This window comes from Frankia sp. CpI1-P (genome assembly GCF_001421075.1).
Lineage (GTDB): Bacteria > Actinomycetota > Actinomycetes > Frankiales > Frankiaceae > Frankia > Frankia torreyi.
In genome coordinates, this window is sequence record NZ_LJJX01000036.1 from 1 (window position 1) to 57,671 (window position 57,671).

Consider the following 57,671-nt stretch of genomic DNA (forward strand, 5'->3'; position numbering starts at 1 on the left):
GGGGGAAGATCCCCGCGCGTGCGGGGACGACCGCCCCTCCCTCATGCAGTTCGCATTTATTCACGGAAGATCCCCGCGCGTGCGGGGACGACTAACAGTGAATGAAAGTCGGATCCGGTCAAGCGGGAAGATCCCCGCGCGTGCGGGGACGACTAAACCTGAATCAGATCAGCCGACGCCCCCCGGGGAAGATCCCCGCGCGTGCGGGGACGACAGCAGCGCCGTACCGGCCTCCGCGCTCACCCGGGGAAGATCCCCGCGCGTGCGGGGACGACACTTGCTGAGCTGGGACTTTAGCAACAGAGCGGCGCAATTTGCATCGGTAGGGACGCGGGACGTTCGCCAGCCTTGCCGCGTCCCGTACGAGTAGCGCGGATTTGGAGGGGGCGAGTAGGCCGACCGAGGGGATGCGTCTGGCTGCCGTGCCGGCGCCGGAGCGACGCTGGCTGGTGGATCAGGGCGTGGGGTCGTGCTCGGNGGCGAGAGCGTGGGCGACGCCGTCGAGCACCATGTCGAGGCCGGCGGCGAAGTCGGCGGCGGCGCGCTCGCGGGCCGGCTCGGACGCGGGCGTCAGCAGCGCGCCGGAGGTGTAGAAGAACAGCACGCGCAGCACCCGGTCGGCNCCGTCGGGGGTGAAGCCGGTCTGGGTGAGCGCCGCGTGCAACGGGTGGTAGAGGCGGGCGGTGATGGGGTCGTCGGCGTGCGCCGCGAGGTGGGCCGCGAGGCCCCGGCAGCTTCCAACCACCTCGTGCATCCGGAGCAGGAACGAGCGCAGCCGGGGGCGCCAGTCCGCGTCGGGCGTGTCGGCGTCGAGGACCCGCGTGTACAGCTCGGCGGTGACCAGGCGGAGCAGGTCGTCCTTGGTCGCGACGTGCTTGTAGGTCGCGCCGAGCGACACCCCGAGGGACTGGGAGAGGCGCCGCATCGTCAGCCCCTCGACGCCGTCCCGCTCGATGATCGACAGCGCGGTCGCGACGATCTCGGCCTCGCGCAGGACACTCTGGCGGGGGGCTCGGGGGTCGACGGTACGCGCGCCCCGCGCGCCGGGCGGGTCACGGTCCATCCGCTCAGCGTACGAGCCGCTTGCCAGGCCCGACCGGATCCACCCGGCCACCGTCGTCCCGCCACCGTCGTCCCGCCACCGGGTCCCGACGCGGATGCGGTCCGTACTGGACGTACGACGAAGCGCGTGGTCTTCTTCTACAAGACGTAGAAGCTGTGGCTCCGGACACAGNCTCCGGGCGCAGGATCCGGACACGCGGAAGGCGGCCGGCATGGCAGAGATCGAGCTGTCCACCGGAACGATCGACTACGAGGACACCGGCGGCCCCGGCCCCGTCCTGGTGCTGCTGCACGGACTGCTGATGGACGCCTCGCTGTGGACCGGCCCGGTCGCGGAGCTCGCCGCCGACCACCGGTGCGTGGTCCCGACCCTGCCCCTGGGGGCGCACAGCCATCCCATGCACCCCGACGCCGACCTCTCGCTACCCGGACTCGCCCGCCTCGTCGCGGAGCTGCTCGCCCGACTGGACCTGCACGACGTCACCCTGGTCGGCAACGACACCGGTGGCGCGTTGGTGCAGCTCGTCGTGCGGGACGGCGCCGCGCGGGTAGGCCGGATCGCGCTCGTCTCCTGCGAGGCGTTCGACAACATCCCGCCAGGTCTGACCGGGCGGACGCTGGCCCTGGCCGGTGCGCTGCCACCGGCGCTGTTCGGCCTGGTCATGCAGCAGATGCGGCTGCGGCCGATGCGCCGCGCGCCGATCGCCTTCGGCTGGCTGACGGCCCGTGGGGACGCCGCGACCGCCCGGTGGATGCAACCGCTGCTGCGCCGCGGCGAGAGTTGTGGGGGCATCCGCCGCGACACCGTGCGGGTGCTGCGCTCGCTGCGCCCGGCGCGGGAGCTCCTGCTCGACGCTCCCGCCTACCTGTCGAGCTTCACCGGCCCCGCCCTGGTGGTCTGGGCCGCCGAGGACCGGGTGATGCCGCCCGAGCACGGCCGCCGTCTCGCCGAACTCCTCCCCCGGGGACGGCTGGTCGAGGTGGCCGACACCCGCACCCTCATCCCTCTGGACCAGCCAGCCGAACTCGCCAAGATCCTTCGCAACTTTGCCACCGACCCCCGAGGATGATCCCCGCCCGTACGGGGACGACGAGTTCATCGCCGACGCGGCACGGACGGGTCCGGAAGACCCCCGCGCGTGCGGGGACGACCGCCGCTCGCCGGTCAGACGGCGGCGGCCTCGGCCTCGGGGGTGGTCAGGATCTGGCGGGTGGTGGCGAGCAGGACGGCCTGCGTCGCAGTTCAGGGAACCTGACGGCGATGCCACTGGGGTGTCGAGGGTCACAACCAGGGGGCCCACCGGTGTTCGGATCGCCCCCCGGCGACGCGGTCGATAGCATCGGGCGTCCCGAACCCCGTCCGACGAACCCCGTCCGACGAACGCCGACGCCCCCCAGCAGGAGGCAGGGCTGCCATGTCTCGTGCGCAGGACCTGACAGCGTCCGACGAGGGGTCGCAGTCCGACGCCCCCCGGCGCCGCATCGGCCGGCCGCTCGCCTACGCGCCCGAGGAAGAGCGCTCGATGATGATCCGGGCGGCCTACCGGGTGCTGGCGCGCGCGGATTCGGGCTCCGTCACCGTCAGCGAGATTCTCACCGAGGCGCAGCTTTCGACCCGGTCGTTCTACCGGCACTTCAAGTCGAAGGACCAGCTACTGCTGTCGATGTTCGAAGAGGAAAGCGAACGGGCGACGGCCCANCTCACGGAGCGGTTGGCCAGCGCGCCCGATCCGTATACGGCAATCGGCGAATGGATTCGCTTCTACATCCAGCTCGCCTTCGAACCGCGGCGGCATCGCCGGACCCTCGTCATGCAGACGCTCGAGCTCCACCGCGTCGCCGGGTACGCCGAGACGCTCGCGCGGCATCAGGAGCTGAACAGGGCTCCACTCATCCAGGCCCTCGAGGCCGGCGCGGCGCAGGGGACCTTCCGACACACCCGGCCGGCGAGCGATGCAGTCATGATCCAGGACATTGCCAACAATGTCCTTCTGCGACGTCGCGACGGGATCGAACAGAACGACAGTGAAACCGTCATGGCCACGATCTGCGAATTCCTGAGCCGGGCCATCGGCGTGCAGCACTAACCCGGCTTCCGGAACGGTCACACCTGGTACGCGTCAANGCGCGGCGGCCGGACGAGAACGCCACGGGCAGCCGTGATCCTCCCCGTCCGGCGGCCCCACCTGGGCTGACGCTCGACTGCCGGGGCATCCGGACGCGGACCGGCATAAGCTGATCTGGTCCGCCGCGCAGCCACCCGACAATGGGGCCGCGCATTACCCGGACACCTGCCGAACGATGCAGGAAACAGCGTGACCAGGACGATCGAAAGGCAGACCCATGAAATTCGGCGTGCAACACGNCATCGGTGATCCGCAGTGGCGGCCCGAGGTGCTGGACCAGCGGAACATCACCCCGTGGGTGCGTGCGGCCGAGGAGAGCGGGTGGTCCGGCATTGCCTTCACGGATCACCCGGCGCCATCCACAAAATGGGCGAACGCCGGCGGCGAGGGCAGTTCCGAGCCTTTCTCGTCCCTGGCCTTCTGTGCCGCGCTGACCGAGGACATCACGTTAATCACCCTGGTGACCGTGCTGCCCTACCGTAATCCGTTATTCACCGCGCACCAGATCCGCACGCTGGACCGGCTGAGCGGGGGACGACTCGTCGTCGGCGTCGGCACCGGCTATCTGCGGGGCGAGTTCCGCGCCTCCGGTGCCGATTTCGACCGACGGCGCGAGCTGTTCGACGAGGCGCTGGAGATCCTCACCGCGGACACCGCCGTCGAGGAGATCGCCCACCGGGGAATCGGCTTCGAGACGTCCGGCACCGCGCTGCGACCGCCGTCGATCCAACGACCGCACCCGCCGCTGTGGGTACACGCGAACAGCAGATGGGGCCTGGATCGGGCGGCCCGCTTCGGCGGCGGCGCCCTGCTCACCCTCACCACCGAGACGCTGGCCGGCACCATCCGAACCGCCCACGTGCCCGATTCGGCCGCCGTCGGCGAGCGCATCGACCGGCTGCGCGACGCCACGAACGCCGCCGGGCGTGACCCGGCCGAGGTCACCGTCGCCCTCGGCGGGGTCCTGTCCCTGCTCGACGTCCGTCAGGGCTGGAACGTCGACCAGGTCCGCGCCGACATCGCCGAATACGAGAGCCTCGGCGTGGACTGGCTCATCTTCAACGTGATCGGCGACGATCCCGCCGCGTCCGAGGAGACGGTGCGCCGCTTCGGCGAGGAGATCATCCTCGCCAAGGACTAACCGCGCCCGGCCGGTTTTCCGTCCGCGTGGAAAACCGGCCCGCGCCGGCGCCGGCACCGCGGTGACGTCGTTTATCCGGTGACCCAGTAGTCGGCGTCGTCGGCGGAGCCGGCGACCACGTCCGACGACGGGCGGGGTCGGGGGGCCGCGCCGACCAGCCACATCCGGGCCGGCCGATGGCTGCGCCAGCCGCTTCCGGCCCCGGCCCCGGCGCCGGAACCGGGTCCCCAGGCCGGCACGGCCCGCAGGACACGCGGGGGGGCCGCGGCGACCACGGCGTCGGCGAACGCCGCGAGCTGCTCCGGGCGGCGCCGGGTCCCCGCCGTCGGCTGGGCGGCAGCGGCGGCCGGGTGGGCGGCAGCGGCGGCCGGGTGGGCGCCGGCGCGTCGGGGGCCGTCGAAGGTCACCATGCCCCGGGCTCCGATCAGCGTCGCGAGCTCGGCGACCTGCGCGGCCGGCTGCGACCCCACCGGCTCTCCTGCGCCGCTCCGCTCTCCCCCGCCGCGCGGGTCGCTGGTGACCAGCCACACCGGTAGCCGGGACAGCCCGGCGCGGCGCCGGCGCACGAGCCGACGGGCGTCGCAGGACCACCGTCCGGCAAACAGCGCACCGGTGACGATCACCGCGTCGTAGGATGCCACCTCCCGCACCTGCCGCGCCGGTAGCACGTCTGCCTCGAGACCGCGGGCGGTCAACGCCGCGCCGATCATCGCGGCCAGGTCGCCGGCCCCGCCACACCCGGTTCCGAACGCCACCAGAGCTCGCGTCATCGCACCCCTCCCAACCTTGCGTCCAGGGCCGTCGAGGTGGACCGCACGCGATCGACTCGAGCCCGTAACCCAGTGGACATCCGTGGCGGGGCACACACCACCTGTCGAACGTCACGTCCGGCGAGCCATCCGGACCTGATCCGACGGGCACGGTCGGACCCCGGCGGACCGCCGCGGACCGACCCGAGGGTCCGGATCGGCAGGCGGCAGACCGTGCGCACCGCCCCGCGATGTGCTCCCCGCGTGCCGATCAGCGGCGCAGCCAGCGACGCAGGCGGGGGCGCGCGGCCCGCGCCCAGGTGGCCTCGAAGGCGGCCCGGGTCGCGGCCGCGCGGGCCCGCTCGTCCCCGGCGAGCAGTCCGTAGGTGAAGGAGGATTCGCCCGCGAGGTTCGCGGCGACGGCGAACTCGCGCAGCCGGGCCTGCGCGACGACGCAGTCCTGGTGCTCGCCGAGCTCGTTCTGGATCCGCTTCGCCGCCTTCGCGAGCGTCGCCGCGTCGCCGCCGTGGACGGGCACCATCAGCTCGCTTGCATAACGCAGCCGCTTCGCGGCCTTGCGGGCACCGTGGTAGGCGACGTCGCGGTCGGCTCCGGCGGGGGCCCGCCGGGCGCGTTCGACCCGCCGGACGAGCGTGCGATCCACCTTGGCAACGAGCTTCGGCAGCACGGTGCCGGCCGGGCGCCGGGCCCGCTCGGTCTGCCCGACGTCGGCGACGAAGCCGAGCAGCGTCTCGATGAACCCGAAGTACCGCTCGCCGCGCAGGTAGGCCAGCGCCTCCTCGCGGCTGCGCAGCCGCTCACCGAGCAGCGCCTCCTGGACGCGGGCGGCCACCGGGCCGAGCACCAGTTCGCCGGGCTGCCCGGCGAGCTCGCCGGCGAAGCGGGCAAGCTGGACCTCGGCGTCGCGGGGCCGTCCGAGCACCTCGCCGATCTCGCGCAGGCCGGCTTCGATCTCGGCGGCCCGCTCGGCGTCGAACAGCGGCCGGAAGGTCTGGATGGTGCTGCGCAGCCGCCGGGCCGCGACCCGCATGTCGTGGACGGCCTCAGGCGCGTCGACACGCACCGCGGGGTCGCGGTCGAGCAGCGCCGCGGTGTGCTCGGCCAGGTAGGCGTGGACGACCCGGGCCGCGCTGTCGGAGGCGGCGAGCCGGGCCGGGCCGGGCTGCACGTCGGGACCGCCGAGCTCGACGGCGAGGGCGCGCTGCAGCTTCGACGGTGACGGCGCGGGCCTCGCGCCGGCCCGGTGCAGGGCCTTGCTGGCGGCGGGCAGCACGTTCACCCCGGACGGGTCGAGCGCCTCGAGCTCGACCTCCCGCCACCGCGACACGATGGTGCGCTCACCCATCGTCCGCGCGTTGACCCGGTCGTCGGCGACCTCGATGAGGTCGTGGCCGGCGGCGTCGCGCAGCCGCCGGGTGCGCCGGACGGTCGTGATCGACGCCACCGGTCGAAGCGAGGCACCCCGCAGCCGCACGGCGACGAGGTCCAGCAGCTCCGGCGGGATCTGCGACGGTTCGCCGAGCGGGCGGCCGATCTCGTCACGGGCCCCGTCGGCGGTGGGGATCTTCAGATGCCAGCCCTCGTCGGCGCCACCCTCCCGGCGGCGCAGCGTCAGGTGGTTGCGGGCCAGGCGCAGGTCGTCGGTGTCGTAGTAGACGGCGTCGAGGTGCCGCTCGTCCGGGTCGGCGACGGAGGCGACCCCCCGCACCCCGTCGAAGGCGGGGAGCGCGAACATCTCGTCCACCGCGAACTTCCGCTCGACCTCATGCGTCACTGCCACGACTGGCCTCCATCCGGTGCTATCAGCGCACCAATGCCCTGCCCACGGTCGAAAAACCCTGCCGGGACGAGATGGGATCGCGTGGCGACCCGCGGCGACCCGCGGCGACCCGCGGTGGTCAGGCCAGCGCGACCCGGTGGGCGCCGGTGTAGAGGTTCATCGAGTCCCCGCGGACGAAGCCGGCGAGCGTCATCCCCGCCTCCTCGGCGAGATCCACCGCCAGCGTCGAGGGCGCGGACACCGCGACGAGCATCGGCACACCGGCCATCAGCGCCTTCTGCACCAGTTCGAACGACGCCCGGCCGCTGACGACCAGCGCGTGGCCGGCCAGCGGCACCAGGCCGTCGCGCACCGCCGCGCCGATCACCTTGTCGACCGCGTTGTGCCGCCCGACGTCCTCCCGCACGGCCCGCAGCACGCCGTCGGCGTCGGCGAGCGCCGCCGCGTGCAGCCCGCCGGTGGTGGCGAACAGCCGCTGCCCCACCCGCAGGGCGTCGGGCAGGCCGGTCACGGTCGCCGCGTCGAGGCGCAGCGGGTCGTCGGCGACGGTGAACCGGCTGCGCAGCCGGACCGCGTCGATGCTGGCCTTCCCGCACAGGCCGCACGAGCTGGTGGTGTAGAAGTTGCGGGTCACGTCGACCTCGGGCGGGGCGACCCCGGGGGCCAGCGCCACGTCGAGCACGTTGTAGGTCGGGCGGCCATCGGCGTCGACCGCGCCGTCCCTCCCCGACGCACCGTCCCTCCCAGACGCACCGTCCCTCCCGACGCAGTAGCGCATCGATGCCACGTCGGCGGCACCGGCGATCATGCCCTCGCCGAGCAGGAACCCCAGCGCCAGATCCATGTCGTCGCCGGGGGTGCGCATCGTCACCGCCAGCGCCCGCCCGCCGACCCGGATCTCCAGCGGTTCCTCGCCGACCACCGTGTCCGGGCGGACCGTCGTGGCGACCCCGGCCCGGACCCGGGTCACCCTGCGTCGCGCCGTCGCCCGCCCCATCAGCGCGTCCCGCCCACCGGCTCGCGCGCCGGCTCCAGCCGGATGATCAGCGATTTGGAGGTCGGGGTGTTGCTGCGGGCGGCGGTGGAGTCCAGCGGGACCAGGACGTTGGTCTCGGGGAAGTAGGCGGCGGCGCAGCCCCGCGCGGTCGGGTACGCCACCGCCCGGAAGTTCTCCGCCCGCCGTTCCCCGTCCGTCCACACGCCGACGAGGTCGACGTGCACGCCGTCGACGAGGCCGAGCGCGGCGAGGTCGTCCGGGTGGACGAACACCACGCGGCGGCCCCGGCGGACCCCGCGGTAACGGTCGTCCATCCCGTAGATCGTCGTGTTGTACTGGTCATGCGAACGCACCGTCTGCAGCAGCAGATGCCCGGGCGGGACGCGCAGCACGTCGCAGACGTTCTCGGTGAACGCCGCCCGCCCGTCCGGCGTCGGGAAGGTGCGGCTGTCGCGCGGCGGATGCGGAAGCTGGAAGCCACCCGGCGCGGCGAGCCGGGCATCGAAATCCTCGAACCCCGGCACCACCCGGGCGATGTGACCGCGGATCCGTCGGTAATCGCCGGCCAATCCCGCCCAGTCCACCGAGTCGTCCGAGTCGTCCGCCCGGCCGGCGAGGGTGGCTTCGGCGAGGCCGCAGACGATCGCGACCTCCGAGCGCAGCTCCGCCCCGGCCGGGGGCAGCGTGCCACGGGAGGCGTGCACCATGCCCATCGAGTCCTCGACGCTGACCTGCTGCGGCCCGCCGGCCTGCACGTCGACCTCGGTACGCCCCAGCGTCGGCAGGATCAGCGCCGCACGGCCCGTCACCGCGTGCGAGCGGTTCAACGTCGTCGACACCTGCACCGTCAGCCGACACGCCCGCATCGCCGCCTCGGTCACCGCCGAATCCGNACCGGCCGCGACGAAATTCCCACCCAGGCCGAGGAACACCCGCACCCGACCGTCACGCATCGCCCGGATCGTCTCCACCACGTCATGCCCATGCGCACGCGGCGGAGCGAAGGAGAACTCGGCACCCAACGCGTCGAGAAACGCGTCGGGCATCTTCTCCCAGATTCCCATCGTGCGGTCACCCTGGACGTTGGAATNCCCACGCACCGGGCACACCCCCGCCCCCGGCCGGCCGATGTTCCCCCGCAGCAGCAGGAAGTTCACGACCTCCTGGATCGTCGCCACCGAGTTGGCGTGCTGGGTCAGTCCCATCGCCCAGCAGACCACGACCCGGTCGGCGGCCAGCACTCGACGGGCCAGCTCGTCGATCTCGGCGGCGGCGAGCCCCGTCGCCGCGGCGACGTCGGCGTCGGACAGGTGCCCACGAACATGGTGGGCGAACTCGGTGAATCCGCTGGTGTGCTCGGCGAGGAAGGCGTGGTCGAGCACCGTGCCGGGGGCCGCGTCCTCCGCGGCCAGCAGCCGGCGTGACAGTGCCTGGAACAGCGCCATGTCCCCGTTCAGCCGGATCTGCAGGAACTGGTCGGCCAGCGCCGTGCCGCGCCCGAGCACCCCCCGCGCCTGCTGCGGATTGCGAAAGCGCAGCAGCCCCGCCTCCGGCAGCGGGTTCACCGCGACGATGCTGCCGCCGGCGCGCTTCACCCGTTCCAACGAACTGAGCATCCGCGGATGATTCGTCCCCGGATTCTGACCCACCACCAGCACCAGATCCGCGGACTCCAGATCGGCCAACGTCACCGACCCCTTACCCACCCCGATCGTCGAGGTCAACGCCGCCCCGGACGACTCGTGGCACATGTTCGAACAGTCCGGCAGGTTGTTCGTCCCGAACATCCGCGCGAACAACTGCCACACGAACGCCGCCTCGTTGCTGGTGCGACCGGAGGTGTAGAACGCGGCCTCGTCCGGGCTGTCGAGTGCCGCCAGTTCGGCGGCGACGATCCCGAACGCCTCGTCCCAGCCCACCGGGGCGTAGTGATCCGCGCCCGGCGCCTTGTACACCGGCTCCACGATCCGACCCCGGCTGCCCAACCAGTGACCGGAGCGGCCGGCGAGGTCGGACGCCGGCTGCGCGGCGAAGAACTCCCGCGTCACCCGGCTGCGCGTCGCCTCCTCCGCCACCGCCTTCGCGCCGTTCTCGCAGAACTCGACGACGGACCGCTCCCCCGGCGCCGGCTCCGGCCACGCACAGCCCGGACAGTCGAACCCGTGGTCCTGGTTGACCAGCCGCAGCGTCCGCACCGACCGGCCCGGCCCCATCCGCTCCCACGCCTGCGCCAGGGCGTGCCCCACCCCCGGCAGCCCCGCCGCCGACGACGCGGGCGCCCCCACCCGCAGCCGGGCATCGTCATCCCCGAGGTCCCCACCGCCGCTGCCCATGGTTTCCACCATCCTCGCGATCGACGCCGGACACCACCATCAGCGGCCAGGCCCGGCGGGCACCCCGAAGCCGCCAGCTTCCGCCGCCATGGCTGGCCGGGGGACGTACACTCGCGTCTACGTACAAGTTTCTGTACAACGGGAGGCACAGTGAAGACGATGAGCTACTCAGAGTCACGTGCACGCTATGCCGAAGTTCTGACCGCGGTGGCAGATGACCGGGAGGAGGTCGTCATCACCCGGGCCGGACATGAGCCGGTCGTCATCGTCTCCCTGGATGACTACCAGTCCCTCAAGGAGACGGCCTACCTTCTGCGCAGTCCCGAGAACGCCCGCCGGCTCCTGGCCGCCATCGACCGCCTCGAAAGCGGTGCCGGCACCGTACGCGATCTCGTCGAGTGAAGCTCGTCTGGGATGAGAACGCGTGGCAGGACTATCTCTGGTGGCGGACGGAGAACCGCAAGATCCTCAAGCGCATCAACGTCCTGATCCAGGACATAGCCCGGAATGGCAACGACGGCATCGGCAAACCCGAACCCCTCAAGCATGGCTTCCAGGGCTACTGGTCCCGCCGCATCAACGACGAACACCGACTGATCTACAAGATCAGCGACGATCAGATCCNCATCGCCCAGTGCCGGTACCACTACTGAGACGTCCGTAGGCATCGCTTCCCGTGGGGAGCGGCTTAGGTGGCTTATCGACCGGTCCAGGCGGGTGGGCGCTTCTCCAGGAAGGCGCGGACGCCCTCGGCGGCGTCGGCGGAGTCGCGGATCGCGTCGAGGGCGGTGGCAGTGGCCTGCCAGCCGGCGGCGTCGGCGGCCGGGGCGACGGCGTCGTCGACGGCCGCGAGGCAGGCCCGCACGGCGCTCGGCGCGTTGCGGCAGATCCGCTCGGCCAGCGCGAGGGCGGCGTCCAGCGCCCCGCCGGACTCGGCGAGCACGTTGACCAGGCCCGCCTCGTAGGCGCGCCGGGCGTCGAAGGGATCGCCGACGAGGATGAGCTCGCGGGCCAGGTTCAGCGGCAGCGCCCGCGGGCCGCGAAACAGCGCGCCACAGGTCGGGACCACCCCGATCGTCACCTCCGGCAGGCCGAACCGGGCGCCGGCACCCGCCACGACGAGGTCGCAGGCCAGCACGATCTCCAGGCCGCCGCCGAGCGCGGGGCCCTCGACCGCGGCGATGAGCGGCGTGCGGCGACGCCGGCGGACCACGCCGTACTCCCCGCCCCGCTCGGTGACGTAGTCGCCGCCGGCGGTCAGGTCGCTGCCGGCGCAGAACACCGTCGGGGTGCCGGTGAGCACGCCGACCCAGAGGTCGTCGTCGTCGTCGAGCAGGTTCAGCGCGGCGTCGAGGGCGTCGGCCATCGCGCGGTCGACCGCGTTGCGCCGGTTCTCGCGGCGCATCGACACGACCAGCACGTGGCCCTCGCGGCGGACGTCCACCCGTTGCGCGTCCCGGTCCGTCATCGCCCGCTCCACGCCCCGTCCCACCGTGCTTCCCGGCCCCGCCAAGCTTCCCGACCCGCCAAGCTTCCCGACCCGTCAGGCTCTCCGGCCCGTCAGGCTCTCCGGCCCGTCGNCGCCCGGATGACCAGCGCCGGCTGGAGACACAGAATAGCCTTCTGGGCTGGCAGGAACGATGTTTCCGATCCGGCCGCGGCCAGCGCGGTCCGCCCGAGGGGATGTGCGCATGCAGGAACAGCGACGCGGCCGGAAGATCGCCATGGAACGGGCGGAGATCGACGTCTTCCTCACCGAGGAGCGGGTCTGCCGGGTGGCGACGGCCGGCCCCGACGGCCCGCACCTGACGCCGCTGTGGTTCGTGTGGGACGACCAGGCGCTGTGGCTGTGGTCGATCGTGCGCAGCCAGCGGTGGACCGACCTCACCCGCGACCCGCGCGCCGCCGTGCTCGTCGATGCCGGGATCGGCTACGGCGAGCTGCGCGGGGTGGAGCTGCGCGGCCGCTTCGCCCCGGTCGGCGAGGCGCCACGCGCCGACGTGCCGCACCCCGAACTGGAGGTCCCGGAGCGCCTGTTCGCCGCCAAGTACGCCGGCGGCGGCACGACCGAGCCCGACGGCCGCCACGGCTGGCTTCGCCTCGCCCCCGAGAAGATCACCAGCTGGGACTTCCGGAAGCTTTAGCCGGAAGCTTTAGCGGCCGACTCGGGTCAGCAGGCGCGGCGCCAGGCGTCAAGGTCGCGGTTCTTGCGGATGGAGGAGAAACCGGGGACCGCGCAGCGGGCGTCCGTCGGCCCGGCGTCGGTGTACTCGACGTGCAGGACGGCCTTGCCGGCGTCGAGGAACGGACCGTAGGCGTCGCACTCCTCGTAGGTCAGACAGGACTCGACGACCGCGAAGTCGACGTCGCCGACCAGCGCCTCGACCTGGTCCGGGTCGTTCTTCAGCGCGACCCCCATGCCGCGGGCATGCACCTGCTCGGCGGTCCAGNGGTTGAACCGAAGCTGGTCGTCCTCGGTGAGCGGGAAGCCGCTGTCCGTGGAGTAGGCATCCACGTTGTCGGGTTCGACGGCGTCGAAGCCCTTGTCCCGGCAGGTGTCCAACCGGCGCCCGAGCGGCTCGGCCAGCCGCGCCGGCCGGCGAACGTCAAGCCAGGACTCCCCGGGCCAGCCGTCCACCGGCTTGCCGATCAACGTCGGGGGGAAGTCGCTCGCGTCCGGGCGGAAATCCTCCCAGGAACCGACGGAGACATAGCAGATGACGCGCCGGCCAGCCTGATGGAGCCGCGCGATCGCCGAGGCAGGGGTCGTCTCCCAGTCCAGGTCGTAGACGGGCACGTCGACGGACAGGTCCAGGCTGCCAGTCAGCTGCCACTGCCACGCCTGGCCCGGGCTTGGCCGCCAGGCCCCGTCAGCACCGCCACTCGCCGCGGACCCGGTTACGGGGCCGGGGCCGGGGCCGGCGGGGCCGGCGGAATCCCCTCCCGATGCGGCACAGCCCGTCGCGACGAACAGCACCAAGCCGACGAGCGCACGACCAAGGCGGGAGAACATCGCCGCAACCTGCACCGACCGGGGCAACGCATGACATCAACGTAGGGTTTCTGGCGATGGGACGCCCGGCGAAGGGTGGCCGAGGCGGGTGGCGAGCTCGATGACGGAACGGTGGGCGGCGTCGAGTTCCGCCTTCGCCGTGGTGCGCAGCTCGGCCATCGCCGGCACGCGGAAGGCCAGCGTCGCATCGGTCGACACGACCGTCACCGCCATCCCGAGGGAGCGGCCGAGGACCAGCTCGACGGGCGGGACCGCGTGGTCCCAGCCCGCCGTCGGGCTGCCGGGGCCGTACTGCGCGCCGCGGGCGGAGACGACGACGGCCGGGCGGCCGGCCAGCGGCTGCTCCCGGGTGTCGAACGGCGCGGTGACGCCGAGGACGTGCACCTGGTCGATCCACGCCTTGAGCGTGGACGGGATCGACCAGTTGTACATCGGCGCGCCGATGACCAGCACGTCGGCGGCGAGCAGCTCGGCGAGCAGGAGCTCCTGCGTCGCCGCGGCGGCCGGATCGGGTGTCTCCCCCGGACGGCGCAGCCGCGGCGCCCAGTGCAGTGCGGCGTCGCTGAGATGCGGCGGCGGATCGGCGTGCAGGTCGCGGTAGGTCACCGTGTGCTGCGGGCCGAGCCCTTGCCAGGTGTCGGCGAAGGTCCGGGTCAGCGCCCGCGTCGTCGAACCGGTGGGATCGGCGGAGGAGTCCAGGTGCAGCAGTCCGGGCATGCGCACTCCTTGCTGCTCGCGGGCGACGCAGCGCCGACTTTACGCCAGCGACCCGGCCCGAGGCAGGCGGTCTACGCGGCGCCGAGCAGCTTCACCAGCCGCTCGTTGACCGACGCCGCCGTCGCGGCCGGGTCGGCGCCGCCCAGCATCACGGCGCTCACGAGGTCGTCCTGGAGGATCTGCCGAGCCTGGTCGGCGTTCGGGCCGCGCAGCGGCTGGTACGGGGCGACGCTGGTGAACTGGCGGAAGGCGGGCAGGATCTCCGGGGAGGTCATCAGGTACTCGCCGAGGAACTGCCGGCCGTCGACCGTGGACTGCCGCAGCGGCAGGTAACCGATCTTCGCGGTGATGACGGTGAAGCCGGCATCACTGGTCAGGTACTTCAGGAACTGCCAGGCGGCCTGCTGCTTGCGGCGGTCCCTGGTCAGCACGTACAGCCCGGAGCCCGAGTAGGTCGGCCGGGCAGGCTGGTCGCCGAAGGCCGGCAGTCCGGCGGTGCGCAGCGTGAACGATCCCTTCGCCGACCGGTGCAGGCTGGCGAGCACCGCCGTACTCGTCACGAGCATGCCGAGCTTGCCGGCCTTGAACAGGCTCAGGGCGTCGGTCTCGACGATCCTCGGCTGCGCGCCCGAGTTCGTCAGGTCGCCGAGCATCGCCAGCGCGCCAACGGCCGGCGGGCTGGCGAGCTGCGGCCCGCCCGTCGCGGACAGCAGCGACCCGCCGTTGCTGTTGATGAGCGACTGGGTGAGGAAGTCCGACTTCGCGGGGTTGGNGGCGTCGACATACACGCCCTGAACCCCGTCGCCGAGCGTCGCCAGGGCCAGCGCAGCCCTGCGCACCTGCGCCCACGTGGCCGGCGGCCGCGCCGGATCCAGGTGCGCCCGCTCGAACAGCGTCGCGTTGTAGAACATCGTCGGCGTCGACAGCGTGTAGGGCATCACGGTGAGCCTGCCGTCGATGCTGCCGGCGGCCAGCGCCGGCGGCAGGATCCCGGCGGTGGCCGCCGCCACCTCGGCGGGCGGGGCCAGGTCGGCGACCGGCACGACCGGCAGGCTGGCCAGCGCCGCCGGCTGTTTGCTCCAGCCGATCTGCGCGATGTCCGGCGGGTCCCCCGCCGCGGTCCGCGCCTGCACCCTGGTCAGGACATCTCCGGAGGTGGCCCCCGAGGCGACGAGGCGAATGTCCGGGTGATCCGCCTCGAAGCCGTCGATGAGCTGCTGAGTGCCCTGCCCGCCCAGGTCCGGCGTGCCGTAGTTGTAGGACACGAAGCTCAGGCTGACGGGTGCGGGCGCCCCCTCGTCGCCATCGCCGCCGCAGCCGGCGATCAGCGCCCCGATCATCGCCCCGATCAGCGCCAGCGCGACGGCGGCCGCCGGGGCCCGCCGCCCATGCGGTCTCCCCCGGAACATCGTCCTCCCCCGGAACATCGTCGCAATCATGGCCGGGGAAACGCAGGGGCCGACCACGGGACGGTGACCGCCTCATGACCGAAAGGTGTCCGATTGCCCATGAATGCCTGACGGGAAGCAACGCCGCGGCCGGCGCACCGAGGGAATCCGCGGNGGCTTCGAGCCGCCGTCGACCCGATGCACCGTTCGGCCGGGTTCACCTGATGGTCCCGTTGTCGCCATGTGCCCGACCGCTCACCGTCCGCCGGACGCGACAGCATCACGGCCCATGGACGCGAACCCCACGACCGGGTCGGCCGGTCCGTCCCGCCGCACCCTGCTGCGCACGGCCGCGATCGGCGGCGGGCTGACCGTCGCCGCCGGTCCCACCCTGTGGCGGCAGCCGGCCTTCGCGGGCACCGGCCCGGACACCGCCCCCGAGCAGGTGCACCTGGGGTGGGGCGACGACCCGGCGACGGCCGTGACGGTGTCCTGGGTGTCACCGACCGCCGTGCGCCGGCCACGGGTGCGGCTCGGCACCGCAGCCGGCGGGTTCGGCCGGTTCGTCGACGCCGAGGAGCGGACCTACGTCGACGGCCTGGGCGGCCAGCGCGTCGTGACGTACCACGCGAAGCTGCGCGGCCTCGATCCGGGCACCGCCTACGTCTACCGGGTCGACACCGCCGACGGTCCGGTCGCGGCCGGGTCCTCCACGGGCGGCCCCGGCGGCCCCGGCGGGACGTTCACCACCGCCCGCCGTGGCCGGTTCCCGTTCCGCTTCACCAGCTACGGCGACCTGGCCACCGACAAGGCGTGGACCATCTCCTCCCCCAACGCGTTTCACGCCGTGGACGCGGTCGAACGCTTCGCGCCGCTGTTCCACCTGCTCAACGGCGACCTGTGCTACGCCAACCTCACGTTCGCCCAGCAGCCGGCGGTATGGCGCGACTTCGGCGTCAACGTGGCCCGCTCCGCGGCGAACCGGCCGTGGATGCCGGCGCTGGGCAACCACGAGATCGAGTTCGGCAACGGCCCGCACGGCTACGAGTCGTATCTGACCCGGTTCAGCCTGCCGTCGAACGGGATCCGCGGCCTGGCCGGCAACTTCTACAGCTACCGGGTCGGTTCGGCGCTGTTCATCTCCCTCGACGCCGACGACGTCATCTACCAGGACGGCGGCGCCTTCGCGGCGACCGACGTCGTCCCGCCGAACGGCGCGGCGACGATCCCCGCCGGTCACAGCCAGTACAACCGGCTCTACACCGGCCCGCTCGCCGCCGGCCCGAACGGCACGCTCACCCCTGGCGGGAACCTGCAGACCCGCTGGCTGGAACACACCCTCGCCGCCGCGCGGGCCGACCGCACCATCGACTGGATCATCGTCCAGACGCACCAGTGCCCGCTGTCGAGCTCCGCCACCGGCAACGGTTCGGACCTCGGCCTGCGCCAGGCGTGGCTGCCGCTGTTCGACCGCTATCGGGTCGACCTCGTCGTCTCCGGGCACGACCACGACTACGAGCGCACGTTCCCGGTCCGCGGCTTCGACCGCGACCGCGGGACCGAGGTCGCCGGCGGCGCGACCGTCGACACGCTGCGACCCCGGCCCGTCGTCACCGACCCGACCGCCGACACCTTCGACACCGACGCCGGCACCGTCTACCTGNTCCTCGGCGGCGGCGGGACCAGCGGCCCCACCGACAGCTACGGCGCCACCCCGACCGGCGCCCGGCAGGGCAAGGTCATCACGAGGCGGACGGAGATCACTCGGAACGCCTCCACCGGCGCCTACACCAAGTCGCCCGCCGACGCGGTCGAGGAAGCCGTGTGGTCGGCCCGACCGGACGCCAGCGGGCACCCGTACGGCATCGCCGTGTTCGACCTCGATCCCGGCAGCCGCCCCGGCGGCCCCACCACCATCACCGTGAGCTACCACCACGCTCCTCGCGTCCAGGCGGGCGCCCCCCCGCCCGCCTACACCCTGCTGGAACGCTTCACCCTGCGCCGCCGCCGCTCCGACTGACCGCCGACTGCGAGCCCCTCGGCCACCCACCGGCCCGGCTAGGCTCCCGGGCGTGGAGCTGCTTGAGGTGATGCGCACCGCCGGTGCCGTGCGGGAGTTCACCGGCGAGCCGGTGCCGGACGAGGTGCTCGAACAGGTTCTCGACGCCGCCCGGTTCGCCCCGAGCGGCGGCAACCAGCAGCCGTGGGTCGTGCTCGTCGTGCGCGACCCCGAGTTGCGCCGGCGGCTGCGCGACCTGGTCCGCGAGGGCTGGCGGGAGTACGTGGCGCAGCGACGCGCCGGGGTGCGGCCGTTCGCGCCCGGCCCGGACGGCCGCTGGCACGGGCCGGCGATCGACCTCGACGCCGCGGCCCGCACCCCGGCGCCGAGTGCCTTCGTCGACGCCTTCGACCAGGTGCCCGTCCTGCTCGTCCTCGCCGTGCGGCTCACCGCGCTCGCGGTGACCGACGTCGACCTCGACCGGCAGAGCGTCGTCGGCGGCGCGTCGATCTACCCGTTCGCGCAGAACATCCTGCTGGCGGCCCGGGACGCCGGCCTCGGCGGGACGCTGACCACCTTCGCCGCCCGGCGCGAGCCCGCGGCGGCCGCCCTGCTGCACATCCCGCCCGACCACGGCATCGCCGCCGTGCTGGCCCTCGGCTACCCGGCGCGGCGCACGACCCGGCTGACCCGCCAACCGGTCGGCGCCTTCACCCGCATCGACACCTTCGACGGCGCCGCCTTCGGTTCGGCGACCGCGGCGCCGCCGGGTGGGCGGCCGGATTCCCCGGCGGCCAGCTGAGATCCACGGTCGGTGGCCGGCACCGGCGGCCTGAACGAGGAGTGAACCCCGTCGCATCGGGGTATGGCCTTATTTTGTCGCGTCCCGCCCAACGACGTGCCGGGGCTGATCTCATCAGCGGATCACAAAGGTGGCGGGTATTATGACCGATATTGTCACGATGGTCGCCTCGATCAGCGAGTTTCCCACCGTCGAGGAAACAGACGCGATACTGAATGAATTGCGACGACTTTCTCGCGACGCGGCAACAACCAAACTGATCGATGATCTTCTGGAGCTCCGGTCACTACTCGGCGAGTCGAGTCGTGGCCACGCGCCGAGTAGTGAATCGACCAGAGTGCCGCAGCCCTATCCCACGGTCCCGGACGGGCCCCCCGCCGAGTGACCGGTCGGGCCGTCGCCCGCGCGCACGGGATCGTCCGACAGATCGGCCGGCCGGCGCCGCCTCCGCCTCTCCCGAGCCTTGTGGTCCGGTGAGCAGGGCAGCGGCCGCCGCGCCGGCATCCACGCGTCCCGACGCCGCAATCGCCTCAATGCGGGCGAGTTGCCCAGATGCCGCCAAACCCGTCCTCGTAATCACGGAGATGGCCACTGAAGGCTGGTGACGCGTACCGTAGGCGACATTTTCCGCGCCCATCCGCAGGCGGATCCTAAAGTAATTCTTGTCGAATCCCGACAACCCGCTCCCCGACTCGTCATGCGCGCCGACCAGGAGGGTTCGGGTCCGGGAAACATCGACGCGCAGGTCTCCACCGGTCGAGGAATCGATATTTCGACGGCTTTCGGTGAACGCCACCAGGCCGCCGGTGGCGAGTGCGCTGTAATGCCCGCAACGCGGGCAGAACCACACAGAGCGGAGCGGAAATGTCCAGTGAAATCGGGGGACGAGGCGGGAGCCAGGCGGACGACGGCCCGCGTCGCGGGCCGAGCCGGCGGGCCGCCGTCGGCCTCGCGGCTGTCGTCGCCGGGGCCGGCACCGCGGTCGTCGCCGGAGCGGGCGCCGCGGCGGCGGCCCCGGTCACGGCGGCGACGACGACCGGGACCGGCACGACCGGGACCGGCACGACCGAGGCCGGCACGGCCGATCACGCCCGAACCGGGGCGACCGGGCGGATCGACGTCCACCATCACGCGATGCCGGCCGAGGTGCGCGCCTGGCTCGTCGAACACGGCCAGCTACCGCCGGTGGGCGGACCGCCGTTCGCGAACTGGTCCCTGCCGGCCGCGCTCGACACGATGGACCGCGGCGGCATCGCGACGGCCGTGCTGTCCGCGGCGATCCCGAGCGAGTTCACGCCGACGCCCGCGCTCGCCGCGCAGCTCGCCCGGCTCGCCAACGACACGATCGCCGACGTGGTCCGCGGCCATCCCACCCGGTTCGGTCTGCTCGCCTACGTTCCCCGGGCCACCCCGCAGATCGCCGTCGCGGAGATCCGCCATGCCTACGACGACCTGCACGCCGACGGCGTCCTGCTCATGGCCCACGACGGCGTCACCTATCTCGGGGATCCCGGGCTGGAGCCGGTGATGGCCGAACTGAACGCGCGTGACGCGGTGGCCCTGGTGCATCCGTTCAACCTGCCCGGCGCGACCGGCATCGCCGTTCCGGCGTTCGTCGCCGACTTTCTGGCCGACACGACCCGTGCCGCCGTGCAGCTCGTCGTCAACGGGGTGCTGGAACGGTATCCACGGATACGGTGGATCCTCGCCCACGGTGGTGGCTACTTTCCGTACCAGGCGGCCCGGCTCGCCCTTACCCGCAGCCTCGGTTACGGCACCGACCTCGCCACCGTCGACCGGACGCTGCGCCGCTTCTTCGTCGACACCGCCGGGCCCATGTCCCCGTACAGCACGCCCTCCCTGCTGGCCGCCATCGGGGTCGACCGGATCCTGTACGGCTCGGACTACAACGCCGTACCCGCCGACACCGTGTTCGCGGGCCGCGACGCGTTCCTCGCCGACCCGGCGCTGAACCCGGCGGCCCGCCGCACGATCGCCCGGGACANCGCGCTGGCCCTGTTCCCGACGATCGCCGCCCGACTCGCCGCCGGCCGCCGCTGACCGCCGCCGACTCGCCACCGGCCGCAACCTGTCGGCTACCACCGACCGCGGTGGACTACCACTGTCCGCGGTGGACGACCTCGTCGTAGGGGCGGCGGTCGAGGCGTTCCACCGGCCGCAGCGGCCCGTCGTCGGGGTAGCCCAGGCCGATCATGTAGGCGACGCGGTGGGTGGCGGGCACGCCGAGAATCCGGCGGGCGGCCTCCTGGTCACCGACGGCCGAGTGCCCGCCACCGACGCCGAGGTCCGTCGCGGTCAGCAGCATCAGCATGGTCGCCTGGCCGAGGTCGTACTCGTCCATGAGCCGGTAGCGCTCCGACTCCGGCTCGGGAAGCACCAGCACGATCGTCGCCGCCGAACTCGCGATGTGACCGGCGCCGCGCCAGATCGTCGCCAGTTCGCCGAGCACCGCCCGGTCGGTGACGAGCACGAAGTCCCACCGCTGCCGGTTCGACGCCGACGGGGAACGCCACCCGGCCTCCAGGATCCGCTCTAGGTCCTCGGCCGGCACCGGNCGGTCCTGGTAGCTGCGGACGTTACGACGAGCACGGATCGCATCCCAGGTCTCCACGCCGTCGACCCTAGTGGAACCCGGGTGCTGTGCCGGCGGACCGTCCGCCGGCACCCATACTTGAGGCGGAGGGCGCCCCCGGCTCGATGCAGGGCCACCCTGCCGCCGACCCGGCCGGTGTCGGCGGTGCCCGGCAGGAGGAGGACGCGGTGGACGTGGTGGGCGCGTTGGCACCGTCCGGGCGGCAGATGGAGCTCGTGCACGGAGAGAGCAGCGTGACCATCACCGAGGTCGGCGGTGGGCTGCGCGAGTACCGGATCGGTGCCGCGCCGGTCCTCGACGGCTACGGCGCCGACGCGATGGCCAGCCGCGGGCGCGGGCAGTTGCTGCTCCCCTGGCCCAACCGGATCGCGAACGGCCGCTACACGTTCGGCGGCACCACCCACCAGCTCCCGGTGAACGAGGTGGCGCTCGGCAACGCCAGCCACGGGCTGACCCGCTNGTCGGCCTGGGAACTCGACCGCCTCGGCCCGGCCGCGGTCCGCGCCTCGTTCATCCTGCGCGCCCAGAGCGGCTACCCCTTCACCGTGAGCTTCACCGCGGAATACCACCTCGGCGACGACGGCCTGACCGTCACGATGACCGCCACCAACCTGGGCAGCCAGCCAGCGCCCGTCGGGATGGGCGCCCATCCCTACCTGACGACGGTCGGGGCGGACGGCGCCGCGGTGCGGGCCGACGACGTCGAACTCACCGTCCCGGCGGCGACGTGGCTGGAGACCGACGACCGTTCGATTCCCACCGGCGCGCGGGAGGTCGCCGGCGCGCCCGTCGACTTCCGCCTGCCCCGCCCCATCGGCTCCCTCGCCCTGGACACCTGTTACACGGGCCTCTCCCGCGATCCGGACGGGCGGGCACGCGTGCGGCTGGGCGCACCTGGCGGCGGTTCGGTGACGGTGTGGATGGACGAGACCTGGCCGTACGTGCAGGTCTTCACGGGGGACACGCTGAGCCCGCAGGAGCGGCGGCGCAGCATCGCGGTCGAACCGCTGACCTGCCCGGCGAACGCGTTCAACAGTGGGGACGGCCTGCGCGTCCTCGATCCCGCCGAGACCGTCGGCGGCACCTGGGGCATTCAGCCCACCGCCGGCTGACTCGCGCCCGGGGGTGGCAACACCCGGCGGCTGGGCCGTGCGGGTTGGCCGCAGGTGCGCCGCAGGGTGCGCGGGTGCGCCGCAGGCGCGGACGTGGGCCGCAGGCGCGGAGGTGAACGGCCCCGCCGGCCCGTGCGCGCGGACGAGCGGGCCCGCCGTCACCGGTGACCGTCTTGTCCTGGCCGGACGAGAACGGGATCGAACATATCCCGGGCCATCCCGCCGTGCACGTTACGTTCAGCGCACTCGGAAAAAACGAATTTGTTACGCGCCACCCGGCCGTCACACCGGGGACGACGGCCACGAGTCGGCCGCGAGACGCGAGATCTTCGGTCCATGGAGCTGATGACCGCACGTTATCTCCCCCTCGATCCGAATCCGAGAAATATTTCGCGCGATCCGGCCCGCCGCCGCCGATCGCCAGGACCGCCGCGGACCAGCACCGCAGCCACCCGAACCCCGCCTCCGCTCGGCAGCAGTCCGGCTAGTTCCGCAGATCAGGGTTCGCGTCCGCGTGACAGGCGCACATGCGGGGGCTATGGTGCATTTCAGCCGCTTCCGCGGAGTCCAGGTGCGCCGAAGCATCGCCCGCTCGTTCGCGGTTGACACCGTCGCACACACCGTCCGTGTGCAGGTAATTACCTTTTGTTTCCTTGCATCTATTCGCCCGGCGGGGGAAGAACGTGGTATCACGCTCGGCAGTGTTTTCGCGACGCATCATGATGGGTTTGNCGACCCATCGCAGCGGCCCCCACGGCTCGCCTCATCTCCCGTCCATCGAGCGTCGCCCGAGAAGCGGTCACCCGAGCACGCCCGGGCCGGAGACCCGCGCCTTGTTCCGGCCCGCCGCGTCCCGGCAGGCACTGGCCCTGGGAGTGGCGGCCGCGGTGGCGGCGCTGGCCGCCGGCTGCGGCAGCTCCTCCTCGGACGCGAGCCCGCCCGCACCCACCACCCAGGTGGTGACCAGCATGACCGGGGAGAAGACGACGGTTCCCCTGAAGATCGACCGCATCGCCGAGCAGTTCCCCGCCCACACCGTCACCGACATCATGCTCGGCGTCGGCGACAAGCTGGTGGCCATCCCCCAGAATGTCAAGACGATCCCGTTCCTGCGGAAGGTCTACCCGGGCGTCAACGACCTTCCGGAGCTCTTCCGGAACGGCGGCAAGGTGAACATGGAGGAGCTTCTCAAGCTCAAGCCGGACGTCGTCTCCACGATCAGCGGCGGCGATACCATGACGCCGTTCACGCAGGCCGGTCTACCCGCGGTCAACATGGCTTTCAACACCTTCCCGGAACTGGCTCCATCCATTCAGCTCGCCGGAAAGGTGTACGGCGGCGCCGCCGCCGCCAAGGCCAAGGAATTCAGCGACTACGTGAACGCCAAGCTGGCGATGGTCCAGTCGCGGCTGGCGAAGCTGCCGGCGACCGAGAAGCCGAGCGTCGTGCACATCGCCAGCTACCCACCCGTGGTCGTCGACGGCGGGAAGTCCCTCATCGACGGCTGGATCAACATCGCCGGCGGCACCGACTCCGCGAGTGGGGTCAAGGGCACGCACGTCACGGTGTCGATGGAGCAGCTCCTGCAGTGGAACCCGGACGTGCTGATCATCGAAACACCGGGTGGTGACCAGGGCCTGGCGGCCAACTCCGCCCAGTCCGTCGTCGACAACCTGGCGAAGTCGCCGGGATGGGCCGACCTGAAGGCGGTCAAGGCCGGTCGGGTCTACCTCAACCCGCAGGGTCTCTACCCGTGGGACCGGTTCGGTCCGGAGGAGGCCCTGCAGATCCAGTGGACGGCTAAGGTGCTGCACCCCGATCTGTTCACCGACGTCGACATCCGGTCCGAGACCCGGAACTTCTACCAGAAGTTCTTCAACTACCACACCACCGAGGCGGATCTCGATCAGATCCTCCAGGTCGGCAGCAAGTAACCGCACCACACTCGGTAACCGCACCACACTCGGTAACCGCACCACACTCGGTAACCGCACCACACTCGGACCGAAGGGACCGCGCCCGCCGGCGCAGTGATGACCATCTCCATGCGATTCGGCTTGCCCGGAGGGCGCGGCGATCTGGACGGGGCCGGTTCCACCTCCACGGTGGAACTGGCCCGCGTCGCCGAGACTCTCGGCTACGAAAGCCTGTGGTTCACCGACGGCCACCTCAGTTCCGTTGGTTCCCGGACGATGAGAGCCCGTTCCTCGCCGATCCCGTTGGCCGCCGCCGTCGCCGCGTCGACCAGCCGGATCCGGATCGGCTTCACCGCCCTGCACCTCACCCTGCACGACCCGATCCGGCTGGCCGCCGACCTCGCGACGCTCGACCGGCTCTCCGGCGGTCGGGTCACCCTCGGGGTCGGCTGGCCGATCGCCCCGTACACCAGGGCCTACCAGGACACCAGGGCCGACCAGGGCGCCAGCCCGCCCCAGGTCGACCTGCCCGACGCCCTCGACACGCTCGTCGGTTACTGGCGGGGCCGGACGCGCACGGCCGACGGCGCGCAGTTCCGGGTGGAGCCGACCCCCGCCCAGCATCCCCACCCGCCGATCGAGGTGGCCGCCCACACCGACGAGGCCATCGTCTGGGCGGCCAGCCGCGGCTACGGGCTGCTGCTGTCCGCCGTGCAGACCATCGCCTCCCTGGCCGCCTGTCTGGAGGTCTACACCTCGCATGGCGGGAAGGCCGGCGACGTCCGGGTGGAACGGTTCTGCCTCGTCGCCGAGTCGGATGCCGCCGCCCGGGAACGCGCCACCCCGATCGTCGTCCGGTTGACCCGGCGGCTGGCCGCGCTCGGCAGCGACGAGCACGGCCACCAGTCCGTCGGGACGTCCGACCTCGACCCGTTCCGCTTCCACGACGAGACGGCGGTCATCGGCGGGCCCACGACGGTCGCCCGCCGGTTCGCCGAGCTGCGCGACGAGCTCGGCGTGCAGCGGGTGAACCTGCGCCCGTCGTTCAGCGGCACCGCGTCGCTGGCCCTGCAGCAGAGCACCGTGCGGATGTTCGCCGCGAAGGTGGCACCCCTGCTGGCGCAGCCCGCGATCCGGAGGGTGACCTCATGACCCGCCCCGCGGTCCCGGCCAGCACGGATCCAGCCGGCGCTGATCCGCCCGGCACGGATCCAGCCGGCACGGATCCGGCCAGCACGGATCCGGCCGGCACAGGCTCGGCCGGCACAGGGCCGCTCACGGTGACCGAACAGGATGGTGTCGGCGAGGGCGGCGACACGGGTGGCGGCCTGACGACTCGGGGCCGCAGCGGGCCTGGTGCCCGGGCGACCGCACGGGTCCGCGCGACGCTCGGCGATCACCTGCGGGTCGTCCTGCTCGCCGTGGGCCTGCTCGTCCTGGTCGTGATCTCCTTCGGGCTGGGCCGGTACGCGCTGAGCCCGGCCACCGTCGTGCGCGTCCTCGCCCACGAGCTGTTCGGTATCGAGGGTTCCGTCGCCGGGCAGGACCGGGCCGTGGTGATGGACATCCGGATGCCCCGGATCCTCGCCGCGCTGCTCGTCGGGGCGGCGCTGGCCTCCTCCGGCGCCGCCTACCAGACGATGTTCCGCAACCCGCTGGTCTCCCCCGAGATCCTCGGGGTGGCGGCGGGGGCCGGCTTCGGCGCCTCCGTGTCGATCCTCATCGGCCTGGACACGACGCTGCTGCAGATCATCTCGTTCGGCTGCGGGTTGCTCGCCGCGGTGCTGTCGCTGATCATCGCCCGGGTGGTCGGGAAGGGATCGCTGATCATCCTGGTACTCGGGGGCATCATCATCGGCGCGATGTNCAACGCGCTCATCTCCAGCGTGCAGTACTTCGCCAACCCGGAGACGACCCTGCCGGAGATCACCTTCTGGCTGTTCGGCAGCCTGGCCCGGGCCAGCATGCACGGCCTCATCGTGCCCGCGATCATCGTCGCGGTGTGCCTCACCCTCCTGTACGCGGTGCGCTGGCAGCTCACGGTCCTCGCGACCGGCGACGACGAGGCCCGGTCGCTGGGGGTCAACCGCACGCGGATCTGGGCCCTGACGATCGGCGCGTCGACGCTCATGACGGCGACCGCGGTCAGCGTCGCCGGCATCATCGGCTGGGTCGGGCTCGTCGTCCCGCACCTGGCGCGGTTCACCGTCGGGCCGTCGTTCAACCGGCTGCTGCCGGTGACCGCCCTCATCGGCGCCGGCTACCTGCTCGCCGTCGACGACGTCGCCCGCACCGCCTCCTCGCTCGACCTTCCCCTGGGCATCCTCACCGCGCTCATCGGCGCCCCGTTCTTCGTGGCCCTGCTCGCAAAGGCGGGTCGTCAATGGCTGTGAGCGACCCGGCGGACGTCGAGGTCACGGGGCTGTCCTTCGGCTATGGACGCGGCGGCCACCGCATCACCGACGTCTCGCTGAGCGTGCGGTCGACCGAGGTCTGCTGCCTGCTCGGACCCAACGGTGCCGGCAAGACCACGCTGCTGCGCTGCCTTCTCGGCCTGCTCCGGCCCGAGCGCGGCACGGTGCGCATCACCGGCCGGGACATCGGCACGCTGGCGCCGCGGGAGCTCGCCCGGCGGGTGGCCTACGTCCCGCAGAGCACCTCCTCGCCGTTCCCGTTCACCGCGCTCGACATCGCCGTCATGGGGCGCACGCCCCACCTCGGCATGCTGGAGGCACCGGGTGCCGCCGACCGCCGCGGNGCCCTGGCCCAGCTCGACCGGCTGGGGATCGCGCACCTGGCCGACCGCTCGTTCGCCGCGCTGTCCGGTGGCGAACGCCAGCTCGTGCTGCTCGCCCGCGCACTCGTCCAGCAGGCGGCAATCCTCATCCTCGACGAGCCGACCGCCGCGCTGGACTACGGCAACGAGGTGCGCACCCTGCACGTCGTCGCCGAGCTGGCCCGGGAGGGGCATGCCGTGATCATGACCACTCACCAGCCGTCGCACGCACTGACCTACTCCAACCGGGCGGTGCTCATGCGCGGTGGCGTGGTCATCGCGGACGGGCATCCCGACGACGTCGTGACCGGCGAGCGCCTCAGCGACCTCTACGGCGTGCCCGTCCACGTCACCGGCGTGACCCTGCCACCCGGCCACGACCGCCGCGAGGTGCGGACCTGCGTCCCGATCCCCGCGCCCCGGTCGGCCCCTCTTCTCCGCCGCTGAACCCGCATCCCGACCCGCCCGACCCGCCCAACCCGCACGCCGTGCCCGTCCTCCCCGGGCCCGGATCACGCGGCCCTGCCCCCGCCGCCGGTGCTCCGCAATCCACCCAAGGACAATCCTGTGACCGGAGTAATCCGGCCACCCGCCAGGGAATTTCCCGGAAACATCTTCCCGCGCACCTACCAGCACGTTATAGTTTCACTCTGTCGGTCCGTTCCGGTCCACGGACCATAGCGGCAGGCGCGGCAATCCGTCCGGTCAACGGGTTGCGTCGGGCGCCGCCGCCCACGACATTCACCGTCACCGTGAAATATCGCTGGCACGGAACTCAGCGGACCAGCGCACCGTCTTCACGAGGCCTCCCGGGACCATTTCGGGACCATCCTCCGGCGCTCGAACCGGCCCGGCCTCGCCCGACATTCCACCGGCCCCGCGGCATCCAACGCCCAGGCCCGTGCGCGTCAGGAGGAGCACTAAGATGCCCGAGTCCGAGCTCGTCGTCGATCCCGCCAGGATTCGGCAGTTCGGGGATCCGACCGACACCGTGTTCTGCCTCGNCACGAACGCCTCCCTGCTGGACGACATCCGACTCGTCCGTACTGCTCCGTACCTGGACTACCGAATCCTGGAGTTCCGCGGCGGCGAGGACGAGTTCGCCCGGCTCATGCGGGAGGAAGTCCCGGAGCAGGCCCACGTGCTGGTCATGTCGCCCGACTGCTTCTTCCAGTCGCCGCCGGTGGACGTCCTCGGACCCCGCCGCAAGCTGCTCGGGATGGCCTGCAACTCGACCCCGACCGACCGGGCGACGCTGCGGCACTTCCTGCGCTGCATCGAGGCCACCGATCCGCAGGCCCAGGAGGACTTCTCCGACCGCTTCTTCGAGCTCGCCGAGCGCGGCGAGACGCTGGAGTACCGCGACGCGCGCCACGGCACGGTCGCGACCCTGCGCCTGTTCGACCGCGAGCTGGTGTGGAACCAGCAGGCCGGTCTCGTCGGCTGGGGCGAGCAGCAGATTGTGCCCGCCGGCGAGATCAGTGTGCTCCCCATCGAGATCCGGGAGTTCGAGGACTATCTCCGGCTACCCCTGGACGGCGAGATCGTGATCCAGGGCTACCCGATCCTGCATTCCGGCACGCCGTCATTCTCCCGGCGCGACCAGGAACGCATCCACAGCGAACTCTGGCCGCTGCACGAGTACGCGGTCGTGGCCCGGGTCGAAAACGGTCTCATCACCGAAATGACTTCCCCCGAGCCCGCCGGCCGTGCTATTGTGGAGATGTTCGAGGCGCTCTTCCAGGTTGATTCCCGGTACCGCATAGTCTGGGAGATCGGCCACGCGCTGAACACCACTCTCGACCTGCTTCCCGGTAATCACGCGATGAACGAGGTCTACGGGTCCACCCAGGGCTGTCTGCACTGGGGAATCGGGCTTACGCCGTTCACGCAGTACCATCTCGACATCATCTCGCCGGGAACGTTCGTCACGAACGACCAGGGTGATGTCCTACTCGGCACGCGGATCCCGTCCGCGATGCCCCTCAAGAGTCCGGTCGGCCTGGCCAACTGATCGGTCCGGACGAGGAACGTTCTCGTCTGTCCACCGCATTCCAACGGATTGACGGAAGGAGGTGATCACTGTGGAGAAGGTCGCGCAGAAGAAGATCCAGGTGAAGAAGAACGACCGCTACCTGGGCACCCTCCTCGGCTAATGCCGTTGAGAAGGGGTGGGTCGGCTGGACCGGGCCGACCCACCCCGACCAGGCCGCGCCCCCAGGCTGCTCTGCCGGCCGACGTTCGCACCACCACCGGTCGATCTCTTCGGTTGTCCCGCCAAACCAGTCCTCTCGCGCCGCGCCCCCTGGTGGTCCCCATGGCACAGTTCCTCGTGCGTCCCGACCTGCATCGGGAGTTCACCGGCCCACACTCGACGTTCTGCCTGCTGACCCAGGCCGACCGGGCCACGGACTTCACCCTCGCGCCCAGCAGCCGCTACGGCAGCGTCGTGCACCGCACCCTCGAGGCCGACGAGAGCCTCCAGGACGCCCTGGGCGACCAGCGCATTCCCGCCGACGCCGACGTGTTCGTCGTGTGCCCGGACCGCTTCCTCGTCTCCCCCGAGCCCGCGGTGGTCGGGCCGCAGCGGCGGATCGCGGTGATGCCCTGCGGCTCGACGCCCGTCACCGACGCCCAGGTCGCCTACTTCCTGTCGGTGGTCGAGCAGACCGACCCGGCCGATCTGGAGACCCGCGCCGACCGGCTGTTCGCCGCGCTCGGCGAGGCCGACCACGTCAAGCTGGCGGACCTCGCCGGGCACGCCTCGGCCCGCTTCGTCATCTCCGGCGACTACGAGTGGAACCAGCAGGCCGGCGCGCTGGCGGCGGGCGAGCAGCAGATCGCGCCGGCCGGCGAGGCCAGCGCCGTCCCCACGGACCTCTACCGGTTCGACACGAGCCGCCGGCTGGGGCTGGACGGGCAGATCGCCCTGCGCGGCGCCCCCATCGTGCACCGCGGTGACGACCCCGCGGTGCTCGCCGAACAGGCCCGGCTCTTCGACGACCTGGACGTCCTGCGCACGGCCACGGTGGTGCTCGACCTCGCCGACGGGATGGTCACCGACTGCCACGCGGTGGACGCCGCGGGCAAGCGCGCGGTCGACGCGCTGGGCGAGCTGTTCGCCGCCGACGACGCCTACCGGGTCGTGTGGGAGTTCGGCATCGGGCTCAACCCGGTGTTCGACCAGCAGCCGGGCAACTGCGGGATGAACGAGATGTACGGCGCGGCCGACGGGATCGTCCACCTCGGCTTCGGGCTGACCCCGACGACCCGCTACGCGCTCACCTTCACCTGCGCCGACACGGTCCTGTCCGACCCCGCCGGGACCCGGCTCGCCGGCCCCGCCGCGCGGCGGATGCGCCGGCGGCGCACCCCGACCTGCGGCTGCTGACCGGGCCGACGGCCACCCGCACCACGACGCCGCCCGCCGCGGGCATGCCGATGCCCCGGCGATCCGGCCGCACACCGCCAAACGGGAAGGAGCCCAACCATGACCGACGACCCGCGCACCTGGTACGGGGACCCGAGGGCGGCCGCCGCCGCCCGCACTGCCGACCTGACGGACCTGCGCACGCAGGTCGACACCATGCTCGACACGATGATCGAGAAGTTCTACGCCGAGATCCCGTACGCGGACCACCAGGCCCGNGGCGAAGAGATCAACATGGCGTACTACAAGCGGCACAACATCGAGACCATCCTCCGGCTGCGCCGCAAGCGCACCATCGACGCGCTCGCCATCGGCTACTTCACCAAGCGCGATCCGGTGCGCGGCGCGGCGTGGGCGCACTACGTCGAGGACGAGATGCTCCACGACGAGTGGTTCGCCGGGGACCTCGGCAAGGTCGGCGTGACCAAGGCGGAGATCTACGCCACCGAACCGTTCCAGGCCACGAAGCTGCTCACCGGTTATCTCCAGTACGGCATGGAGTTCGAGGGCACCCCCCTGGCCCTGCTCTGCAGCGTCTACTTCGTCGAGTACACGACGACGAAGACCCAGCCGTCGTGGGTGAAGAACCTCGAGGACCANCTCGGCCGGGAGAAGCTCGCCGGCGCCCGGCGCCACGTCGGCACCGACATCGCCGACGAGCACGCCGACTTCGTCTGGGGGGTGCTGACCTCGCTGGTGGGCTCGCCCGACGACGAGGCCAAGGTCATCGCGCACGTCAAGACGGTGGCGAACCTGTGGGTGGCCTACTTCATCGAGCTGTACCAGGCGGTGGTGGCCCCCGCGAGCGGCGCACTCGAGGCGGCGGGCAGCATCGCCGCCCGGTTCGCCTGAGCCTGACGGCACCGTACGGAGGAGACGGGGGGGATCATGTCCGTACCGCCGTCGGCCGCGTCGCCCGGGGCCCCGGCCGGTTTGGCCCCGGCCGGGGCCCCGGCCGGCCATGCCGTCGTCCGGTTCTCCGGGGACTGCGAGCTCAGTCCGTCGGAGGACCGCTGGTTACAGGAGGGGCTCGCGGCGGCCCTGCCCGATCTGCGGATGGCGGAGCTGTTCGCCGCGCGCCCCGAGCTGTTCCGCGAGGCCGACCATCTCATCGTCGGCGTCGACCGGGCCAGCGGCCAGCCGGTGTCCGCCCTGGGCGCGAGCTGGACCGCGACCGCGGCCGGCGAGCGGTTCCTGCACATCGGCGTGCAGTTCGTCGACGCCCGGGTGCGCCGCGGCCCGGTGTTCAGCACGAGCTGGCTGGCGTTGCTCGAGGACGTCGTCGCCGCCGGCGGATTCCCGCTGCTGTCCGCGCTGCGTACCTACAACCCGGTCGCCTACTGCGCGATGCGGGCCTACGGCCGGCTGCCTGGCGCCGTGATGTACCCGGAGGTCGGTCCTGTCGACCAGGACCCCGACGTGACCCGGCTGGCCGGCGAGATCGCGGCGACGCTCGCCCCGGGGGCACCGTTCGACCCCGCCAGCGGCCGCATCGCCGGGATCGGCGTCCCGCGCGGGCTCTACCGCGGCCGTCCGCGCTGCGACGACGCGGCGGTCAACGAGCACTTCGAGCGGCACACCGTGCCCGGCGACCGCATCCTCTGCGTGGTGCACATCCGCGAGACGGCGACGGTGGACGCGATCGTCGACAACTTCGTCCGCCGCACGACACGGTCGGCGCCGGGCGCCGCCACCCCGGCCGATCCGGCCGCGCCGCCCCTCTCACCCGCCGACCACGGCGGACCCATCACGAGACCGAGGCTTCGGGAGCTGTAGATGCTGGAACTGACAGACAAGGTTGCGGCCGTCGTCGGCGCGGCGTCGGGCATTGGCCAGGCCATCGCGATCGCCCTGGCCGAACAGGGCGCCGTCGTCGAATGCGCTGACGTCGACACCACCGGCGTCGAGGAGACGGTGGCGGCCATCGTCGCCGCCGGCGGCACCGCGAAGGCGTCCACCGTCGACGTGCGTGTCTCCGCCGAGGTGGACGACCTGTTCGCCCGCGTGGTCGCGGACCGGGGCCGGCTCGACATCGCCGTCGGCACCCCCGGCATCAACATCCGCAAGCCCCTGATCGACTACACCGACGACGACTACACTGCGGTCACCGACGTCAACCTGCGGGGCAGCTTCCACGTCCTGCGCGGCGCCGGACGGATCATGGCGAAGCAGGGCGGCGGCAGCATCATCGTCATCTCGTCCATCAGCAGCCGGGCCGTCGAACCCGGCCAGGTCATCTACGCGGGCACGAAGGCGGCCCTGGCGCAGATGGTCCGCGTACTCGCCGCCGAGCTCGGGAAGTCCGGCGTGCGGGTCAACGCGATCGCTCCGGGCCCGGTCGAGACCGCGCTGACGGTGCCGATCCGCTCCAGCGCTGCCTGGGCGGACGCGTACGCGCAGAAGGTCGCCGTCGGCCGCTGGGCGCGGCCCGCCGAGATCGCCGGCCCCGCGGTCTTCCTGGCCTCGGACGCCGCGACCTACGTCAACGGCGAGGTCCTGTTCGTCGACGGCGGCTGGGTGGACCTCGACGCGCAGTTCGCGGACGAGAGCNCCGTCGGCTCCGGCTGAACCCGCGACGCGGTGGACCCGTGATGCCGGTGGACCCGTGACGCCGGTGGACCCGTGACGCACTGAACGAGGCAAGCGNACCCGATGAGGCAAGCGCAGTAGAGGGGGGAAGCGCAGTGGACATCGCCGTCATCGGCGCGACCGGTGTCGTCGGCCGGGAGTGCCTGGCCCTGCTCGACGGGGGGATCCTGCCCGACGTGGGCCGGGTCCTCCCCGTCGCGTCGGCCGGCTCGGCGGGCCGCGATCTCGGCGCCGAGCAGGGGCTGGACCTGAAGATCGAGCCGGTCGTCGCGCTGGAGGACGTCGATCCGGCGGGCGTCGACATCGCGATCTTCAGCGCCGGCGCGCCGATCAGCACCCGGCTGGCGCCGGTCTTCGCTGCGGCGGGCGCGCTCGTCGTGGACAACAGCTCCGCGTTCCGGATGGAGGACGACGTCCCGCTCGTCGTCCCCCAGGTCAACCCGCAGACGCTGGACTCGCGCCCGGCCCGGGGCATCGTGGCCAACCCGAACTGCTCCACGATCCAGCTCGTGCGGGCGCTGCACCCCCTGCGCGCGCTCGGCGAGATCGACCGGGTGATCGTGTCCAGCTACCAGTCCGCCTCCGGCGGCGGCCTGCGGGGACTCGAGGAGCTCGCCGACACCACCCGGGCGCTGCTCGACGGCGCCGACCCCGCCGCCGCCNGGCCCGGGAAGTTCGGCCAGCCGCTGGCGTTCAACCTGATTCCCGAAATCGGCCTGCGCGACGCCGACGGACACTCCCACGAGGAACGCAAGCTGCGCCGGGAACCCCGCAAGATCATGGGTATGCCGGAGCTGCGGGTCGCGGCGACTGCGGTTCGGGTCGCCGTCGTCAACGGCCACTCGGAGGCGGTGCACGTCAGCTTCACCGCCCCCGTCAGCCCCGACGACGCCCTTGCCGCGCTGCGGGCCACCCCTGGCCTGCGGGTGTACGGCAACGACCCCGCGGACGGTTACCCGATGCCGCAACCGGTCTGCGCGTCGCCGACCGAACGCCGGCTCGTGCACGTCGGGCGGGTACGGGCCGACGAGGACGACCCCTGCGCCCTGTGGCTGTGGGTCGTCGCCGACAACCTCACCGTCGGCGCGGCGCTCAACGCACTGGAGATCGTGAGCCTGGCCGCCGGGAAGTCCTGGCTCTGATGGGGCCAGGAGATGTGACGGTGACCGGGGCTTTGACGGGGCTCGGGGACGTCGTCGTTCTGAAGTTCGGCGGGGCGGCCTTCGCGGCGCCCCGCGCCCACCACACCATCGCCCGCCACGTCGCCGACCGGCTGCGCGCCGACGGGTCCGCCTCGCCCGGCGGCGCGCCGACCCGGGCCATCGTCGTCGTCAGCGCCGTGGCCGGCGAGACCGACCGGCTCGGGACGGCCCTGCGGGCGGTCAGCCCCGATCCCGACCGTGACCTGCTCGCTGCGGCGCTCATGACCGGCGAGACGGTCAACGTCGCGCTCATGACGGCGGCGCTGCGCGACGCCGGGCTCGCGGCGGTGGCGCTGACCGCGGCCGACACCGGCTTCGTCGGCGCCGGCGAGCCGCACTGCGCGGACCTTCGCAGCATCGACGGCAGCGTGCTGGCGAGCCTCGTCGAGCCCGCTGGGACGGTGCTCGTCATCCCCGGTGGGCAGGCCGTGGACGGCCACGGGCGGCCGATCATGCTGGGCCGCAACAGCTCGGACCTGTCGGCGATCGCCGCCGCGATCGCCGTCGGGGCCCCGGCCTGCGAGATCTTCTCCGACTCGCCGGGGATCTGCACCGCCGACCCACGCCTCGTGCCGGACGCGCGCACCCTGGCCACGGTCGACTATGACACGATGATCACAATGTCGCGGCACGGCGCGAAGGTGCTGCACCACTCGGCCGTCGCCTGGGCCCAGCGGCACGGCGTGGAGATCCGCTGCCGTTCCCTGCTACCGGACGGTCAGGTGTACTCGGTCGTCGCCGCCGGCCGTACAAGCTCCGCCGCGGTCCTGGTGCACGGCACGGGCACGGTCTGGGCCGGCGAGCCGGACCTGGTGCGGGCGACGCAGGCGGAGCTGGCCGAGCTCGGCTCGGACGCCGTCACCGTCCCCGAAACCGTCACCGTCCCCGAAACCGTCACCGTCCCCGAGACCGTCACCGTCCCCGAGACCGTCACCGTCCCCGAGACCGTCACCGTCCCCGAGACCGTCACCGTCCCGGAGACCATCACCGTCTCCGAGACCGGCGCCACCGCGGCAACCGGCGTCGTCGCGGCAGGGGGCGCCGTCGTCGAAGCGGCCGGCGGCCCCGTCGCCCATCTCGTGCTCGCCGACACGGCGCGTGATCTGCGTCCCCGGGGTCTGCGCCACCGGGCGGACCTCTGCCTGGTCACCACGCTGTTCCCGGACGGGCGGCTGCACCACCGCCTCGTTCCCGCCGCCGACGCGCCCGCCGTGGCCCGCGCCGAGCACGACCTGGTCGTGGCGTAGAGCGCCGCTCGAGAGTTGTATCGGTGGGAGTCGCCCTGGCGGGTCGCGATCGCCCCATGGCGGGCGGCGCGGTTCCGCGGAACATCAAGATCGATGCCGCGTAGCGGCCAGCAGATGCTGGAGACTCATTCCGGTCCGCCCGGTCTCCGACCGTCATCGGGCTCCAGCATTCCCGGCCGAAACCGCTGTCGGCGATCGAGTGGCGGGCGTCTCCTCCGACTTGGGCGAGCCCACCAGCCACCACACCCCCGTAGCTCCCCGTGATCAGAGATGAACGGAATCGAGCCGAGGGGTAGGTACGGTTTCAGGCCGAAAAACCGTACCGAAGCCTCGGCACGATCTGGCCGCAATCTGTCCGGAACCCAGGTTTGCGGGCAGGACGGCCGCGGCGGTGCGGCGGTGCGGCGCGGGCTGCCGGGGCAGCGCGCGCCGACCCGTCAGCCCCCGATCGACTCGGCGAGGACCCCGGCTGCCGCCTGGGCGATCACGGCCGTCCCCTGGTCGAGCACGTCGGTGCGCCACTGCGGGTCCGGCGGGTCGAACGCCTCACGCATGAGCAGCCCGATCCTGGCAACCTGCTCGGGATCCGGACCGCTCCGCTCCGGATCATCCTGATCCGCTGGGCCAGCCTGCTGCACCGAGCCAGCCTGCTGCACCGAGCCACCCTGCTNCCAGAGCCAGTTGTCCGCCTGCAGGGCGCGCAGCACGGTCAGGCCGTCCTGGGTACCGAACTCGCAGGTGATGGCCGTGATCTCCGCGTCGGCGAGGTCCTGGAGCAGGGCACGGGCGGAGTTGCCGCCGATCGGCGTCGAGCTCGACGTCCCCTCCTCGGAGTTCGTCAACGCGTCGCCATACCAGGCCCGGGCCCGCCGCGGGGCGCCCGGGTCCACGCCGCCGCGGAAGATCGGCTCGGCGGCGCCGCGGTCGCCGAGTCCGGTGTGCAGGTCGATGTAGGCGACCCGCTCGTATCCCGTCAGGTACTCGCCGATGATCGTGTGCCAGGTCCGGTGGGACCAGCACGGCGCCGATCCGCCGTAGAACAGGCCATCCGGGTGGGTGTACTGGCCGGACGTGACGATCTGCTGCACCTCCCGCACCCCCAGCCGGCCGGCGTGCGCCAGCAACGCGGCGTCGGCCTCGGCGTGGGCGGGCCCCTCCCAGTCGGCGGGCAGCAGCGTGGGGTGCAGCGCGCCATAGCCGCTGTCCGGCGGCAGCGCCGCGTGGTCGACGAAGTTGCGGTTGACGTCGATGTTGTCCTCGTTCACCCGGCGGCGGTGGGAGAAGCCGAAGGGATTGAGCGCGTGCACCAGGACGACCGACAGCCCCGTCCACGCGGCCTCGTGCAGGGCCCGAAGCTGGCAGGCCGACCCGGCGAATCCCTCCGCGCCGTGGGTGCCACTGACCAGGACGAGCACGGACCGCCCACGGCTGGCGCCGATGCGCGCCACGTCCGTGCTCAGGGGCTCGCCCCGGGCGCCCCGCAACTCCCCGAGCGGGAACGACTCGAGGTGCGCGCCACGATCGCGGGCCGCCGCGAGAAAGCGCTGCCGCGCCTCGCCGTAGTTCGCGGAGAAGTACATCCGTCCCCCTGCGCCGTGGTTGGTTCAGTGTTCCGATGGACTCGTGGCCGGCATCGCCGCCGCCTCGGCGCCGTGCTCGGGTGCGCGGGCCTCGGGTACGTCGCCGCCTGCCGGCCGGGATTCGGGCCGGGGCCGGCCGCGAACCTGGCCGAGCGCCATCACCACGCCTGTGATCACGATAAGCAGCACGAACAGCCCCCGGTAGCCGGAGGAGTGAACGACCGCGCCGGCGACGAGCGGAAAGACGAGGATCGCGACCTCGAACAGCAGGCCCGCCATCGGCAGCATCCGGATGCGTTCCGCGGGTCCGGCGAGGTTGACCGCGCGGGCCTGGAAGGCCGGCAGGCCCAGGCCATAGGTGCATCCGAGCAGCAGCGACGCCAGGCAGTACAGCACCGGGTTCGATCCGACGAACACGAACGCCACCGCCGCCGCGGNCATGCCGACGGTCGTCACGGCGACCACCCGGTCGGAGGCGCTGTCGGGCAGGATGCNGGCAAGCCCCAGGCGCACCGCGATGACCGCCACCGTGTAGGTCACGTAGAAGACGTCGAAGTCGAGATGCCGGCTGTCCGCGAAGGTGGTCTGGAAGCTGTTCATGGTGGTGAACACACACGCGCTCAGCAGCACCATCGCCAGCGGCACCACGCTGGGTGATCGCAGCGCGCCGCGCCAGCCGGTCTCCGCCGCGCGGCCAGGCCCACCNGGGCCACCTGGGCCACCTGGGCCACCTGGCTCAGACTCGGGCAGGGGCTCCTCGTCGGCGGGATCCCGCGGCGGGCCGGCCGACCCGCCGCCGGGCAGGCGCCGCAGCTCGACGGTGAGCGGGACGACCAGCACGGCTGCGGCGGCCGCGAGGGCGGCCCCGACGGCGAACACCTGCTGGTAGCTCAGCCCCGCGTCCCGCAGGGCGTTGCCGAGGACGGGGCCGATGCCGAAGCCGGCCTGGATGGTCCCGGTCGCGTAGCCGATGAGCGTGGCCCGGTTGCGGTCCGTGGCAAGATCGGAGGCGATCATCGGCGCCGCCGTGTAGGTGACCGCCCAGGCGGTGCCCAGCACGATTGCCGCGACCACGAGCGCGGCGTTGCGGGAATGCACCCCGGTCATCAGCACCGCGGCGCCCGCGTACACCAGGNACGACCCGGCCAGCAGCAGATGCGGCGGCACGGTGCGCGGGAACCGCAGGAGCAGGGCGAGCGCGACGGCGGTCGGCACGGCCGCCGCGGCGGTCAACGCGCCGTAGGTCGCCTCGCTGCCGCCGACCGTCTTCACGAACGGTCCGAGCAGCAGCAACACCCCGTAGGCCGAGGACGCCAGCAGGACGCAGGTCAGCAGCAGGCCGAGCACGGCCCGCTCGCCGTGGACGGATCGCCGGCGCTGCGACCGGAGGTCATTCGCGACGCCGTCGCCCTGTCCGCGTTCGATGACCCGCCCACCCTCCGGCCGCACCCACATTCGAATCTGCGGAGCCGATGAGGCACATTATTCCGCAGGTGCGGAAGAAAAGTAGCACGTAAGCCGAATGCTCGTGACGGGAACATCGCCACCGACGGAGCGGGGCGAGGGGTTGGCCACGGTCAGCGGGATCATCCGGGGACTGCCGGTTCGTCTGCCCGCTGGCTACGCTGCTGGGCATGACCGCCGAGATCCCCGATCCCCCGCCGACGCCGGACCTCCGGGTCTCCGACGCGGAACGGGAGGAGGTCGCGCAGCTCCTGCGCCAGGCGCTCGCCGAGGGCCGGCTGACCTTCACCGAGTACGACGAGCGGGTCGGTGCCGCCTACGCCGCCCGGACCCGCGCGGACTTCACCCCCCTGACGATCGACCTGCCAAGCCAGCCGAACCTGTTCGCCGCGGTGGCCCAGCCGTCGCCGCCCGCGGACCCGACCGCGGCCGTCGCCGCCGCGGTAAGCCCGGTCGGACTCGACGGGGCGCTCGATCCGCCCCGGCGCGAGCCGGCCGGCGTGGACTGGACGGTCGCCGTGATGAGCGGCAACGAGCGCACCGGGCGGTGGCGGCCGAGCCGGCACACCCGTGCCGTCGCCGTGATGGGCGGCTGCGAGCTGGACCTGCGGGAGATCGCGTTTCCCACCGACACACTGCTGATCACGGCGGTCGCGGTGATGGGCGGCATCGAGATCATCGTCCCCGAGGGGGTGGAGGTCGAGGTGACCGGCGTGTCGGTCATGGGCGGCCGCTCGGTCAAGGTCGCCGACACGCCGCGGCGGCCGGGGACGCCCGTCGTGCGCATCCGGGCGATCGCGGTGATGGGTGGCGTGGAGGTACGCAGCAAGCCGCAGCGGCCGACGACGACACCCGGGCACGTGACACCCGGGCACGCGGCAACCGGGCACGCGGCACCCGGGCACGCGGCACCCGGGCACACAGCGATCGGGCACCCGGGAACCGGGCACAAGGGCCTCGACCCGGGCCCCGGCGCCGGGCAGCCCGACGCCGACGCCGATGCCGACCGGGAACGACCGGGGGAAGGCGGATGAGCCGCCCGTTTCGTCAGGTGGACGTGTTCACCGCCACCCCTTATCAGGGCAATCCCGTTGCGGTGGTGCTGGACGGGACGGGGCTCGACGACGACGCGATGCGCCGGTTCGCCCGCTGGACGAACCTTTCGGAGACCACCTTTGTCCTGCCGCCGACCTCACCGGCGGCCGACTACCGGGTCCGCATCTTCACCCCGTCGTCCGAGCTGCCGTTCGCCGGGCATCCCACGCTCGGCACCTGCCACGCGTGGCTGGCCGAGCGGCCGGCGTCGGCTCGACCGACGGAGATCGTCCAGGAGTGCGGGGTGGGCCTCGTGCCCCTGCGGCGGACGGCGGACGGACTCGCCTTCGCAGCGCCGCCGCTGCGTCGCTCCGGGCCGGTCGAGGCCCCGCTTGTCGCGCGGATCAGCACGATGCTCGGTATCACCCCCGACGATGTCGTCGCGGCCGAATGGGTGGACAACGGCCCGGGCTGGGTCGCGGTCCTGCTCGCCGATGCCGAGTCGGTCCTGGCGCTGCGACCGCGCGGCGTCGACCTGCCCCTCGGGGTGGTCGGGCCGTGGCCGCCCGGCTCGGCGACGGCGTTCGAGGTGCGGGCGTTCGTGCCGATGGGCGACGCGGTGATCGAGGATCCGGTGACCGGCAGCCTGAACGCCTCGCTCGCGCAGTGGCTGCTGGGCACCGGACGGGCGAGCGCGCCCTACACGGCCAGCCAGGGCACCGTGCTGCACCGGGCCGGCCGGATCCACCTCTCGACGGACGCCGACGGCACGGTCTGGGTGGCCGGCGCAACGGTCACCTGCCTGTCAGGCACCGCCGAGCTGTGACGCCGGCGCACGCACCGGTCAGTTCTCCACCCAGCCGTACTTCTCGGCGATCCGGATGAGCTCACTCCTGATCCGGATGATCTGCGTCCCGGTAAGGGTGGGTTCGACCCGCAGCAGCGTCTCGGTCACCTCCTGCGTGAGTTCACCCACCGGAAGGACGTCACAGAGCCCGTCGGAATCATCGGCGTGCACGGCCACCCGCGGTGCGGCGGAGGGAGCCGGGGAAGCGGAACCGACGATACGCGCCGAACTGGCTTTCAGGCCACGCTCCCCCTCCTCCACCTCGAACTCCATGAAGGTTCCGGGAACGACGAGATTCTTCTCGACGAGCAGGTCGTTTGCGTGCAGAAAAATATCGTCGCCACCGTCACTGGGGGCAATGAAACCGTAACCCCGCACGTGATCGAACCGAAGGACCTTACCTGTACTCACGACTCACCTCAACAGCACCAGAAAGACCATCATCTCGACAATGACGCCCCCGTCCACCCAACCGCCACACGGCAGAACCGGGACCAGGCCGCCAATCATACCCGCCGCCGCACCAGGCGGACCCCGACCCACCGAGCCCGACACCAGGCGGCGAAAATCGGCCGCCAGCCCAGGTGGCGCCGCACGGGCTTCATCGCCGATCCGGCGACGCATTCTTCGCCGCCACAACCACTTCCTCGAGAAACAACCACCGGGCCACGTTTCCCCATCTCGACCGTCCGGGCCCTTTCCCGGTCGGCGTACCTCGCGATGCGCAACCGGCGCGGCCGCGGTGGCGTCTCAGCAGATACGCGGAAGCTCCGAGCCCATCGGCAGATCAATCACGCGGCTTCCGCCGAGCCCGGTCCTGGCGACCACCATCGGCGCGTTGTCCTCGGTGACGGTGCCGATCGCGGCGGCGTCCCGGCCGTGCGGATGCGCCCGCATCACCTCCAGTACCCGATCGGCGTCCGCCGCCGGAACGATGGCCACGAGTTTCCCCTCGTTGGCGATGGCGAACGGGTCGAGCCCGAGGACGCTGCAGGCATCCGCGACCGGCGCCGCCACCGGGACGGCCCGTTCGGTGACGGCGATGCCGACCTGCGCGCCGCGGGCGATCTCGTTGAGGGTCGCCGCGAGGCCGCCGCGGGTGGGGTCGCGCAGCGTGTGGATGTCCGCACCGGTGGCGAGCATGGCGGCGACGAGGCCGCTCAGCGGCGCGGTGTCGCTGCGGACCTGCGTGCCGAACTCCAGCCCCTCGCGGCAGCTCAGGACGGCGACCCCGTGCGCTCCGATCTCGCCGCTGACGAGGACGACGTCACCCGGGCGGGCCCGNCCCGGCCTGATGTCGACGCCGTCGGGAACCAGCCCGAGGCCGGTCGTGTTGATGTAGACCCCGTCGCCGTGACCGGCGTCGACGACCTTCGTGTCCCCGGTGACGAGCCGGACCCCGGCCACCCGGGCCGCCGCGCCCAGGGCCTCGGCGACCCTGGCGAGTTCGGCCAGCTCGGTGCCCTCCTCCAGGATGAAGGCGGTCGCCAGGTAGCACGGGGTCGCGCCCACCATGGCCAGGTCGTTCACGGTGCCGTTGACCGCGAGATCGCCGATGCAGCCGCCGGGGAAGAACAGCGGGCGGACGACGAAGGAGTCGGTGGTGAAGGCCACCCGCGCGCCGCCGAGCGCGACGACGGCGGCGTCGGCCAGCTCGGTCGCGGCGGCCGGGCCCCGGAAGGCCGGCAGGAACAGGTGCTCGACGAGTTCGGCGGACATCGCGCCGCCGCCGCCGTGCCCCATGACGATCGTGGGGGAATCCGCCAGCGGCGCGGGACAGGTCCAGGCGGCGAGGTCCACGGCATCCACGGCATCCTCCGCATCCACGGCGTCCACGGCGTCCACGGCGTCGGCAAGGTCAGACACGGGCCACCTCCCGCGCTGGCTGGTTGTCCGCCGGGGCCGTCGCGGCCGGCTGGCCGAGCCGCCGGTAGAGGTAGTAGGCCGCGCAGGCGCCCTCGGCGGACACCATCGTGGCGCCCAGCGGCGTCCGTGGCGTGCAGCGAGTCCCGAAGGCGGCACACTCATGCGGCTTGATCAGGCCCTGNAGCACCTCCCCCGAACGGCACACCGAGGACTCCGCGGTGTGGATGTCGCCGACGGCGAAGCGAGTCTCGGCGTCGAACTCCCGGTAGGCCGCCGACAGCCGCCAGCCGCTGTCCGGTATCACCCCGATGCCGCGCCAGGCACGGTCGGTCACCGTGAAGACGTCCCGCAGCATCGCGATGGCGGCCGGGTTGCCCGCCGCCGGCACGGCCCGCGGGTAGGCGTTGTCCAGCTCGTGGCGGCCTTCCTCCAGTTGCATCACGGTCCGGCGGATGCCCTCGAGGAGGTCGAGCGGCTCGAAGCCGGTGACCACGATCGGCACCCGGTACCGGCGGGCGAGATCCGGGTACTGCCCGGTGCCCATCACGCTGCACACGTGGCCGGCGGCGAGGAACCCCTGAACCCGGCAGCTCGGCGATTCCATGATCGCCGCAATCGCCGGCGGGACCAGGACGTGCGAGACGAGCAGCGAGAAGTTGCGCACCCCGCACCGCTTCGCCTGGTAGACGGTCATCGCGTTGGCCGGAGCCGTGGTCTCGAACCCGATCCCGAAGAACACCACCTGCCGGTCCGGGTTCTGCCGGGCGATCGTCAACGCGTCCAGGGGCGAGTACACCACCCGCACGTCGGCGCCGGTGCTCTTCACCCGGAACAGNTCCCGGTCACTGCCGGGAACCCGCAGCATGTCACCGAACGAGCAGAAGATGACCCCCGGCCGGGAGGCGATCTCGAGCGCGCGATCGATGATCTCCAGTGGGGTGACGCAGACGGGGCAGCCGGGGCCGTGAATCATCTCGACGCCCGCGGGCAGCAACTGGTNGATCCCGTGCCGGATGAGCGAGTGGGTCTGGCCGCCGCAGACCTCCATGATCGCCCATGGCCTGGTCGTCACCGCATGGATCTGGTCCAGCAGCCGACCGGCCAGCTCGGGGTCGCTGAACTCCTCGAGGTATTTCACCGGTTCACCCCCTCAGGCTGGGCGTCGCGGGCGGACGTGGCCGGCCCACCGTCGAGTTCCTCGGCGAGCAGCCCCATCCGGGCGATGGTGGCCAGCGTTTCCAGCGCGGACTGTTCGTCGAGCCGCTGGATGGCGAACCCGACGTGGACGATCACGTACTCGCCGGCCGTGGTGTCCGGCAGGTACTGCAGGCACACGTCCTTGCGCACCCCCCCGAAATCCACCTCGGCCATGCGGGTGCCGTCCCGTTCCCCGATGGCGACGACCCGTCCCGGAACCGCGAGACACACGGCGCTCACCCCCTCGTTTCATGGTCATCCGCTCCCCCGCTCCCCCGCTCCCGCGCGCCGGCCGCGGCGACCACGAGCTGGCCCAGCGCGATGCCGCCGTCGTTCGGCGGCACCCGGCGGTGCCGCAGGACCGTGTAGCCCTCGGCTCGCAACGCCCGCGCGGCCGCCGTCGCGAGCAGCACGTTCTGGAACACCCCGCCGGTCAGCGCCACGACGTCGAGCCCCCGCTCGGACCGGGCCTGCCGGGCCAGGTCGACGACCAGGGCCACCACCGCTGCGTGCAGGCCGGCGCTCATCGCCTCGACGGCGAGCCCGCGCCGCAGGTCGCGGACGAGCCCGCGGATGACGGGCGCTGCGTCGGCGACCAGCGGACCGCCCGGCACCGGCCGGTCGATCCCGAAGGCGTACCGGTTGCGCCAGGCGTCGGGACCGCCCGGGCAGCGGCGGGCGCGCGCCTCCAGCTCGATCGCCGCCTGGGCCTCGAAGTCCGCGCGGTGGCGGACGCCGAGCAGGGAGCTCACCGCGTCGAACAGCCGTCCCATGCTGGCGGTGGGCACGCAGGCCAGCCCGGTGGCGAGCTGATGGGCCAGGGCGCGCCGCTCCCCCGCCGGGCAGGCCGCCACGGGTGGCAGGTCCGCGTCCCAGCCAACATCACCGTCCCAGCCAACACCGCCGTCCCAGCCAACACCGGCGGCCCACAGGTGCGCCAGCGCCATCCGGTAGGGGCGGCGCACGGCGGCGTCCCCACCGGGCAGCGGGACGTAGGCGAGGTGGGCGAACCGCTCGAAGCCGCGGTAGTCGGCGATCAGCGTCTCGCCGCCCCACACCGCCCCGTCGGTGCCGTAGCCGGTGCCGTCGAAGGCGAAGCCCACCACGGGACGGTCGCCGGTCAGGCCGTGCTCGGCCATCACCGCCGCCACGTGGGCGTGATGATGCTGCACCGAGCGCACGGGTCGCCCGGCCGCGTGCCGCCGCGCCCACTGCCGGGAGCGGTAGCCCGGATGGGCGTCGGTGGCCAGCGCGGTGGGGCGGATGCCGGTGAGCCGCTCGAGATGGTGTTCGGCGGCGGTGAACGCCCGCACCGTGTCGGCGTCGTCCATGTCCCCGATGTGACCGCTGAGCCAGGCGGAACGATCGGTGCCCAGCGCGCAGGTGTTCTTCAGGTCGGCGCCCACCGCCAGGGTCGGCGCCACCGCGAACGGCAGCGGCACCGGCAGGGGGGCGAAGCCCCGGGAGCGGCGCAGCGGCAGTGGGTCACCGTCGACGACGCGGACGACCGAGTCGTCGCAGGGCACGTGAATCGGGCGGTCGTGGCGCAGCCACGCGTCGGCGAGCGGTGCGAGCCGGCGACGGGCGTCGGCATCGTCGGCGGCGATGGGTTCGCCGCCGAGGTTGCCCGACGTCATCACCAGCGGCGCCGGCGAACCGCCGGCCGCCGCCACCGCGGCGAGCAGCAGGTGGTGCACCGGGGTGTAGGGCAGGAGCAGGCCGAGGTCGGGGCTGTTCGGCGCGACCGCGGCGGCGAGTGCGGGTCGGCCGTCGTCGCGCCGGGCGACCAGGACGATCGGGCGGGCGGGCCCGGCCAGCACCGCCGCCTCCGCGCGGTCGAGGTGGGCGAGGCGCCGAGCGGCGGTGAGGTCGGCGACCATGACGGCGAACGGCTTGTCTCCGCGCCGCTTGCGGCGCCGCAGCGTCGCCACGGCCGCCTGGTCCGTGGCGAGGCAGGCCAGGTGGTAGCCGCCGATGCCCTTCACCGCGACGACACCCCCGACGGTCAGCAGCCGGGCCGCCGCCGCCAGGGCATCCTCGCCGAGGACCGCCGGCCCCGTCCCGGGTGGAACGAACTCCAGCCGGGGCCCGCAGTCCGGGCAGGCGATCGGCTGCGCGTGGAAGCGGCGGTCCCGCGGGTCGCGGTACTCCCGCGCGCAGGCGGGGCACAGGGGGAACCCGGCCATCGTCGTCGCCGGCCGGTCGTACGGCAGCCCGGTGATGATCGTGAAGCGCGGCCCGCAGTTGGTGCACGTGATGAACGGGTGGCGGTGGCGGCGGTCGGCCGGATCGGCGAGTTCACGCAGGCAGTCCGGGCAGGTCGCCACGTCCGGGGACACCATCGTGTGCGGGGCGTCTCCCGCGCGGGAGCGGGCGATCGTGAACGCCGCGTCGCCGCGGGGCGCCAGGTCCGTCGCCGTGACCCGTTCGATCACGGCCAGCGGCGGGGCGTCGGCGGTCAGCCGCCGGCCGAACTCCGCCACCGCGCCGGGCGAGCCCTCGACCTCGACGATCACCCCATCGCTGTCGTTGCACACCCAGCCGGCCAGCGCCAGGTCGGTCGCGGCCGCGTGGACGAAGGGCCGGAAGCCGACGCCCTGCACGAGGCCGCGCACGGTGATCCGCCGTCGCCGCCGACCGTCGGACCCGGACTGCCCGGCACCGCGCCCGGCCGGCGTGGCCGGCGCGGGGGCGGGGGCGGGGCGGGTCGGGCTGCCCACCGTCACATCCGCCTGATGCGCAGGTACCGGACGAGGGACGGGTACTCCCGCCACATCATGCCGGCGATGCCGGCGCCGGTGGCGGCCAGGACCTTCTTGCGGTTGCTCATCGGTCTCCCCCTCGAATCGACTGGGACGACGCTGCGGTGCGCGACGCCCGCGCCGCGCGCCGGCTAGCCCGGTGGCAGGTTNGGCATGCTCGGCGAGATCGGATCGCGGTCACGCGGCCGGATGCCGGTCGAGCGGCGGGCGTCGGCGGTGCCGTCGCTGTGGTGACCCGGCTCCATCTCGTAGGAACCGACGGCGTTGCCTTCGCGGACCCCTTTGACGTGCGCGGTGGCGTCCGGACGGACGTCCGGCTCGCCGACTCGGATCGGTGCCATGGTGCCTTCCCTCCCTGGTCAGTCGCCCGCGGCGCCCGGGCTGCCGGCGCGGCCCAGCGGGGAGCCGCGGCGGGAACGGTCGGGCAGGGCGGCGAAGAAGTCGTCGACCGCAGGCCAGACCCGGCCGCCGCCCGACAACCCCGTCCACGTGTGCCGGACGATCGCGACGAGCCGGTAGCAGTCGTCGATCGGGACGATCCAGAACTCCCGGCGGCCCCGCGCGGTGTTCGCCAGCAGGGCCTCGACCCGGGGGGCCAGCCCGGCCAGCATTGGCGCCCTGGCGACGAGCCGGCGCCAGGCGGCCGGTTCCAGCTCCCAGCGGGTGGCGCCGATCGGGCTCGGGTACCGGGCCCGCACCTCGCCGCCGTCGCCGGGGATGACGAACGCCAACCCGACGGGAATACCCAGCGCGCGGGGATCGGACCCGTCCCGGTCCAGGTCGGCCACGCGCAGCCGGCGCTGCGGGACGAGGCGGTAATGGCCGCGCGCGGCGGCGTCCCGGTCGAACAGCAGCGCGCAGGCCCGGCACAGGCACAGCAGCGCGTCGTTCGACTCGTCGAGCAGGTGCCGGTGGTCGCTCGGCACGGGGGCGGCGCACAGGTCGCACCGTTCGCCGTCCGGCCCGGTCCGGACGAGGCCGGCCCGCACCACCCGGTCCAGGGCTCCGCCGGGGCCGGGCGCGGGACGCAGGTCGGCGCCGGGCACGGGACGAAGGTCGGTCGTCACGGCCGCGCGCTCCCGGCGAGCGGCGGGGTGAGCACCGCGTCGAGGGGGACGAAGGCGGTCTGGTGAGCGCCGCCCGAGGCAGCGGCCTGGCGCCGGACGTCGGACAGTTCGGGCGCGATCGCGAGCACGGCCTCGCGGACCGCCGCCAGGACCTCGCCCGCCGCCGAGCCGCAGCCGCCGAGGGTCAGGCTGATCTCCGCGACGCCCCGCTCGATGCCCACCAGTTCGATCTCGCCGCCCCGGTCGCGGACCGCCGGTCGCAGCCGCTCGATCGCCCGGGTCACCCGCCGGCCCACCGGCTCGGGGTGCACGTCGTGCAGGACGAGCAGGTGGCCGATCAGTTCGTCGGCGGTCAGCGCGGCGGTCACGTCGGCGGCGCCGGCGGCGTAGCCGGCGACCCGGGCGAGCGCCTCGCCGTACACCGACGCGAGCGTGGCCACCGCATCCAGGGCCAGTTCCCCGCTCGGCCCCGGGATCCGCTCCACCTCGGCGAGCGCCTCGTCAAGGTGGGCCAGCCGTTCGCGCACCGCCCGGTCGTCGAGGCGATGNCCGCCCTCGCTGCGCCGGCCGTCCTCGCTGGCTGGATCAGCCATGGCTTGCCCCGAACATCGGCGAGTGCACGGTGCGCAGCGTGCGGCCGTGACCCAGGTACATGTGCACCCCGCAGGGCAGGCAGGGATCGAAGCTGCGCACCGCGCGCATCACGTCGACGCCCTTGAAGGAGTCCGGGCCGTTCTCCTCGAAGATCGGCATGTTCTGGACCGCGTCCTCGTACGGGCCCGGCGTGCCGAACGAGTCCCGGGGGCTGCCGTTCCAGGGCGTCGGCGGGTAGGGGNGGTAGTTCGCGATCTTGCCGTCCCGGACGACCAGGTGGTGCGAGAGGACCCCGCGCACCGCCTCGTGGAAGCCGCAGCCGATCGTCTCGTCCGGCACCTCGAAGTCGGTGAAGGTCCGGGTGTCGCCGGAGCGCACCCGCGTCATCGCCCGCTCCAGGAAGTGCAGCGCCATCCCCGCCGCGTAGGCGACGAAGTACACCCGGGCCCGGTCCCGTTCGATCGCGTTCGACCAGGCGGGCGGGGACCACCGCAGGTCCATGGCGGGCAGCGTGCGGCTGCGGGGCAGCGAGATCTTCACCGCGCCGTCGCTCGCGGTCACGTACGGCGTGTCGACCAGGCCCGCGAGGGCCGTGACGTAGAGGCGGGCGAACGGGCCACCGCCGGTGTCGAGCGCGAGATGGTCGCCGGTGCCCTCGTCGAGCCAGCGCGGGCTCATCACCCAGGAATACTTCTCGCCGAAGTCACGCTTCTGCGGCTCCGGGAAGGTCGTCTGGTTCCACGGGTGGCGCATGTCGACGGGATTGCCCAGCGGATCCCGCTCGACGAAGGGTTCCTCGTTGACCCAGTCCTTGTAGAAGGAGCTGCCAAGCAGGATGCGGATACCCAGGTTGATTTTCACGAGGTCGGTGGTGAGTAGTTTTCCGTCGACGACGATGCCGGGGGTCACGAACATCGCGCGGCCCCAGTCCGTCATGTTCTCGTACCGGTAGTCGACGACGTTCGGGTCCTGGAAGGCCCCCCAGCAGCCCAGCAGGACACGTCGGCGGCCGACCTCCTCGTAGCCCGGCAGCGCGTCGTACCAGAAGTCGAACAGGTCGTCGTTGAGCGCCACGGCCTTCTTGACGAAGTCGAGGATCTCCATCAGCCGGGTGAGGTAGTCGGTGAAGACCGAGGGTTCCGGCATCGTGCCGACCCCACCCGGATACAGCGTCGAGGGATGGACGTGCCTGCCCTCCATCAGGCAGAACATCTCCCGAGTGACGCGGCTGACCCGCAGCGCCTCGTTGTAGACCTGGCCCTCGAACGGGTTGAGCGCCCGCATGATGTCGGCGATCGTGCGCAGGCCGTGCACCTCGGCGCGCGGCGACGCGGTGGCCTCGGCCCGCGCCAGCACGCCGGGGTTGGTCTCCTTGACCATCGCCTCGCAGAAGTCCACGAACACCAGGTTGTCCTGGAAGATCGTGTGGTCGAACAGGTACTCGGCGGCCTCCCCCAGATTGATGATCCATTCCGCCATCGGCGGGTTGGCGATGCCGTACGCCATGTTCTGGGCGTAGACCGAACAGGTGGTGTGGTTGTCCCCGCAGATGCCGCAGATCCGGCTGGTGATGAAGCCGGCGTCACGCGGATCCTTCCCCTTCATGAACACCGAATATCCACGGAACAGCGAGGATGTGCTGTGGCATTCGGTCACCCGCCGGTTGGCGAAATCGATTTTCGTGTAGATTCCGAGGTTGCCGATGATGCGCGTGATGGGATCCCACGCCATCTCGACGATCTGGCCGGGCTTCTCCGCGGCCCTCATCTGCTCGGTGGCCGTCATCACACCCGTCCCTTCGGCCGGTAACTCGGGTCGTAACCGGTGGTCAGCAGTTCCCGGTTGTGCCGCCACCGCGGCTCCCGGTTCACCGTGGCGTTGGTGATGCCCCGCAGGCGCCGGATGATCGACCCATACGGCTTCACCGCGAGCGAGGACAGGCTCGCCNCCGGCGGCATGTCCATGAACGGCATGAACTTGTCGGGGAACCCGGGCATCGTGCAGGCGATGCAGATGCCCCCGACGTTCGGGCAACCGCCCACGCCGCCCATCCAGCCCCGCTTGGGGACGTTGCAGTTCACCACCGGACCCCAGCAGCNGATCTTCACCTGGCACTTCGGCGAGTTGTAGTCCTTCGCGAAGTCGCCCTGCTCGTAGTAGCCCGCACGGTCGCAGCCCTCGTGCACCGTCCGCCCGAAGATCCACTGCGGTCGGTGCTGGTCGTCCAGCGGCGGCGGCGGGGCGGTGCCGGCCGCGTGGTACAGCAGCCAGGTCAGGGTCTCCATGAAGTCGTCCGGCTGCACCGGGCAGCCCGGGACGTTGACGATCGGCAGGTTGCCGGCCGAGGTGAAGTCGCGCCCCAGGTAGTCGAGCAGCCCCATCGAGCCGGTCGGGTTGCCCGCCATGGCATGGATGCCGCCGTAGGCGGCGCAGGTGCCGATGGCGATGACCGCCCAGGCCCGCGGCGCGAGCCGGTCGATCCACCAGTTGATGGTCAGCGGCTGGCCGGTGTCCGGGTCGTTGCCGAACGAGGTCCAGTAGCCTTCGCCGTTGATGTTCTCGTTGGGGATGGACCCCTCGATGACGAGGACGAACGGTTCCAGCTCGCCGCGGGCCGCGGCGCGGAAGGGGGCCAGGAACTCCTCGCCGCCCAACGTCGGCGAGAGCACCTTGTTGTGCAGATGGACCGTCGGCAGGCCCGGTATGACGCCGGTGACCACGTCCTCGATAGCCGGCTGCGAGGCCGCGGTCACCGAGACCGTGTCGCCATCGCAGCTCATCCCCTCGGAGATCCAGAGGATGTGCACCTCGTCGACGCCACCCGGCCGCGCCTGCGTGGCCGGCCGCTCGTCCGTGGCTGTCATCTCGGCCCCTCCTTTCCGTCACGTTCCGTGTCCGACCCCCACGAGTCGGGGGTCCCGGACGATGTCGCCGATGAGGTCGACCGCGTCGTCGACGGCAGCGCGCACCGCGCTGGACAGCTCCATCCGTTCCGCCACCACGGCGGGTCGACAGCCGACGACGACGACCTGGCCGATCTCGCCGCCGAGATCGCGCACCAGCCGCAGCACGACGTCGGGGGACATGCCGTGCGCGTCCACCACCGCCGGCGCGCCGACCAGCGGCGTGCCGACCAGCGGTGTGTCCGCCTGCCGCGCGTCCACCTGCCGCGCGTCCACCTGCGGCGCGTCACCGACGTCGGGCCGCAGGACCGTGAGGGTCCCCGGGGGTTCGTCGGACGGCAGCGCGTCGACGAGGATCACCGTGTCGTACCGGCCGTCGAGCAGCGCGAAGGCGAGGTGCAGGCCCCGGATGCCGTAGTCGGCGACGTCGACCCCACCGGGCAGGCTCGCCGGGTCGAGCCGGCGGACGACCTCGACGCCGAATCCGTCATCGCCGAGGAAGATGTTTCCGACACCGGCGACCAGCGTCCGTCCCGCGCGCGGGCGGGGGCGGGCGGCGCTCACGGCGCACCCGTCCGATCCGCGTCCGTCGGGTCGTCGAGCGGGTCGAGCTCGTCGGGAGCGAAGTAGAAGTAACGGCCGGCCGCCCGATGCAGGTCGCCGGTCTCGTCGCCGTCGAGTGTCACCGCGGCGTGCCGGTCGCCATCGACGTCCAGGAAGATCGCCTCAACCCGGGCGACGCGGCCGGCGAGGAACATGTCGTGGGCGTCGGAGCCCCGCGCACGCGGACGCAGCCGCACCCGGCTGCCGCGGGCGACGGTGACGCCGCCGACCTGCACGCTGTCCCGGTCGGGGTGGACCGACCGGTCGGCCTCCGGCTCCCACCATGCCGAATCCGGGCCGAATGCCGAATCCGGGCCGGATGCCGAATCCAGGCCGGATGCCGAATCCGGGCCGCCGGGCGGGACCGCGGTCGGCGGCTCTACCGGTTGCAGCGACCGCACGGCGCCGTGCAGACGGTCGAGCATGGCGCGCGGGATGCCGTCGACCCGGTCGATGATCTCGGCGGCCCGTGGGTCCGTCGCCCGCGCCTCCCGCTTCTCCTCGTCGGTCAGCGCGCGGGTGCGCAACGAGAGGATCTCGTCGATCTCGGTGGCGTCGAACAGATCCCCGGGGCTTTCCGGGGCCGTCCGGGGATCGTCGTAGAGGATGATCGGCGAACACAGCATGACGTCCCGGGCCCCGCCGGCCAGGACGGGGAACACCCGCAGGTTCTCGCACCCGCGGGCCGCGCTCGCCGCCCAGACGGGCGGGTCCAGCAGCGACAGGAAGCGCCCGCCGCGCACGCCGAGCAGGCTGTGCGCGGCGACGAGCGAGCGGCGCAGCGCCTCGGCCCGCGGCCGGCCAGCGCCCAGGTCGGCCACCGTGTTCTCGACCACCACCCGCAGCCGGTAGAGCCGGAACGGCGCCTCGGCCCGCGTCGCGGACAGGTGGACGGCCGCCGTCACCGGCCACCGGTGGCGGACCACCCGCGCCGCCTCCGGCCGCGGACCCAGCGGTTCGATGTCGACGCCGCCCGGGGCGAGCAGTGGGATCGACACCCGGCTGGATTGGCCGGTCAGGTCGGACAGCGGCACGGCGAGATCGAACTCGCGCGGACGCGCCTCGTCGAAGGTCAGCTCGCGGGTGCCGTCCACGTCGAGCTCGTCGACCGGCGAGAACCGTCCGTCCGCCGCTCGGCGCTCGACGCGACGCCGAATCACCTGGAGGAACCGCAGCCGCAGGAAGACCGTCGCGGGTCCCGTCGCCTCCACCAGGCATTCGGCCTGCTGGAACGACCCGTCGGCCGAGCCCGACACGCCTGGCGACCCCGACGAGGGCTGTTCGGAGATCCATCCCGGCGGTGCCAGTACCCCGAACTGCCAGCGCACTCGGTTCTTCCCGCAGGAGCGTCGGTAGGGGTAGAGCAGGTAGCCCTCGTAGAGCACCGCGTCGGCGACCGCCCGCGCCGCGTCGAACCCCGCGGGTACGCCGGGCCACCGCGGATCCGATCCGGTCGTCACGCCGGCCGCCGTCATCGCGGCCGTGGCCCGCAACAGGCTGGCTCCAGGCTGCCCATGACAGTGTCCCTCCCGGTGCGGTCGCGACGCGGCCGACCTGCGCACCTCCACCAACTACTAACTCGATCTAATAACTCGATGTGTCCTTCAAGGCACTCTTAGTCGTTCGCAGACGAGCTGCCCGGGACCGGTCGCGTCAAACCCGGCCCGCCGCACCGGCCCGCGGCCGAGCATCGGGCCGCGGGCGCCGCGCACGCAGCCAGGCGTACCAGGCGGCCAGGCCGGGCTCCGGCTCGGCGCCGGGAGCACCGGCCGGCAGGTGAAGTCCGGACAGGGTNAGGACGTCAACCGCGGGGTTGATCCGACGAATCAACCCCATGCAGTGATCGACATCCACAGCGAGATACGGCACCAGGTCACATTTGGTGAGCAGCACGAGATCGGCCTTGGCAAACATGTGCGGATATTTGAGCGGCTTATCCTCACCCTCGGTAACCGAGGTGAGCACCACCCGCACGCCTTCCCCCAGGTCGAACAGCGCCGGGCAGACCAGGTTGCCGACGTTCTCGACGAACACCACCGCCTCCGCGGGCGGGTCGAGGGCGCGCAGCGCGCGGTCGACCATGTCCGCGTCGAGATGGCAGCCACGCCCGGTGTTCACCTGCACGACCGGGACACCCTCGGCCCGGATCCGCTCGGCGTCCCGCACGCTTTCCTGATCACCCTCGACCACCGCGAGCGGCCACTGCCCGGCGAGATCGCGCACGGTCCGTTCCAGCAGGGTCGTCTTGCCGGAACCGGGCGAGCTCATGAGGTTGACCGCGAGCACGTTGCGCGCGGCCAGCCGCTGCCGGGTCTGCCCGGCCTGCTCGTCGTTCTTCGCCAGCACCCGCTGTTCCAGCAGCAGCTCACGTCCCGAGCGGCCCGCCGCCCCGGCGTCCGCCGGGAACGAGGTCAGCCGGGGCGCAGCCGCCGGGTCGTCGCAGCCGCAGGTCTCGCACATCGGTCAGTCCCCCTCCCCCACGCAGGCCCCTCCCCGCGCAGGCATCTCTCCCCCATGCAGGTCAGCCCGCCTCCGCGCAGGTCAGCTCGCCTCCGCCGCGGGCATCAGGCCCACCGAGGCGATCCGCAGGTCGTCACCGCCGTCCACCGCCACATCGGCGCAGCCGCAGCCGCAGAGCACGAGGACGTCGTCGGCCACGAACTCGGCGCCGCACCGCCGGCAGCGGGCCCGGCCCGCGGGTTCGTCGATCGTCAGGGCCGCACCGGCCAGCGGTGTGCCGGCGGTTACCACGTCGAAGCAGAACCGGACGGACTCCGGCACGACACCCGACAGCCGCCCGATGACCAGCCGCACCGTGGTCACCCGCGTCGGCCCGGTCCGCTCCACGATCGCGTCGACGACGCTCTGCGTGATGGCCAGTTCGTGCATGGAGGCTCCCCGACGGCGTTGGCGCGCCGGGCACGCGGCGGTGGCGCTCGGCGTGCGTCGAGGGGCCTTTACCCCGCGAGGACGCCGCGCAGTCGCGGCCGCCGCTGCGGCTTCCCCGACCCGCGGCACGGAGGCCCGGTCCCGCGGGGGCGAGTGGGGCTGCGTGGGCGCGGGGCCCCTCGGCCACCTGGCGGCGGGGTCGGCGGGGTCGGCGGGGAGAGGAATACCCTCGCGGTCAGCCGGGGTCGGATACGGGAACGTATTTCCACCGTACTCACTGTCACCACGCGACTATCCCGCGAGAAACCAGCCGGAAATCAAAAAGAAACCTTCGTCGGGCCGATCGACACGGAACAGCGGCCCGTAGGAGGGCGGACGGACGCCGTTGTCCGACCGTCCCGGTGGATCAGGCCGCGGCCGGCGACGCCGGCGCGGCCATCCAGGTCAGGTCTGCCACGGTGACGACCAGCCGCCGGGCGATGTCGTCGGCCGGCACGCCGGAATCCAACGCCGCCCGAAGCGCGATGCCACGCACTGTGCGTAGCTCAAGCCNCCGAGGATGGTCCGCCCACATCAGTTTGTCGGCGAGCGCTGCCCGCTCCACCGGATCAGAGATCGCCACCACGTCTTCATAGGACATCACGGGGCTCATGGTTACGGCTGGGCGGACGTTTCGCAACATTCGGATGGCGTCTTTTTTGCAGAACCCCCATGGGCCGGCCAGGTCATGGCCGAATCCTGTCAGGGCACTGTCCCGTTGGTCCCGTCAGCCCAGCTCGGGAGGGTGGGACCGCGAGCCCGGGGCGGCGCCGTCGCGAGCCCGCGGCGGGACCGATGCCGATCGCCGGCCAGGCAGCAGCGCCGCGGCGATCGCCGCGGCCACCACGAGCGTGATGGCGGCGTCGACCAGCAGGGCCAGCCGGATGCCGGCCAGGGTGGACCGGACCGCGGACAGGTGGTCGGCGACGGCCGACGAACGCGCCGTCGCGACCGTGCTGATGACCGGGATGCCGACGGTGAGCGCGACCTGCTGCGTCATGGTCGTCAGGGCGGTGGCCAGCCCCTGCTCGTGGTCGGGCAGGTCTCCGGTGGCCGTCGTCAGGTAGGCGACGATGCCGTGGACGTGCCCGAAGAAGCCGACCGCCGAGGCCGCGAGGACCAGGTAGACCCAGGCGCGGTCCGGCCCGACGAAGGCGAGGGCGACGTTGGACAGTCCCTGCACGGCGAGGCCCGCGACCAGGCTCACGGCGCTGCCGCGGCGGCTCATCAGCCGGGGCGCGACCAGTCCGGAGACGAACGCCGCCGCGCCGGGCACGCCGAAGACCAGTCCGGCCGTCGTCGCCGAGAAGCCGAGGACCTGCTGGAGGTAGAGGGTGAGCAGGAACACCACCGAGGACTCCAGCGCGAACACGGCGAAACCACCGGCGTTGCCCCAGCCGACGGTGCGCCGGCGCAGGATCGCCACCGAGGCCAGCGGGTGGGCGCTGGTCGTCTCGATCCGCCAGAACAGGGCGAGCAGGACCACACCGAGGGCGATGCAGCCCCACACGACCGGGTCGGCCCACCCGTCGTTGCCGCCGGTGGCGATGCCGTAGACCAACGCAAGCAACCCGCCGGTGACGGTGAGCGCGCCGGGCACGTCGAGGCGGACCGGGCCGGCCGCGCCCCCGGACGGCAGCAGCCGCGGCGCGGCGAGCAGGATCGCCGCGGCCACCGGCACGTTGACGAGGAAGGCCCAGCGCCAGCTCAGCAGGCCGGTCAGCAGTCCGCCGGCGAGCGCACCGGTGGTGAATCCCGCCGAGATCAACGCACCGTTCATGCCGAGCGCGCGCTGCCGCAGCCGTCCCGGCGGGAAGCTCGTCAGCAGCAGCGCGAGGGCGGCCGGAGTGGTCATGGCGGCGGCGAGCCCCTGGCCGACGCGGGCGCCCAGCAGCACGGCCGAACTGGTGGCAAGACCGCCGACCAGGGACGACACGACCAACAGCGCGAGTCCCGCGATCAACATCCGCCGCCGCCCGGCCAGGTCGGCCACCCGGCCGAACAGCAGGGTGAACCCGGCCGCCGGCAGCGCGAACGCCGTCGCCACCCACTGCAGGTGCGCGTCGGTGAGTCCGACGCCGGCGCCGATCGAGGGCAGGGCGACGTTGAGGATGGAGAAGTCGACCGCGAGCATGAACTGGCTGCCGAGCAGCAGGACGAGGATGATCCGCTGGCGGGCGGTCATCGCGTCGTCGCCCACCGGGTCGACCCGGGTCACGGCGGCGGCATCGATCGAAACACTCATGCCGGCCACGCTCGGCGAACATCTCCGAGCCGCCCACACCGCGGGTGTGCCACCCACCGCGTGGCTAGCACCGGCGAGGTGTGGTTCGCCGCGACGGCGCGGGCAACACTGGACGGATGACCGAACTGGGAGACTTTCTGCGTTCGCGCCGCGCCCAGCTCACCCCCGAGGACGTCGGGTTGTCCCGCTACGGCGAGCGGCGGCGGGTGCCGGGCCTGCGCCNCGAGGAGATCGCGCAGCTCGCCGGGGTCAGCGTCACCTACTACACGCGGTTGGAGCAAGGGCAGAGCCGCAATGCCTCCGACGCGGTACTCGACGCCCTCGCCCGGGTGCTGCGCCTCACCGACGAGGAGACCGCCTACCTGCACGGACTGACCCGGCCGGCGGCCGGCCGGCGCGCGAGCCGGCCCGAGCACGTGCGGCCGAGCATCCGCCTGCTGCTCGACGAGCTGAGCAGCATGCCCGCACTGGTGATCGGCCGGCGCAACGACGTCCTCGCCTGGAACCGGCTCGGGCACGCCCTGCTGTGTTCGCATCTGCCCGTCGACGCTCCNCAGCGTTGCCACGGCCGGCCGAACCTCGCCCGCGAGTTCGTCCTCGAGGCCCACGCCCGCGACCTGTTCGTCGACTGGCGGCGCAAGGTCGACGACGTGGTCGCCTACCTGCGGCTGTCCTCCGGCACGCACCCGGACGACACCAAGCTCAACGCCCTCATCGGCGAGCTGTGCGTGAAGAGCGAGCTGTTCGCGACGCTGTGGGCGCGTCACCCGGTCCGGGACTGCACGAACACCATCCGCGAGTTCCGGCACCCGCTGGTCGGCCGACTGACGCTGTTTGAGGAGGTCATGCGGCTGCCCGACGCCGGCCAGCGGATGGTGGTGATGACCGCGGAGCCCGGTTCGGCGTCGGCGGAGAACCTCCAGTTGCTGGCCAGTCTCGACCTCACGGCCGCGGCGGCGGGCCCGCAGCGTGTCCCCGCGGACCCGGCTCCCGGAGGCGGGCCAGGAACCGGCGGGTGCGCTCCTCGCGGGGGTCGTCGAGAACCCGTCGCGGCGCGCCCCGTTCGATGATCGCGCCACCGTCGAGGACGAGTACCTCATCGGCGATGTCCCGCGCGAACGCCATCTCGTGGGTGGCCAGCACCATCGGCATGCCCTCCCGTTTGAGCTCGCCGACGAGGTCGAGCACCTCCCCGACCAGTTCCGGATCGAGCGCCGAGGTGATCTCGTCGAGCAGCAGCAGCGACGGCCCGGTCGCCAACGCCCGCACGATCGCCAGCCGCTGCTGCTGGCCGCCGGAGAGCCGGTCCGGGTAGACGTCGACCTTGTCGGCGAGCCCGATGCGGGTGAGCAGCTCGCGGGCGCGGTCGCGGGCGGCCGCGCGGGGCACCCGGTGGACCAGGACCGGCGCGAGGGTGACGTTCTGCAGCACCGTCAGGTGCGGGAACAGGTTGTACGCCTGGAACACGACGCCGATCCGGCGGCGAACCCGATCCGCGTCCACGCGCGGATCGGTGATCTCCTCGCCGGCCAGGAGGATCTCACCGTCGTCCACGGTCTCCAGCAG

At 72.5% G+C, this 57,671-nt stretch carries 44 protein-coding genes, 32 pseudogenes and 1 CRISPR repeat array (1 of these 77 running past the window's edge); of the genes and pseudogenes, 30 read left to right on the forward strand and 46 right to left on the reverse strand.

Features of this window, described 5'->3' with window-relative positions:
• Nucleotides 1-2 precede the first annotated feature (2 nt).
• Nucleotides 3-275: direct repeats of the CRISPR family, unit length 29 nt; unit sequence GGGAAGATCCCCGCGCGTGCGGGGACGAC.
• A gap of 348 nt (nt 276-623) precedes the next feature.
• A pseudogene (locus tag FF86_RS54280) lies at nt 624-1,063 on the reverse strand (TetR/AcrR family transcriptional regulator); the annotation flags it as partial.
• Between the two features lie 211 nt (nt 1,064-1,274).
• Between FF86_RS54280 and FF86_RS21335 the strand changes: the two are divergent.
• From FF86_RS21335 to FF86_RS21345, 3 genes and pseudogenes are all read left to right on the forward strand, one after another.
• Nucleotides 1,275-2,132, forward strand: coding sequence for an alpha/beta fold hydrolase (locus FF86_RS21335; RefSeq protein WP_044886643.1), 858 nt, complete (start codon nt 1,275-1,277; stop codon nt 2,130-2,132).
• Between the two features lie 456 nt (nt 2,133-2,588).
• Nucleotides 2,589-2,761: helix-turn-helix domain-containing protein (locus FF86_RS54285; protein WP_242419241.1), on the forward strand; the 173-nt coding region annotated here is incomplete at its 3' end.
• A gap of 667 nt (nt 2,762-3,428) precedes the next feature.
• A pseudogene (locus FF86_RS21345) lies at nt 3,429-4,329 on the forward strand (LLM class F420-dependent oxidoreductase); the annotation flags it as partial.
• 71 nt (nt 4,330-4,400) lie between these two features.
• Here FF86_RS21345 and FF86_RS21350 read toward each other — a convergent pair.
• From FF86_RS21350 to FF86_RS54300, 6 genes and pseudogenes are all read right to left on the reverse strand, one after another.
• Nucleotides 4,401-5,099, reverse strand: coding sequence for a flavodoxin domain-containing protein (locus FF86_RS21350; protein ID WP_044886641.1), 699 nt, complete (start codon nt 5,097-5,099; stop codon nt 4,401-4,403).
• A gap of 250 nt (nt 5,100-5,349) precedes the next feature.
• Complete coding sequence (locus tag FF86_RS21355) at nt 5,350-6,879, reverse strand: CYTH and CHAD domain-containing protein (protein ID WP_082122073.1); 1,530 nt, start codon at nt 6,877-6,879, stop codon at nt 5,350-5,352.
• A 118-nt stretch (nt 6,880-6,997) separates the two neighbouring features.
• Nucleotides 6,998-7,876 carry a formate dehydrogenase accessory sulfurtransferase FdhD gene (gene fdhD, locus FF86_RS21360; protein ID WP_044886640.1) on the reverse strand — a complete coding sequence of 293 codons (879 nt, stop codon included), beginning with the start codon at nt 7,874-7,876 and terminating at the stop codon, nt 6,998-7,000.
• Nucleotides 7,876-8,768, reverse strand: an 893-nt coding sequence (locus FF86_RS54290; RefSeq protein WP_304438166.1) for a molybdopterin dinucleotide binding domain-containing protein, incomplete at its 5' end; no start/stop codon positions are given. The genes fdhD and FF86_RS54290, both read right to left, overlap by 1 nt.
• A 1-nt stretch (nt 8,769) precedes the next feature.
• Nucleotides 8,770-8,966 (reverse strand): annotated as a pseudogene (locus FF86_RS54295) (hypothetical protein); the annotation flags it as partial.
• 1 nt (nt 8,967) lies between these two features.
• Nucleotides 8,968-10,209, reverse strand: a pseudogene (locus tag FF86_RS54300) (molybdopterin-dependent oxidoreductase); the annotation flags it as partial.
• A gap of 150 nt (nt 10,210-10,359) precedes the next feature.
• Between FF86_RS54300 and FF86_RS21370 the strand changes: the two are divergent.
• Both FF86_RS21370 and FF86_RS21375 read left to right on the forward strand, forming a co-directional pair.
• Entirely contained in the window at nt 10,360-10,611 is a 252-nt protein-coding gene (locus FF86_RS21370; protein ID WP_044886638.1) for a type II toxin-antitoxin system Phd/YefM family antitoxin, read from the forward strand.
• On the forward strand, nt 10,608-10,833 hold a 226-nt coding region (locus FF86_RS21375; RefSeq protein ID WP_242419231.1), incomplete at its 3' end, for a Txe/YoeB family addiction module toxin. The genes FF86_RS21370 and FF86_RS21375, both read left to right, overlap by 4 nt.
• A gap of 73 nt (nt 10,834-10,906) precedes the next feature.
• Here FF86_RS21375 and FF86_RS21380 read toward each other — a convergent pair.
• The gene (locus FF86_RS21380; protein WP_044886663.1) at nt 10,907-11,677 is read right to left on the reverse strand and encodes an enoyl-CoA hydratase-related protein; all 771 of its coding nucleotides are present in this window, start codon (nt 11,675-11,677) and stop codon (nt 10,907-10,909) included.
• A 223-nt stretch (nt 11,678-11,900) separates the two neighbouring features.
• On the opposite strand from FF86_RS21380, the gene FF86_RS21385 reads away from it, so the two are divergent.
• Nucleotides 11,901-12,353 carry a pyridoxamine 5'-phosphate oxidase family protein gene (locus tag FF86_RS21385; protein ID WP_044886636.1) on the forward strand — a complete coding sequence of 151 codons (453 nt, stop codon included), beginning with the start codon at nt 11,901-11,903 and terminating at the stop codon, nt 12,351-12,353.
• Nucleotides 12,354-12,379: 26 nt separating this feature from the next.
• Here the strand turns inward: FF86_RS21385 and FF86_RS67345 are convergent.
• The 5 genes and pseudogenes from FF86_RS67345 to FF86_RS54310 form a co-directional block, all read right to left on the reverse strand.
• On the reverse strand, nt 12,380-12,659 hold a 280-nt coding region (locus FF86_RS67345; protein ID WP_396229986.1), incomplete at its 5' end, for an endo alpha-1,4 polygalactosaminidase.
• Nucleotide 12,660: 1 nt separating this feature from the next.
• Nucleotides 12,661-13,222, reverse strand: a pseudogene (locus FF86_RS67350) (endo alpha-1,4 polygalactosaminidase); the annotation flags it as partial.
• 36 nt (nt 13,223-13,258) lie between these two features.
• The gene (locus FF86_RS21395) at nt 13,259-13,939 is read right to left on the reverse strand and encodes an FMN-dependent NADH-azoreductase (RefSeq protein WP_044886634.1); all 681 of its coding nucleotides are present in this window, start codon (nt 13,937-13,939) and stop codon (nt 13,259-13,261) included.
• Nucleotides 13,940-14,010: 71 nt separating this feature from the next.
• Nucleotides 14,011-14,711: extracellular solute-binding protein (locus FF86_RS54305; RefSeq protein ID WP_242419232.1), on the reverse strand; the 701-nt coding region annotated here is incomplete at its 5' end.
• Nucleotide 14,712: 1 nt separating this feature from the next.
• Nucleotides 14,713-15,378, reverse strand: a pseudogene (locus tag FF86_RS54310) (extracellular solute-binding protein); the annotation flags it as partial.
• 238 nt (nt 15,379-15,616) lie between these two features.
• Between FF86_RS54310 and FF86_RS21405 the strand changes: the two are divergent.
• The 5 genes and pseudogenes from FF86_RS21405 to FF86_RS21415 all read left to right on the forward strand — a co-directional run.
• A partial coding sequence (locus FF86_RS21405) for a metallophosphoesterase family protein (protein ID WP_206778988.1) occupies nt 15,617-16,990 on the forward strand: 1,374 nt, incomplete at its 3' end.
• A 1-nt stretch (nt 16,991) separates the two neighbouring features.
• Nucleotides 16,992-17,347: pseudogene (locus FF86_RS67355) on the forward strand (serine/threonine protein phosphatase); the annotation flags it as partial.
• 52 nt (nt 17,348-17,399) lie between these two features.
• Entirely contained in the window at nt 17,400-18,128 is a 729-nt protein-coding gene (locus FF86_RS21410; protein ID WP_044886632.1) for a nitroreductase family protein, read from the forward strand.
• A gap of 142 nt (nt 18,129-18,270) precedes the next feature.
• Complete coding sequence (locus tag FF86_RS32295) at nt 18,271-18,513, forward strand: hypothetical protein (protein ID WP_083507262.1); 243 nt, start codon at nt 18,271-18,273, stop codon at nt 18,511-18,513.
• A gap of 479 nt (nt 18,514-18,992) precedes the next feature.
• Nucleotides 18,993-20,133 (forward strand): amidohydrolase family protein (locus tag FF86_RS21415; protein ID WP_255355869.1); only part of this gene is annotated, 1,141 nt, incomplete at its 3' end.
• A 111-nt stretch (nt 20,134-20,244) separates the two neighbouring features.
• On the opposite strand, the gene FF86_RS21420 is transcribed toward FF86_RS21415, so the two are convergent.
• The coding region (locus tag FF86_RS21420) for a nitroreductase family protein (RefSeq protein ID WP_242419233.1) at nt 20,245-20,703 on the reverse strand (459 nt) is incomplete at its 5' end.
• A 1-nt stretch (nt 20,704) separates the two neighbouring features.
• Nucleotides 20,705-20,760 (reverse strand): annotated as a pseudogene (locus tag FF86_RS67360) (nitroreductase); the annotation flags it as partial.
• Nucleotides 20,761-20,918: 158 nt separating this feature from the next.
• Here FF86_RS67360 and FF86_RS54315 point away from each other — a divergent pair.
• The 14 genes and pseudogenes from FF86_RS54315 to FF86_RS67365 form a co-directional block, all read left to right on the forward strand.
• Nucleotides 20,919-21,201, forward strand: a pseudogene (locus tag FF86_RS54315) (aldose epimerase); the annotation flags it as partial.
• 1 nt (nt 21,202) lies between these two features.
• Nucleotides 21,203-21,854 (forward strand): annotated as a pseudogene (locus FF86_RS21425) (aldose epimerase); the annotation flags it as partial.
• Between the two features lie 968 nt (nt 21,855-22,822).
• The gene (locus FF86_RS21430) at nt 22,823-23,788 is read left to right on the forward strand and encodes an ABC transporter substrate-binding protein (RefSeq protein ID WP_052681243.1); all 966 of its coding nucleotides are present in this window, start codon (nt 22,823-22,825) and stop codon (nt 23,786-23,788) included.
• A 111-nt stretch (nt 23,789-23,899) separates the two neighbouring features.
• On the forward strand, nt 23,900-24,922 hold the full coding sequence (locus tag FF86_RS21435; protein WP_157866967.1) for an LLM class flavin-dependent oxidoreductase: 1,023 nt from the start codon (nt 23,900-23,902) through the stop codon (nt 24,920-24,922).
• Nucleotides 24,919-25,636 (forward strand): iron chelate uptake ABC transporter family permease subunit (locus FF86_RS54320; protein ID WP_242419234.1); only part of this gene is annotated, 718 nt, incomplete at its 3' end. The genes FF86_RS21435 and FF86_RS54320, both read left to right, overlap by 4 nt.
• 1 nt (nt 25,637) lies before the next feature.
• Nucleotides 25,638-26,163: pseudogene (locus FF86_RS54325) on the forward strand (FecCD family ABC transporter permease); the annotation flags it as partial.
• A partial coding sequence (locus FF86_RS54330) for an ABC transporter ATP-binding protein (RefSeq protein ID WP_242419235.1) occupies nt 26,154-26,527 on the forward strand: 374 nt, incomplete at its 3' end. The pseudogene FF86_RS54325 and the gene FF86_RS54330, both read left to right, overlap by 10 nt.
• Nucleotide 26,528: 1 nt before the next feature.
• A pseudogene (locus tag FF86_RS54335) lies at nt 26,529-26,993 on the forward strand (ABC transporter ATP-binding protein); the annotation flags it as partial.
• A 1,870-nt stretch (nt 26,994-28,863) separates the two neighbouring features.
• Entirely contained in the window at nt 28,864-29,937 is a 1,074-nt protein-coding gene (locus tag FF86_RS21455; RefSeq protein ID WP_044886627.1) for a hypothetical protein, read from the forward strand.
• Nucleotides 29,938-30,864: 927 nt separating this feature from the next.
• The gene (locus tag FF86_RS21465; RefSeq protein ID WP_044886625.1) at nt 30,865-31,752 is read left to right on the forward strand and encodes a hypothetical protein; all 888 of its coding nucleotides are present in this window, start codon (nt 30,865-30,867) and stop codon (nt 31,750-31,752) included.
• Nucleotides 31,753-32,526 (forward strand): SDR family NAD(P)-dependent oxidoreductase (locus FF86_RS21470; RefSeq protein ID WP_242419236.1); only part of this gene is annotated, 774 nt, incomplete at its 3' end.
• 134 nt (nt 32,527-32,660) lie between these two features.
• The coding region (locus tag FF86_RS54340) for an Asd/ArgC dimerization domain-containing protein (RefSeq protein ID WP_255355870.1) at nt 32,661-33,227 on the forward strand (567 nt) is incomplete at its 3' end.
• Nucleotide 33,228: 1 nt separating this feature from the next.
• Nucleotides 33,229-33,707: pseudogene (locus FF86_RS54345) on the forward strand (Asd/ArgC dimerization domain-containing protein); the annotation flags it as partial.
• Nucleotides 33,707-34,456, forward strand: a pseudogene (locus tag FF86_RS67365) (aspartate kinase); the annotation flags it as partial. The pseudogenes FF86_RS54345 and FF86_RS67365, both read left to right, overlap by 1 nt.
• Before the next feature lie 18 nt (nt 34,457-34,474).
• Here FF86_RS67365 and FF86_RS67370 read toward each other — a convergent pair.
• From FF86_RS67370 to FF86_RS67405, 8 genes and pseudogenes are all read right to left on the reverse strand, one after another.
• Entirely contained in the window at nt 34,475-34,843 is a 369-nt protein-coding gene (locus FF86_RS67370; RefSeq protein ID WP_396229991.1) for a hypothetical protein, read from the reverse strand.
• Between the two features lie 608 nt (nt 34,844-35,451).
• Nucleotides 35,452-35,684 (reverse strand): hypothetical protein (locus FF86_RS67375; protein WP_396229987.1); only part of this gene is annotated, 233 nt, incomplete at its 5' end.
• A gap of 1 nt (nt 35,685) precedes the next feature.
• Nucleotides 35,686-36,594, reverse strand: a pseudogene (locus tag FF86_RS67380) (M14 family metallopeptidase); the annotation flags it as partial.
• 24 nt (nt 36,595-36,618) lie between these two features.
• A partial coding sequence (locus FF86_RS67385) for an MFS transporter (protein ID WP_396229988.1) occupies nt 36,619-37,031 on the reverse strand: 413 nt, incomplete at its 5' end.
• A gap of 1 nt (nt 37,032) precedes the next feature.
• A pseudogene (locus FF86_RS67390) lies at nt 37,033-37,088 on the reverse strand (hypothetical protein); the annotation flags it as partial.
• Nucleotide 37,089: 1 nt separating this feature from the next.
• Nucleotides 37,090-37,299 (reverse strand): annotated as a pseudogene (locus FF86_RS67395) (MFS transporter); the annotation flags it as partial.
• Between the two features lies 1 nt (nt 37,300).
• Nucleotides 37,301-37,729: pseudogene (locus FF86_RS67400) on the reverse strand (MFS transporter); the annotation flags it as partial.
• Between the two features lies 1 nt (nt 37,730).
• Nucleotides 37,731-38,049 (reverse strand): annotated as a pseudogene (locus FF86_RS67405) (hypothetical protein); the annotation flags it as partial.
• 179 nt (nt 38,050-38,228) lie between these two features.
• Between FF86_RS67405 and FF86_RS21495 the strand changes: the two are divergent.
• Complete coding sequence (locus tag FF86_RS21495; protein WP_044886620.1) at nt 38,229-39,092, forward strand: DUF1707 domain-containing protein; 864 nt, start codon at nt 38,229-38,231, stop codon at nt 39,090-39,092.
• Nucleotides 39,089-39,919, forward strand: coding sequence for a PhzF family phenazine biosynthesis protein (locus FF86_RS21500; protein WP_044886619.1), 831 nt, complete (start codon nt 39,089-39,091; stop codon nt 39,917-39,919). Before FF86_RS21495 ends, FF86_RS21500 begins: the two co-directional genes overlap by 4 nt.
• Nucleotides 39,920-39,937: 18 nt before the next feature.
• Here the strand turns inward: FF86_RS21500 and FF86_RS21505 are convergent, their stop codons facing one another.
• The 22 genes and pseudogenes from FF86_RS21505 to FF86_RS21580 all read right to left on the reverse strand — a co-directional run bounded on the left by FF86_RS21505 (nt 39,938) and on the right by FF86_RS21580 (nt 56,105).
• A complete protein-coding gene (locus tag FF86_RS21505) occupies nt 39,938-40,351 on the reverse strand; it encodes a cold-shock protein (protein ID WP_044886618.1) in 414 nt (137 codons plus the stop codon).
• A gap of 339 nt (nt 40,352-40,690) precedes the next feature.
• Nucleotides 40,691-41,224 (reverse strand): AIR synthase-related protein (locus FF86_RS54350; protein ID WP_242419237.1); only part of this gene is annotated, 534 nt, incomplete at its 5' end.
• 1 nt (nt 41,225) lies between these two features.
• Nucleotides 41,226-41,767, reverse strand: a pseudogene (locus FF86_RS54355) (AIR synthase related protein); the annotation flags it as partial.
• Nucleotides 41,768-41,798: 31 nt separating this feature from the next.
• Nucleotides 41,799-41,987, reverse strand: a pseudogene (locus FF86_RS54360) (hydrogenase formation protein HypD); the annotation flags it as partial.
• A gap of 1 nt (nt 41,988) precedes the next feature.
• Nucleotides 41,989-42,641: pseudogene (gene hypD / locus FF86_RS54365) on the reverse strand (hydrogenase formation protein HypD); the annotation flags it as partial.
• Between the two features lies 1 nt (nt 42,642).
• Nucleotides 42,643-42,805 (reverse strand): annotated as a pseudogene (locus tag FF86_RS54370) (hydrogenase formation protein HypD); the annotation flags it as partial.
• Nucleotide 42,806: 1 nt separating this feature from the next.
• Nucleotides 42,807-42,944 (reverse strand): annotated as a pseudogene (locus FF86_RS54375) (hydrogenase formation protein HypD); the annotation flags it as partial.
• Nucleotides 42,941-43,234, reverse strand: coding sequence for a HypC/HybG/HupF family hydrogenase formation chaperone (locus FF86_RS21520; RefSeq protein WP_044886655.1), 294 nt, complete (start codon nt 43,232-43,234; stop codon nt 42,941-42,943). The gene FF86_RS21520 and the pseudogene FF86_RS54375, both read right to left, overlap by 4 nt.
• A 5-nt stretch (nt 43,235-43,239) precedes the next feature.
• The gene (gene hypF / locus FF86_RS21525; RefSeq protein ID WP_396229989.1) at nt 43,240-45,729 is read right to left on the reverse strand and encodes a carbamoyltransferase HypF; all 2,490 of its coding nucleotides are present in this window, start codon (nt 45,727-45,729) and stop codon (nt 43,240-43,242) included.
• Complete coding sequence (locus FF86_RS67410) at nt 45,726-45,833, reverse strand: DUF6893 family small protein (protein ID WP_396229990.1); 108 nt, start codon at nt 45,831-45,833, stop codon at nt 45,726-45,728. Before FF86_RS67410 ends, hypF begins: the two co-directional genes overlap by 4 nt.
• Nucleotides 45,834-46,124: 291 nt before the next feature.
• A complete protein-coding gene (locus FF86_RS21535) occupies nt 46,125-46,832 on the reverse strand; it encodes a DUF5947 family protein (protein ID WP_236706142.1) in 708 nt (235 codons plus the stop codon).
• The coding region (locus FF86_RS21540) for a NifU family protein (protein WP_242419238.1) at nt 46,829-47,380 on the reverse strand (552 nt) is incomplete at its 5' end. The genes FF86_RS21535 and FF86_RS21540, both read right to left, overlap by 4 nt.
• A gap of 37 nt (nt 47,381-47,417) precedes the next feature.
• Nucleotides 47,418-47,667: nickel-dependent hydrogenase large subunit (locus FF86_RS54380; protein ID WP_242419239.1), on the reverse strand; the 250-nt coding region annotated here is incomplete at its 5' end.
• 1 nt (nt 47,668) lies between these two features.
• A pseudogene (locus FF86_RS21545) lies at nt 47,669-49,211 on the reverse strand (nickel-dependent hydrogenase large subunit); the annotation flags it as partial.
• Nucleotides 49,211-49,373 (reverse strand): annotated as a pseudogene (locus FF86_RS54385) (hydrogenase expression protein HypE); the annotation flags it as partial. The pseudogenes FF86_RS21545 and FF86_RS54385, both read right to left, overlap by 1 nt.
• A gap of 1 nt (nt 49,374) precedes the next feature.
• A pseudogene (locus tag FF86_RS54390) lies at nt 49,375-49,524 on the reverse strand (hydrogenase expression protein HypE); the annotation flags it as partial.
• A 1-nt stretch (nt 49,525) separates the two neighbouring features.
• A pseudogene (locus FF86_RS21550) lies at nt 49,526-50,290 on the reverse strand (hydrogenase expression protein HypE); the annotation flags it as partial.
• An 18-nt stretch (nt 50,291-50,308) separates the two neighbouring features.
• Nucleotides 50,309-50,893: a hydrogenase maturation protease gene (locus FF86_RS21555; RefSeq protein ID WP_044886612.1), complete on the reverse strand. Its 585-nt coding sequence runs from the start codon at nt 50,891-50,893 to the stop codon at nt 50,309-50,311.
• Nucleotides 50,890-52,407: a hypothetical protein gene (locus FF86_RS21560; protein ID WP_044886652.1), complete on the reverse strand. Its 1,518-nt coding sequence runs from the start codon at nt 52,405-52,407 to the stop codon at nt 50,890-50,892. Before FF86_RS21560 ends, FF86_RS21555 begins: the two co-directional genes overlap by 4 nt.
• Before the next feature lie 320 nt (nt 52,408-52,727).
• Nucleotides 52,728-53,392, reverse strand: a pseudogene (hypB, locus tag FF86_RS21565) (hydrogenase nickel incorporation protein HypB); the annotation flags it as partial.
• An 81-nt stretch (nt 53,393-53,473) separates the two neighbouring features.
• Nucleotides 53,474-53,821: a hydrogenase maturation nickel metallochaperone HypA gene (locus FF86_RS21570; protein WP_044886610.1), complete on the reverse strand. Its 348-nt coding sequence runs from the start codon at nt 53,819-53,821 to the stop codon at nt 53,474-53,476.
• A 766-nt stretch (nt 53,822-54,587) separates the two neighbouring features.
• On the reverse strand, nt 54,588-56,105 hold the full coding sequence (locus FF86_RS21580; protein ID WP_052681240.1) for an MFS transporter: 1,518 nt from the start codon (nt 56,103-56,105) through the stop codon (nt 54,588-54,590).
• Between the two features lie 116 nt (nt 56,106-56,221).
• Between FF86_RS21580 and FF86_RS54395 the strand changes: the two are divergent.
• The 3 pseudogenes from FF86_RS54395 to FF86_RS54405 form a co-directional block, all read left to right on the forward strand.
• Nucleotides 56,222-56,327: pseudogene (locus FF86_RS54395) on the forward strand (transcriptional regulator); the annotation flags it as partial.
• 1 nt (nt 56,328) lies between these two features.
• Nucleotides 56,329-56,658, forward strand: a pseudogene (locus FF86_RS54400) (helix-turn-helix domain-containing protein); the annotation flags it as partial.
• A gap of 1 nt (nt 56,659) precedes the next feature.
• Nucleotides 56,660-56,974: pseudogene (locus FF86_RS54405) on the forward strand (transcriptional regulator); the annotation flags it as partial.
• Between the two features lie 73 nt (nt 56,975-57,047).
• Here the strand turns inward: FF86_RS54405 and FF86_RS21590 are convergent.
• Nucleotides 57,048-57,671, reverse strand: part of the annotated coding region (locus tag FF86_RS21590; RefSeq protein ID WP_313954366.1) for an amino acid ABC transporter ATP-binding protein (this coding region is incomplete at its 5' end). Its footprint extends 36 nt past the window's final position; 624 of its 660 annotated nt are in view.

Bases quoted from the DNA above. Each gene is read 5' to 3' on its own strand.
- FF86_RS32295 (WP_083507262.1), top strand. From the start codon at position 18,271: ATGACCGATATTGTCACGATGGTCGCCTCGATCAGCGAGTTTCCCACC.
- FF86_RS21570 (WP_044886610.1), bottom strand. From the start codon at position 53,821: ATGCACGAACTGGCCATCACGCAGAGCGTCGTCGACGCGATCGTGGAG.
- FF86_RS21465 (WP_044886625.1), top strand. From the start codon at position 30,865: ATGTCCGTACCGCCGTCGGCCGCGTCGCCCGGGGCCCCGGCCGGTTTG.
- FF86_RS21500 (WP_044886619.1), top strand. From the start codon at position 39,089: ATGAGCCGCCCGTTTCGTCAGGTGGACGTGTTCACCGCCACCCCTTAT.
- FF86_RS21395 (WP_044886634.1), bottom strand. From the start codon at position 13,939: ATGCCCGGACTGCTGCACCTGGACTCCTCCGCCGATCCCACCGGTTCG.
- FF86_RS21580 (WP_052681240.1), bottom strand. From the start codon at position 56,105: ATGAGTGTTTCGATCGATGCCGCCGCCGTGACCCGGGTCGACCCGGTG.
- FF86_RS21380 (WP_044886663.1), bottom strand. From the start codon at position 11,677: ATGACGGACCGGGACGCGCAACGGGTGGACGTCCGCCGCGAGGGCCAC.
- FF86_RS21455 (WP_044886627.1), top strand. From the start codon at position 28,864: ATGGCACAGTTCCTCGTGCGTCCCGACCTGCATCGGGAGTTCACCGGC.
- FF86_RS21495 (WP_044886620.1), top strand. From the start codon at position 38,229: ATGACCGCCGAGATCCCCGATCCCCCGCCGACGCCGGACCTCCGGGTC.
- FF86_RS21385 (WP_044886636.1), top strand. From the start codon at position 11,901: ATGCAGGAACAGCGACGCGGCCGGAAGATCGCCATGGAACGGGCGGAG.
- FF86_RS67370 (WP_396229991.1), bottom strand. From the start codon at position 34,843: ATGGGCGACGGGGCCGCCGGCCGCTTCGACGACGGCGCCCCCTGCCGC.
- FF86_RS21435 (WP_157866967.1), top strand. From the start codon at position 23,900: ATGCGATTCGGCTTGCCCGGAGGGCGCGGCGATCTGGACGGGGCCGGT.
- FF86_RS21560 (WP_044886652.1), bottom strand. From the start codon at position 52,407: ATGACGGCGGCCGGCGTGACGACCGGATCGGATCCGCGGTGGCCCGGC.
- FF86_RS21350 (WP_044886641.1), bottom strand. From the start codon at position 5,099: ATGACGCGAGCTCTGGTGGCGTTCGGAACCGGGTGTGGCGGGGCCGGC.
- FF86_RS21430 (WP_052681243.1), top strand. From the start codon at position 22,823: ATGACCGGGGAGAAGACGACGGTTCCCCTGAAGATCGACCGCATCGCC.
- FF86_RS67410 (WP_396229990.1), bottom strand. From the start codon at position 45,833: ATGAGCAACCGCAAGAAGGTCCTGGCCGCCACCGGCGCCGGCATCGCC.
- FF86_RS21335 (WP_044886643.1), top strand. From the start codon at position 1,275: ATGGCAGAGATCGAGCTGTCCACCGGAACGATCGACTACGAGGACACC.
- fdhD (WP_044886640.1), bottom strand. From the start codon at position 7,876: ATGGGGCGGGCGACGGCGCGACGCAGGGTGACCCGGGTCCGGGCCGGG.